This window comes from Niabella digestorum, assembly GCF_036409055.1.
In the GTDB taxonomy this organism is placed as follows: Bacteria; Bacteroidota; Bacteroidia; order Chitinophagales; family Chitinophagaceae; genus Niabella; species Niabella composti.
The window spans coordinates 346,029-403,699 of record NZ_JAZGLY010000001.1 but is presented as its reverse complement, the minus strand read 5'-3'; the positions used below and the strand labels follow the sequence as shown (position 1 = coordinate 403,699).

The 57,671-nt window shown below is 40.9% G+C and carries 53 protein-coding genes and 1 tRNA gene (2 of these 54 cut by a window edge); 21 read left to right on the top strand and 33 right to left on the bottom strand.

The genetic code is table 11. The features are described from left to right. On the bottom strand, positions 1-2,235 hold the start of the coding sequence (gene porU2, locus V2H41_RS01750) for a putative type IX secretion system sortase PorU2 (RefSeq protein ID WP_330973392.1). 2,841 nt of this gene lie to the left of the window's left edge; only the first 2,235 of its 5,076 coding nucleotides appear in the window; it begins with the start codon at positions 2,233-2,235; the stop codon falls past the left edge of the window. A gap of 15 nt (positions 2,236-2,250) precedes the next feature. After that, positions 2,251-3,357 (bottom strand): putative type IX sorting system protein PorV2, encoded by a 1,107-nt coding sequence (locus V2H41_RS01745; RefSeq protein WP_458860402.1) that lies wholly within the window; start codon positions 3,355-3,357, stop codon positions 2,251-2,253. A 285-nt stretch (positions 3,358-3,642) separates the two neighbouring features. Between V2H41_RS01745 and tyrS the strand changes: the two genes are divergently transcribed. Next, a complete protein-coding gene (gene tyrS / locus V2H41_RS01740) occupies positions 3,643-4,920 on the top strand; it encodes a tyrosine--tRNA ligase (RefSeq protein WP_330973390.1) in 1,278 nt (425 codons plus the stop codon). Between the two features lie 52 nt (positions 4,921-4,972). Here tyrS and V2H41_RS01735 read toward each other — a convergent pair whose 3' ends face one another. The 3 genes from V2H41_RS01735 to V2H41_RS01725 all read right to left on the bottom strand — a co-directional run bounded on the left by V2H41_RS01735 (position 4,973) and on the right by V2H41_RS01725 (position 7,834). Then, a complete protein-coding gene (locus tag V2H41_RS01735; protein ID WP_330973389.1) occupies positions 4,973-5,725 on the bottom strand; it encodes a sulfite exporter TauE/SafE family protein in 753 nt (250 codons plus the stop codon). A gap of 4 nt (positions 5,726-5,729) precedes the next feature. Then, positions 5,730-6,404 carry an SGNH/GDSL hydrolase family protein gene (locus V2H41_RS01730; RefSeq protein WP_330973388.1) on the bottom strand — a complete coding sequence of 225 codons (675 nt, stop codon included), beginning with the start codon at positions 6,402-6,404 and terminating at the stop codon, positions 5,730-5,732. 77 nt (positions 6,405-6,481) lie between these two features. After that, positions 6,482-7,834, bottom strand: coding sequence for an exonuclease domain-containing protein (locus V2H41_RS01725; protein ID WP_330973580.1), 1,353 nt, complete (start codon positions 7,832-7,834; stop codon positions 6,482-6,484). Between the two features lie 114 nt (positions 7,835-7,948). On the opposite strand from V2H41_RS01725, the gene V2H41_RS01720 reads away from it, so the two are divergent. Together V2H41_RS01720 and V2H41_RS01715 are read left to right on the top strand one after the other, a co-directional pair. Further along, on the top strand, positions 7,949-8,899 hold the full coding sequence (locus tag V2H41_RS01720) for a class I SAM-dependent methyltransferase (RefSeq protein WP_330973387.1): 951 nt from the start codon (positions 7,949-7,951) through the stop codon (positions 8,897-8,899). A gap of 18 nt (positions 8,900-8,917) precedes the next feature. After that, positions 8,918-9,262, top strand: a complete 345-nt coding sequence (locus V2H41_RS01715; RefSeq protein WP_330973386.1) for a hypothetical protein — start codon at positions 8,918-8,920, stop codon at positions 9,260-9,262. Between the two features lie 111 nt (positions 9,263-9,373). Here V2H41_RS01715 and V2H41_RS01710 read toward each other — a convergent pair whose 3' ends face one another. The 3 genes from V2H41_RS01710 to V2H41_RS01700 form a co-directional block, all read right to left on the bottom strand. Then, on the bottom strand, positions 9,374-9,577 hold the full coding sequence (locus tag V2H41_RS01710; protein ID WP_330973385.1) for a hypothetical protein: 204 nt from the start codon (positions 9,575-9,577) through the stop codon (positions 9,374-9,376). 86 nt (positions 9,578-9,663) lie between these two features. Further along, positions 9,664-10,155, bottom strand: coding sequence for a hypothetical protein (locus V2H41_RS01705; RefSeq protein WP_330973384.1), 492 nt, complete (start codon positions 10,153-10,155; stop codon positions 9,664-9,666). A gap of 94 nt (positions 10,156-10,249) precedes the next feature. Further along, positions 10,250-12,688 (bottom strand): TonB-dependent receptor, encoded by a 2,439-nt coding sequence (locus tag V2H41_RS01700; protein WP_330973383.1) that lies wholly within the window; start codon positions 12,686-12,688, stop codon positions 10,250-10,252. 359 nt (positions 12,689-13,047) lie between these two features. On the opposite strand from V2H41_RS01700, the gene gcvH reads away from it, so the two are divergent. Both gcvH and V2H41_RS01690 read left to right on the top strand, forming a co-directional pair. Further along, complete coding sequence (gene gcvH / locus V2H41_RS01695; RefSeq protein ID WP_330973382.1) at positions 13,048-13,425, top strand: glycine cleavage system protein GcvH; 378 nt, start codon at positions 13,048-13,050, stop codon at positions 13,423-13,425. 20 nt (positions 13,426-13,445) lie between these two features. Then, positions 13,446-13,826, top strand: coding sequence for a VanZ family protein (locus tag V2H41_RS01690; protein ID WP_330973381.1), 381 nt, complete (start codon positions 13,446-13,448; stop codon positions 13,824-13,826). Between the two features lie 265 nt (positions 13,827-14,091). Here the strand turns inward: V2H41_RS01690 and V2H41_RS01685 are convergent, their stop codons facing one another. Then, positions 14,092-14,319: a hypothetical protein gene (locus V2H41_RS01685; RefSeq protein ID WP_330973380.1), complete on the bottom strand. Its 228-nt coding sequence runs from the start codon at positions 14,317-14,319 to the stop codon at positions 14,092-14,094. A gap of 163 nt (positions 14,320-14,482) precedes the next feature. After that, the gene (gene typA, locus V2H41_RS01680; protein WP_330973379.1) at positions 14,483-16,291 is read right to left on the bottom strand and encodes a translational GTPase TypA; all 1,809 of its coding nucleotides are present in this window, start codon (positions 16,289-16,291) and stop codon (positions 14,483-14,485) included. 256 nt (positions 16,292-16,547) lie between these two features. Here typA and V2H41_RS01675 point away from each other — a divergent pair, with 256 nt between their 5' ends. Then, positions 16,548-17,600, top strand: a complete 1,053-nt coding sequence (locus tag V2H41_RS01675; RefSeq protein WP_330973378.1) for a 3-oxoacyl-ACP synthase III family protein — start codon at positions 16,548-16,550, stop codon at positions 17,598-17,600. A 13-nt stretch (positions 17,601-17,613) separates the two neighbouring features. Here the strand turns inward: V2H41_RS01675 and flxB are convergent, their stop codons facing one another. The 12 genes from flxB to V2H41_RS01615 all read right to left on the bottom strand — a co-directional run bounded on the left by flxB (position 17,614) and on the right by V2H41_RS01615 (position 30,795). Further along, entirely contained in the window at positions 17,614-18,342 is a 729-nt protein-coding gene (gene flxB, locus V2H41_RS01670; RefSeq protein WP_330973377.1) for a flexirubin biosynthesis SDR family reductase FlxB, read from the bottom strand. A 48-nt stretch (positions 18,343-18,390) separates the two neighbouring features. Then, complete coding sequence (gene flxA / locus V2H41_RS01665) at positions 18,391-19,932, bottom strand: flexirubin biosynthesis tyrosine ammonia-lyase FlxA (protein ID WP_330973376.1); 1,542 nt, start codon at positions 19,930-19,932, stop codon at positions 18,391-18,393. A 128-nt stretch (positions 19,933-20,060) separates the two neighbouring features. Continuing rightward, positions 20,061-21,179, bottom strand: coding sequence for a formylglycine-generating enzyme family protein (locus V2H41_RS01660; protein WP_330973375.1), 1,119 nt, complete (start codon positions 21,177-21,179; stop codon positions 20,061-20,063). A gap of 139 nt (positions 21,180-21,318) precedes the next feature. Then, positions 21,319-22,182 (bottom strand): outer membrane beta-barrel protein, encoded by an 864-nt coding sequence (locus V2H41_RS01655; RefSeq protein WP_330973374.1) that lies wholly within the window; start codon positions 22,180-22,182, stop codon positions 21,319-21,321. Positions 22,183-22,227: 45 nt separating this feature from the next. After that, positions 22,228-23,061, bottom strand: a complete 834-nt coding sequence (locus V2H41_RS01650) for a hypothetical protein (protein WP_330973373.1) — start codon at positions 23,059-23,061, stop codon at positions 22,228-22,230. An 11-nt stretch (positions 23,062-23,072) separates the two neighbouring features. Further along, entirely contained in the window at positions 23,073-24,134 is a 1,062-nt protein-coding gene (locus tag V2H41_RS01645; protein WP_330973372.1) for a hypothetical protein, read from the bottom strand. Then, entirely contained in the window at positions 24,134-24,619 is a 486-nt protein-coding gene (locus V2H41_RS01640) for an RNA polymerase sigma factor (protein ID WP_330973371.1), read from the bottom strand. The genes V2H41_RS01645 and V2H41_RS01640 overlap by 1 nt, the downstream gene beginning before the upstream one ends. A gap of 76 nt (positions 24,620-24,695) precedes the next feature. Then, positions 24,696-26,036, bottom strand: a complete 1,341-nt coding sequence (gene rodA, locus V2H41_RS01635; protein ID WP_330973370.1) for a rod shape-determining protein RodA — start codon at positions 26,034-26,036, stop codon at positions 24,696-24,698. A 1-nt stretch (position 26,037) separates the two neighbouring features. Beyond that, the gene (gene mrdA / locus V2H41_RS01630; protein WP_330973369.1) at positions 26,038-28,197 is read right to left on the bottom strand and encodes a penicillin-binding protein 2; all 2,160 of its coding nucleotides are present in this window, start codon (positions 28,195-28,197) and stop codon (positions 26,038-26,040) included. A 107-nt stretch (positions 28,198-28,304) separates the two neighbouring features. After that, entirely contained in the window at positions 28,305-28,838 is a 534-nt protein-coding gene (locus V2H41_RS01625; protein ID WP_330973368.1) for a rod shape-determining protein MreD, read from the bottom strand. Further along, a complete protein-coding gene (mreC, locus tag V2H41_RS01620) occupies positions 28,838-29,491 on the bottom strand; it encodes a rod shape-determining protein MreC (protein ID WP_330973367.1) in 654 nt (217 codons plus the stop codon). Before mreC ends, V2H41_RS01625 begins: the two co-directional genes overlap by 1 nt. Before the next feature lie 278 nt (positions 29,492-29,769). Beyond that, a complete protein-coding gene (locus V2H41_RS01615; protein ID WP_330973366.1) occupies positions 29,770-30,795 on the bottom strand; it encodes a rod shape-determining protein in 1,026 nt (341 codons plus the stop codon). A gap of 308 nt (positions 30,796-31,103) precedes the next feature. On the opposite strand from V2H41_RS01615, the gene V2H41_RS01610 reads away from it, so the two are divergent. The 4 genes from V2H41_RS01610 to V2H41_RS01595 all read left to right on the top strand — a co-directional run bounded on the left by V2H41_RS01610 (position 31,104) and on the right by V2H41_RS01595 (position 33,717). Further along, the gene (locus tag V2H41_RS01610; protein WP_330973365.1) at positions 31,104-32,063 is read left to right on the top strand and encodes a transketolase family protein; all 960 of its coding nucleotides are present in this window, start codon (positions 31,104-31,106) and stop codon (positions 32,061-32,063) included. A 122-nt stretch (positions 32,064-32,185) separates the two neighbouring features. After that, positions 32,186-32,737 carry an RNA polymerase sigma factor gene (locus tag V2H41_RS01605; RefSeq protein ID WP_330973364.1) on the top strand — a complete coding sequence of 184 codons (552 nt, stop codon included), beginning with the start codon at positions 32,186-32,188 and terminating at the stop codon, positions 32,735-32,737. Positions 32,738-32,803: 66 nt separating this feature from the next. Next, entirely contained in the window at positions 32,804-33,325 is a 522-nt protein-coding gene (locus V2H41_RS01600) for a hypothetical protein (RefSeq protein ID WP_330973363.1), read from the top strand. A 5-nt stretch (positions 33,326-33,330) separates the two neighbouring features. Next, a complete protein-coding gene (locus V2H41_RS01595) occupies positions 33,331-33,717 on the top strand; it encodes a hypothetical protein (RefSeq protein ID WP_330973362.1) in 387 nt (128 codons plus the stop codon). 158 nt (positions 33,718-33,875) lie between these two features. Here the strand turns inward: V2H41_RS01595 and V2H41_RS01590 are convergent, their stop codons facing one another. Both V2H41_RS01590 and V2H41_RS01585 read right to left on the bottom strand, forming a co-directional pair. Continuing rightward, entirely contained in the window at positions 33,876-34,616 is a 741-nt protein-coding gene (locus V2H41_RS01590; RefSeq protein WP_330973361.1) for an MBL fold metallo-hydrolase, read from the bottom strand. 88 nt (positions 34,617-34,704) lie between these two features. Continuing rightward, positions 34,705-38,043: a methylmalonyl-CoA mutase family protein gene (locus tag V2H41_RS01585; protein WP_330973360.1), complete on the bottom strand. Its 3,339-nt coding sequence runs from the start codon at positions 38,041-38,043 to the stop codon at positions 34,705-34,707. Between the two features lie 122 nt (positions 38,044-38,165). Between V2H41_RS01585 and V2H41_RS01580 the strand changes: the two genes are divergently transcribed. Both V2H41_RS01580 and rpiA read left to right on the top strand, forming a co-directional pair. Further along, the gene (locus V2H41_RS01580; RefSeq protein WP_330973359.1) at positions 38,166-39,350 is read left to right on the top strand and encodes an aspartate aminotransferase family protein; all 1,185 of its coding nucleotides are present in this window, start codon (positions 38,166-38,168) and stop codon (positions 39,348-39,350) included. A 38-nt stretch (positions 39,351-39,388) separates the two neighbouring features. Next, the gene (rpiA, locus tag V2H41_RS01575; protein ID WP_330973358.1) at positions 39,389-40,063 is read left to right on the top strand and encodes a ribose-5-phosphate isomerase RpiA; all 675 of its coding nucleotides are present in this window, start codon (positions 39,389-39,391) and stop codon (positions 40,061-40,063) included. An 82-nt stretch (positions 40,064-40,145) separates the two neighbouring features. Here rpiA and V2H41_RS01570 read toward each other — a convergent pair whose 3' ends face one another. From V2H41_RS01570 to V2H41_RS01560, 3 genes are all read right to left on the bottom strand, one after another. Continuing rightward, positions 40,146-41,360 (bottom strand): alanine dehydrogenase, encoded by a 1,215-nt coding sequence (locus tag V2H41_RS01570; protein WP_330973357.1) that lies wholly within the window; start codon positions 41,358-41,360, stop codon positions 40,146-40,148. Positions 41,361-41,450: 90 nt separating this feature from the next. After that, entirely contained in the window at positions 41,451-41,882 is a 432-nt protein-coding gene (tsaE, locus tag V2H41_RS01565) for a tRNA (adenosine(37)-N6)-threonylcarbamoyltransferase complex ATPase subunit type 1 TsaE (protein ID WP_330973356.1), read from the bottom strand. A gap of 113 nt (positions 41,883-41,995) precedes the next feature. Next, entirely contained in the window at positions 41,996-44,338 is a 2,343-nt protein-coding gene (locus V2H41_RS01560) for an ATP-dependent helicase (RefSeq protein ID WP_330973355.1), read from the bottom strand. A 177-nt stretch (positions 44,339-44,515) separates the two neighbouring features. Here V2H41_RS01560 and V2H41_RS01555 point away from each other — a divergent pair, with 177 nt between their 5' ends. The 5 genes from V2H41_RS01555 (at position 44,516) to V2H41_RS01535 (ending at position 47,831) form a co-directional block, all read left to right on the top strand. Further along, complete coding sequence (locus tag V2H41_RS01555; RefSeq protein ID WP_330973354.1) at positions 44,516-45,232, top strand: hypothetical protein; 717 nt, start codon at positions 44,516-44,518, stop codon at positions 45,230-45,232. A 57-nt stretch (positions 45,233-45,289) separates the two neighbouring features. Next, complete coding sequence (locus V2H41_RS01550; protein WP_330973353.1) at positions 45,290-45,697, top strand: Spy/CpxP family protein refolding chaperone; 408 nt, start codon at positions 45,290-45,292, stop codon at positions 45,695-45,697. A 113-nt stretch (positions 45,698-45,810) separates the two neighbouring features. After that, on the top strand, positions 45,811-46,743 hold the full coding sequence (locus tag V2H41_RS01545) for a pseudouridine synthase (RefSeq protein ID WP_330973352.1): 933 nt from the start codon (positions 45,811-45,813) through the stop codon (positions 46,741-46,743). 57 nt (positions 46,744-46,800) lie between these two features. Further along, positions 46,801-47,253 carry a GatB/YqeY domain-containing protein gene (locus V2H41_RS01540; protein ID WP_330973351.1) on the top strand — a complete coding sequence of 151 codons (453 nt, stop codon included), beginning with the start codon at positions 46,801-46,803 and terminating at the stop codon, positions 47,251-47,253. 35 nt (positions 47,254-47,288) lie between these two features. After that, positions 47,289-47,831 (top strand): CvpA family protein, encoded by a 543-nt coding sequence (locus tag V2H41_RS01535; RefSeq protein WP_330973350.1) that lies wholly within the window; start codon positions 47,289-47,291, stop codon positions 47,829-47,831. 85 nt (positions 47,832-47,916) lie between these two features. On the opposite strand, the gene V2H41_RS01530 is transcribed toward V2H41_RS01535, so the two are convergent. Then, a complete protein-coding gene (locus tag V2H41_RS01530; RefSeq protein WP_330973349.1) occupies positions 47,917-49,062 on the bottom strand; it encodes a lipase family protein in 1,146 nt (381 codons plus the stop codon). 52 nt (positions 49,063-49,114) lie between these two features. After that, on the bottom strand, positions 49,115-50,044 hold the full coding sequence (gene mdh / locus V2H41_RS01525; RefSeq protein WP_330973348.1) for a malate dehydrogenase: 930 nt from the start codon (positions 50,042-50,044) through the stop codon (positions 49,115-49,117). A 171-nt stretch (positions 50,045-50,215) separates the two neighbouring features. Between mdh and V2H41_RS01520 the strand changes: the two genes are divergently transcribed. Next, positions 50,216-50,286, top strand: a tRNA-Gln gene (locus V2H41_RS01520). 88 nt (positions 50,287-50,374) lie between these two features. Continuing rightward, complete coding sequence (locus V2H41_RS01515; RefSeq protein ID WP_330973347.1) at positions 50,375-51,349, top strand: Gfo/Idh/MocA family protein; 975 nt, start codon at positions 50,375-50,377, stop codon at positions 51,347-51,349. On the opposite strand, the gene V2H41_RS01510 is transcribed toward V2H41_RS01515, so the two are convergent. Further along, positions 51,346-52,014: a 2-C-methyl-D-erythritol 4-phosphate cytidylyltransferase gene (locus V2H41_RS01510; RefSeq protein ID WP_330973346.1), complete on the bottom strand. Its 669-nt coding sequence runs from the start codon at positions 52,012-52,014 to the stop codon at positions 51,346-51,348. The two genes, V2H41_RS01515 and V2H41_RS01510, sit on opposite strands and share 4 nt — an antisense overlap. Positions 52,015-52,149: 135 nt before the next feature. On the opposite strand from V2H41_RS01510, the gene V2H41_RS01505 reads away from it, so the two are divergent. Further along, entirely contained in the window at positions 52,150-53,442 is a 1,293-nt protein-coding gene (locus V2H41_RS01505) for a bifunctional folylpolyglutamate synthase/dihydrofolate synthase (protein ID WP_330973345.1), read from the top strand. A 9-nt stretch (positions 53,443-53,451) separates the two neighbouring features. Here V2H41_RS01505 and V2H41_RS01500 read toward each other — a convergent pair whose 3' ends face one another. Genes V2H41_RS01500 through V2H41_RS01490 form a run of 3 tightly spaced genes read right to left on the bottom strand, consistent with a single transcriptional unit; the run spans position 53,452 to position 56,481 of the window. After that, positions 53,452-54,672, bottom strand: a complete 1,221-nt coding sequence (locus tag V2H41_RS01500; protein WP_330973344.1) for an FtsX-like permease family protein — start codon at positions 54,670-54,672, stop codon at positions 53,452-53,454. Between the two features lie 40 nt (positions 54,673-54,712). Next, positions 54,713-55,084, bottom strand: coding sequence for a 30S ribosome-binding factor RbfA (rbfA, locus tag V2H41_RS01495; RefSeq protein ID WP_330973343.1), 372 nt, complete (start codon positions 55,082-55,084; stop codon positions 54,713-54,715). A 50-nt stretch (positions 55,085-55,134) separates the two neighbouring features. Next, entirely contained in the window at positions 55,135-56,481 is a 1,347-nt protein-coding gene (locus tag V2H41_RS01490) for an alpha-L-fucosidase (RefSeq protein ID WP_330973342.1), read from the bottom strand. Positions 56,482-56,805: 324 nt separating this feature from the next. Between V2H41_RS01490 and mfd the strand changes: the two genes are divergently transcribed. Continuing rightward, positions 56,806-57,671, top strand: partial view of a transcription-repair coupling factor gene (mfd, locus tag V2H41_RS01485; RefSeq protein ID WP_330973341.1) — the beginning only. Its footprint extends 2,533 nt past the window's final position; 866 of the gene's 3,399 nt are visible here — the first part of the coding sequence; its start codon is at positions 56,806-56,808; its stop codon lies off the right edge, out of view.

Here is a 57,671-nt window from a genome sequence, read left to right as displayed (position 1 = left end):
AGAATTAGTTACCGTCTTTTGCATTAGCTCGCCCAACGTCTTTCCATAGCTATTACGCGTAAGCTCTCTATAAAATTCCCTATTGTATAACTGTAGGGGGCCTACTCTGCCCAGCGCACTACCTGCCATGATGGCAATACTTCCTCTTTCCCTTGCGAAAAGAAATTTTTCTGCAATGGTATTAATAACACTTAATCTACTTTCATCCCAAATGAAAACATCCCCTACATTACATCCCAACATATTGAATATTGGATATTTTCCTTGGTTGGAATATTGTTGGGGGTCTTCAATATTAAATACCAAAGTTGTTGCAGCAGAATGCCCAAAATAAGTAAGTAATCCTAGGCCCGTATTCATTAGCGCACGTAGCCTCTCTGTGGCTGTTTGTTCAGCACCAGGAACTTGACTCTTCACAAAATCCGAAACTATTGCTCCAAATAATGTATCCTCGATTACTCTTTTATCAAGGTTCAAATAAGCATATAACTGATCAATCAGTGCTTGCTCGTTAGCTCCTACCATGTGTATTACATTCTTCTTCCATATACTAGGAGTCACCTCAGGAACAGGTATAAGCTGCTGCTCATACTGTTTTACCTTTTCAAGATATATTGCTAATTCATCTCCGTTTATTACCGGTATACGTCCTATTGGAGTAAGTGGTATGGAGCTACTACCTTCTGCTGCTAACAGCACATCCGATCCCGGTTCTCCAAATGTGGGTACAAGATTTAACCTTGCCATGAGAGGAGATGATTCGTTGAGACGTGCCGATATATACTTTACCCCCTTCCCTGCTATAAAAACATTCTTGATAGGAGAAGAAAAGCTGTTTCTTGCGAACCGTATAAAATTTCGTACTGCAAGGGGGCTATTTTTGATACCATATGCAAACTGGTCTGTCAGCTCATCAATCATGTATACTTTGGCATTATAACTTCCTCCTGCGGGAGAGCTACGATAAGCTCTATACTCTTCCACAGGCTGAGAGCCATTTGAAGCATTTAAAATAGCCTTATGAGTGATGATTAAATAATCTCCTTGATTTTCCGAAGCAAGATAATTGGTAAATCGACGTACCTCTAAACTATTAATCGTTTTTACATTAGAAGCCTCTGTATCTACCAATACCAGCTCGGCTTCCATACTGCTGGGTTGCGTATATACTTTGACTACCGAAGGAGTTGCTACATTAGCTTCATAGCGTCTTCCATTGGTGAAATCGTATAATACCGGAGTTCCGGAATAACTAAAACCTGTAATCTCAAGGTACTTTCCGGAAGAACTGGACGAGAGTTTGAATTTAAAATTGCTAGCCCCTCCAAAATTAAAAATTCTAGGATATGTAAGCTCTATAAAAGCTACTTTAATTCTGTTGTTAGCGGTGTTAGTTTCGTTGGTTACCGAAAATGTTTCCGTAGTACCGGTAAGATTGGCTACAGGAATATTTGTACTAAGTTTGGCATAGTTAAAGGAAATTAAAGTAGCATTAAATACTTGTGCGCTATTGAGCCTCAACTGTACCAAACGGTTATTGGGACTGTTGCCCACAACATTCATTCTAATCTGTGCATCCGGAGCACCAGTTCCTTTATAAGGGAAAATATTGGATAGCGTAAAATTCCTTGTTTTATTCGTTTCGGTAATTTCGTTCGAAGTCCACCCCTCCCCTCCTTCATACGATGAAGAATATGCAGCCGAGGCAACATCTCCTCCATAAGGTCCCAGATGTATGGTTTCATTGGGATAAATTCCCACAGTATGCATGAAATACGGTTCAGCAGTTGCCCCCGATGGAATACTGTTTGGTGTAGGCAAAAATCTTTTATTATTGCCAGTCGGATTTACGGTGAGAAAATAAGCAGCAGTATCGGTAAATAAACTTTTACTATCATTGATATGATCTTCGGGTGTACGGTATAAAGATTTATCGGCCTTACCATCATTTACTTCTCCCCAAAACTCTATGTACCCACCTGTAGCCAATGGTCCCGATTGATTGGAGGTATAAATAGGCACTTCCTGCCCGTTTTTCCATAGTTGAAAATGAGATACATCCACATTTCCCAGATTGGCAGCAGCAAGCACAGACTGAGGAATACGATACAAGCCTGTTGCACCTACTTTAAACTTATAATAAGTTTTGGAATAATCAATCCATTCATTATTGAATGGTTGCGCTGCAGCATACCCCCAATAAAAAATAGATAGTATCAATAGCAGTTTCTTCATTAACGTATCCGTTTATTAAAAAACAACAGATTTATCTCTTCTTCTGATATCAACTCTTAAAGAAAAGACATGTGTGAATAATGGGTTAGACTGGTTGGCGAGATTAGCATACGCATAATCTACAACCACCGACTTAATGCGGAACCCAACTCCCACACTGGGCTGGTAAATCCACACCTTTTTTTGATTGAGTGTATCGCCATCTGCTAACCCCTTTTGAAAATTGTTGATACCGCCTCGTACAAAGAGGATATTCTTATAGCTATACTCTAACCCCAGTTTTGGATCAATACTTATCGGATCACCACTGATGACTGTATTTCTTTGCCCATCAAAAGTGATATCAAAATCAGTTTCTGCAAGCAGTGTGGAAGTTTTCCCTATGTTAAAGATACGGGAAGCACCCACCGTTAACCGTGGCGATGTTAACTCTGTTGAACGTACAGGAATATCATTCTGGGTAAGATATAGCACCTCCTTTTCCTTATCGGTAAAATTAAACGACCAAGTATTGAAAGTACTGGTTACATCCTTTGCTACTATCCCAAAACGCCACTTGTCCTTAAAAATCTGTAATCCTGCATCTAAACCAAAGCCCCAAGCTTTTGCAAATTTTCCTACACTGCGATGAATGATTTTGGCATTGGCACCAAAATTAATCATCTGCCCTTCCGTTCTTCTTAAGTTCTGCGCATAAGACAGCAAGAAGGCATAATCAGCCGAAGAAAACGTCTGAATATTGTTATAATCTAGAGAACCATCAGGATTTACCAAAAACAAAGTATTGGCGATATCGTCTACCGCAAACCGCAGCCCCGTAATTCCTAATACACGTTTTTCGTTATTGGTGGGTAATGCAACGCTCGCATAATCGTATTTACCAATGCCCGCAAAATACTCGGAGTGCATCAGGTTTACCTGGGTCATATTCTGCACATGCACGAGACCTGCAGGGTTCCAATATCCGGCAGCACCGTCCGTTATGGAGGCTGCCTGAGCACTACCCATAGATAAGCCACGCGCTCCCGCTCCAATATTCAAAAATTCATTGGAGTACTTACGGAACTGTGCATTTACAGACTGCATGGCTAATATCAGCCCCGATATCAAAAGAAGTTTAATAGTTCTGGTTAGTGATAATAATTTGGTTGTCACAGGTAGAAGATTCTTACAACAAATTTATATAAGCCAATTCTCTCTTAGCCATTACTCTCTAGTGCAAAATAACAATATCTCAGATTATGTAGTTAATTTATTCTGCGAACTAGCAATTATTGAGCCAAATTTTATTTATACTACTTGAAAGCAAAAATATCAAATTAAAAACTTCTACAATATAAAATCATCAACATTTTATAGTTTTTTTTCGTTTATCGTTCAACAAATTAAAAGTCTATTTTTGCGGTTATGGATCTGATAAAAGAATTAAAGTGGCGGGGAATGGTGCAGGATATGATCCCCGGTACAGAGGAACAGTTGAGAAAAGAACCTACCGTAGGGTACATCGGGTTTGACCCTACCGCTACCAGTCTGCACATCGGCAGTCTGGTTCCTATTTTATTACTCGTTCACTTTCAGCGAGCTGGTCATAAGCCCATTGTGCTTATTGGTGGGGCCACTGGTATGATAGGCGACCCTTCGGGGAAAAGTGAAGAGCGCGTACTGCTTACCGAGAACCAGCTAGCCGAAAACATTGCAGGTATTAAAAAGCAATTGGAAAAATACCTGGACTTTGACCCGGCAAACCCCAATGCTGCCGTCATGGTGAATAACTACGACTGGTTTAAAAATATTTCATTCATAGAGTTTTTGCGGGATGCGGGCAAGCACATCACCGTAAATTATATGATGGCAAAAGACAGCGTGAAAAAACGCTTTGAAGGAGATGCAGGTATCAGCTATACTGAATTTGCTTACCAGCTCATGCAGGGATACGATTTTTACCATCTTTATAAGGAACATAACTGCAAACTGCAGATGGGAGGAAGCGACCAATGGGGCAATATTACCACCGGTACAGAATTCATCCGCCGCAAGATTCATGGAGAAGCTTTTGCATTTACCTGCCCGCTGATTAAAAAAGCAGATGGTACCAAGTTTGGTAAAACCGAACAAGGCAATGTATGGTTGGATCCCGAAAGAACATCACCTTACCAGTTCTATCAGTTTTGGCTAAACGCCAGCGATACGGACGCAGAAAATTGGATTAAGATCTTCACCTTCCTGGACGAATCCACCATCAACGATCTCATTGGCCAGCATCATGCAGATCCTTCCAAAAGAGTACTGCAGAAAGCGCTGGCAAAAGAAATCACCACCTTTGTACACGGGAAAGAGGAATATGAAAAGGCATTGGCAACTACTGAGAAACTCTTTGCCAACCAAACCAAGCCCGCCGAGGAAATGACTATTGAAGATTTGGAAGGTATGGAAGGTATCGTAAAGTCAACGATCGAGAGAGAAAAAGTTAATGCTGGCATAGATATTGTTTCATTACTTGCAGAAACAAAAATCACTTCCAGTAAAAGTGAAGCTCGTAAGCTGATACAGGGAGGTGGCATACAACTCAACCGAAGAAAGATCGACGATGTGCAATTCGTTGTAGACAGCGTAAGACTTCTACACGATAAATATCTCCTTCTGCAAAAAGGTAAGAAGAATTACTTTTTAGTAGAAGCCGTTTAGTAAAGCCTTAGTAACAATATAGCAAAAGCATGTGATGCATTCACATGCTTTTTTATTTTAGAAATATAAACAACGCTCCGATAAATGTAAGCGCTATCACTAACTTTCGATAGCTATCATCTTTAATCTGCTTTACCAATTTTACACCTAAGACAAAACCCCCTATTAGAGCCGGCAATAAAAGCAGATCGATTTGCAAGGACGCTAAAGTGATATTTTTCCAGAAAATCACCTGAAATGGCAGCTTAAATAAATTGATTACTAGGAAGACCCATGCTGCAGTTCCAATAAACCGCTCCTTGGGCATACGCATAGCCAAAAAATAAATATTAGCAAATGCTCCGGCCAAATTACCAATCATAGTGGTAAATCCCGATATAAGCCCCATACTTATCACAAACCCTTTATTGGAAGGCATCACCGTCTTATTGCGCATTTCGAGATACAACATAAGAAAAATGGTTACTACAATAATAATAGCCATTACTTTTTTAAATAGCTGCTCGTTCATGTCTCCACCCACATACACCCCTATTAATATTCCTACAGCCATCCATGGAATCAATTTCCAGAAATGATGCCACTGTGCATGACGATGATAATATTTTACGGCCATGATATCGGCCAGACATAGCAAGGGCAATACCACACCTGTGGAGGCCTTTCCGCCTAAAACAATAGCCATAAGGGTAACATTTAGCATGTCTACCCCTTTCAGTCCAGCTTTGGACAATCCGATAAAAAAAGCAGCCAATAGCAGCAGTATCCAGTGTGCTAAAGGATAGCTATGTATCAGTAGTTGCAAATGTTTATTTCAATTTTTTGAGAACCGCCCACATTTCTTGAGCCACCAACAAATTACCCTGATTGTTCAGATGCACTCTGTCGGTAGTCAAAATACCTTTTTCTTCGTTTTTAGGATTGTGCTTGTCCAAATATTCCATAAAAGCTTTGCGCAAATCTACCAGCGGAATATTATTGGCTGCTGCATATTGACGAATCCATTTAGAATAGTAGTTGAGATCGCCATCCTGCAAATTGGTATCATCATTATACTCGCCTATCACGGATGGGGTACAGATTACCGGCTGAATACCTGCCTGCTTCATTTTGGTAATCATCTTATCATAAAATGCTCCAAATTTTTTAAACTCAGTACCTGTACCACTAGTGGTTTTATGCCATACATCGTTTATACCGATGTATACCACTACAATATCAGGCTTCTGATCCAATACATCTTCCTGAAAGCGGAAGAATAAATCATATACGCGATTGCCGCCTATTCCCTTACCTACCCACTCAAACTCATCCTGACGTCCTTCTAGTTTGCTCAAACTGTCGATTTTAGGAATATAACCGCCGGGTTGGGCTCCTTGCTGGGTTATAGAATCGCCAAAGAAGATAACTTTTTTTCTCTTAGCTGGCTGAAAGGCAAACAATGCTAGGACTACCATCAGCAGCAAGTATTGCATCTTTTTCATATTACATTTAATAAAAAAAATTAGAAGTAAAAAAGCGTCACAAGTTTAAATAAAAGATTACGAAATAGCTTCAAAAATTAGAAAAACTTCACTTTGGAGGGATATCGTTTAGCATATGAAAAAAGCATATGTGTAATTACCTTGTTTTCTCTGTAAGGCGTCACCAGCTCTTTGAACTGTTCGGGAGTTTCAATTGCAAGATCAGAAGCAATAAATCCCATGCCATAAAACTTGCCTTGCCATACTAAAATGCAGGACCGCTGCTCATCGGTAATACCTTTATCTATGATAGCAAAAGAAGGCTGCGCTTTTAACTTTTCCAATGCCTGTGTAACACGCTCATTATAAGATTCCACAGGCTCTAGTTTTTCACAGGCGCCTTTGCAATACGCTGCGTGTGCCTGTTCGTCATACAACTGTTCTTTTATAAAACAAAGACGTGGACAAAGATGAAAGTCTTGCACCAGCTGTCTTAACGCCGCACTGGCATTTTCGTAGTGATGGTAGGAACTAATGACTTCCGCTCGACCATTTACCTTGTCTACAGCTAAACGCAGATAGCCGTTCTGATCGGCATAACATACAATACCAAACACGTCTTCCCGTTTTTTCTGAGAAGCATTAAATCTGGGCCACAAACGTTTAATCTCGGACGATTCTTTGATGGCAGCCATCAACTCTGTACCGCATTCTTCAAAACTAATACGATGTACATAGCGCATAAAATTTTGCTTCTGTCTACCAGTAGAGTTGTTACTAAAGTGACTACTCACGCGATGGCGAATATTTTTAGCCTTACCTACATAGACTACCTTACCTTTTTCATCATGAAAATAATATACCCCCGGTGTAGTAGGCAGGCGCTCGAAATCGCTCTTGGGCACATGTGGCGGCAAAACTTGCTCCTTCGAGTTCCGCTTCAGACTTTTGAGAATATGTCCTTCCGTATCACGTTGTAATAAAAGATGAAATAGTGCTGTAGTGGCCTCGGCATCGCCTCCCGCACGGTGATGATTGACATGTCTAATACCAAGACTGTGACACAGGTTACCCAAACTATACGACCGCAAGCCGGGAATTATTTTGCGGCTCAATCTAACAGTACATAATTTTTGCGCATCATATTCATAACCACAATATCTGAGTTGACTCCTGATAAAGGAGTAATCAAAATTTACATTGTGCGCAACGAATATTCGGTCTTTTAAAATCTCATAAATATCCTCCGCCACCTCTTCAAACAAAGGAGCATCTGCTACCATTTCGTCGGTAATGCCGGTCATGGCCTGAATATACGAGGGAATACGATGCACAGGATTGATGAGTGTTTCATACCGGTCTATCACCTTTTCTCCATCAAACACAATAATACATATCTCGGTAATTCCGTTGGCAGCGGCATAACCGCCCGTAGTTTCAATATCGGTAATGGCGTATTGAATGGTTTGGAAATTTTAAAATTCAGCAATGAAGAATGTTCAAAAAAGAGCATTTGCTGCCAATAACTAGCCGGCAACTGCTAAATTCGCAAAAAAATACACTTGATGAGCGATGTGAATAAATTTGAAATGTTTAGAAACCGGTTAACAAAGGTTTTCAAGCATTTACAAAAGATCGCAAGAAAGCAAAATGTTTCCTGCTTCAGGATTTATGATCATGATTTACCTGAATTCCCCTTCATTATTGAAAAGTATGAAGATCGATTATACGCTTCTGAATATAAAAGAAGGCATAATCTTACGGAAGAACAACATCAGCTTTGGGTAAAGGAAAGCATGAAAGTCATGTCTGAAATAATAGGCATACCGCTCGAAAGCATATTTATAAAACTTCGGCAGCGTAAGCCCGGCCGCGAAGGACAATATCAAAAAACAGGCAATACCAAAAATGAATTTGTCGTTAGGGAAAATAACCTGCAATTTATTATCAACCTTAGTGATTACTTAGATACTGGGTTGTTTTTAGACCATCGCATTACACGGAAAATGGTAATGGAACAGGCTCACGGCAAACGTGTACTTAATATTTTTGCCTATACAGGCTCCTTTTCGGTGTATGCAGCAGCCGGAGGGGCTACGCAAGTAACTACAGTAGATCTTTCCAATACCTATACCCACTGGGCCCGAAGAAATATGCAACTCAACCATTTTAATGAAGGCGATAAATACGCTTTTGTAGTTGCCGATGCCGTGCAATACATTAAAAACTTAAAGCCGGCCTCCTACGATATTATTGTACTGGACCCTCCCACATTTAGTAACAGTAAAAAAACCGATACGATTCTAGATATACAGCGGGATCATGTACAACTGGTGAATGATTGTCTCAAAGCGCTCACCCCAAATGGACTTTTGTATTTCAGTAATAATTACACCAAATTTGTATTGGACACCGCTAACATTCAAGCGGCTACTATAAAAGATATTACCCGACAAACAACGCCTTTTGACTTTGAAGGAAAGCTAAAGCGCTGTTGTTTCCTCATCACAAAGTAAAACTGTTACCTTTGCACCATGTTTGAAAAGGATGATCTGCAGGTAAGATGGTGGCAACTGGAAGCGAAACTGACCGAACGTTTTGGTAAAAAACCGGACCTAGAAACTATTCTGTTTCTTATCGGTATACAAGAACTGGGCGTCATTAAACGCCGATTCACCAAAGAACAGAAACAGGATCTCATGCATATTGCTGTATGCCGTGTGTTAGCCCCCAGCGGTTACTATGAATTAGAAAAAGTAGATAAAGACGGCTGGCCCCATTACCGTCAACTCAAACCTATGGCCAATATGAACCCAGTTGACCAAGAAAACTTCATCAAAGATCACGTATTACTGTACTTTGATGAAAACGACTTCTAATAAGCGCTCCCTTCTTTAATTTAAATCAAATATAAGCAGTCTTACCAGTGAGTACACTCACTGATATAGGACAGAGAAGGTGCTATCTCCGTTGTAATGTCTCTAATTCAGTTAGAGATTATCTCTGTGCTTTTTATCGGCCTCTTCCTTACTGATATTACTTTCCATGATTTTGCCTCCTCTACGCCCCAAGGTAGAAACAGGACCTTTCATCGCATTCTGAGGATCGGTAGTATCCAGCGTTTCAGGATCGGGCTTGATAGGCGTAATATCCTTATCGTCTTTTTTCTTTTTATCGTTATTGTGGTTCTCCATAGGAACTATTTTTAGTGAAATAATAATTTAATTCCTTAAACAGATAATTCAAGGATAGAACTGTAAAGGCTAGTAAATGAAGCTGTTTATTGTATAGTGATATACACATCCCCCATCGGGCTTCCTGATGCCATATTACTTTTACCCACTACAATAACATAATTGCCCTTCTGGGTAGCATTAAATTCCACCTCCTGTCCAAAGGGGCCATCCGCACTCCCGTCCGGCATTACGATTTGATTTACCCGTATGTTTCCATACTCATTACGATGCCGCACATTAATTTTCAAGAGTCCAGGTTGCACATCAATTAAATGAATACGAACTGATTGTGAGTTACTTTTAATCGTCTTATGTATATGTGCGGGTAGATTATTCGCCGCAACCGTCTCACTAATTATTTCCTCAATGGGTAATATAGCAACACTAGTGTCTATAACTTCGGTGCTATCCGCGATATCCAACGTATCTACTGCACTTGCAGCCTGCTCTGGCTGCTCCCCTTTAGAGTTCCGACTAGTATGACAACCATACACCAGTACTACTGCTACAGTAAAAAATAAAACCAGCCATTTCATATTTATACTAAAGCAAAAAAGTTGCCAACATTAGTCGGCAACTTTTACAAAACCAACAAAACTAAGACCTTACTCCTCCCGATGGTTGCAGCCGTTATTCTCCAGCTCCTGATTTTATGCGGTTTTGCTCTTCTCCGGCACTACCTGTACGATTCCGTGCCTGAGAAATTCCATTTTTACCAAACTTATATACAAAGGATACGTTAAATACCGGGTTATCCATTTTACGGCTATTTCTGATATCGATGTTTACATCGGCATAGCGGGTAAATCCATTAAAATTGCTCGTTCTGAATATATCTCTTACGCCGGCCTTAATAGTACCTTTTTTATTCAATATCTGTTTCGCCACGGCCATGTTTAGGCTACCCATAGAAGTACCGATAAGCAATCCTTCCGATAAGCGATACGCATACCAACCGCTCAGCTCTGCCATCCAAGTTTTAGCAAACGTAAAGGTGTTGCTCATATTACCCATAAAACCGGTAACATTTACCTCCACAGGAATATTTACAGAACCATTGTTGTAAATACCATTATATTTATTGTTATAAAGATTGGCATAGACATTAGCCATCCACCATTTTTTCACTTGCTTATTGGCAGTAATAGTAATGCCCCACTGACGCATTTTACTGATGTTGTCTTTCACCTGAAATGCAGTCTTCTTTTCATTATCCTGTTGCAGAATTTCGGTAATGATATTATTGGTGAGTGTGTAATTAATAGTAGTGGTTAAAAAGCGGTTAAATGTATGGCTCAGCTCCACATTATTCGAAAACTGCGGCTGCAGATAAGGGTTACCTTGGCCGTAAGTAAGGGAATCTAGAAAGAAAACAAAAGGATTCAGGTCTTCATAATTAGGCCTTCTAATTCTTCTACTGTATGCAAGGCTCAGCTGATTTTTATCGTTTACCGCATAAGTTACCCCCACATTGGGAAACAGATTGGTATAATTTCTTTTAAAGCTGGAGTCATTTTTTATCTGCGTACCTCTAGCTATGGTATTTTCAAGACGTAAACCTGCAGTGAGCTCCCATTTCTTCACTGTAGCGGACAAAATACCGTAAGCAGCATTTATATTTTCCTTATAGATGAAATGATTAGAACGGGATACATCGGGCCACCAACCGGTGCTAGTATCGCGGCGATAAATAACCTCGTTGTTAGTATTCACATAACTACTTTTAATACCTGCTTCTAACTTTAGATCTTTTGTAAAAGGATGTAAATAATCAATTTTACCACTACGGATTTTTATAAAGGAGGGGAAATCGCCATCAAGCAAGATAGTATTACCGATTTTAGTATTATCAGGATTATAAATTTCGGTTGTTAGCAGGTTATCACCATTATTCTTATAATATCCATAATCCAAATCCACAGTGATTTCTCTACCCGAAGAATCAAAAGTGTGTTTATAGTTGACGTTGGTATTGATATTGGAGAAGGATACTGCATTGTAAGCATCAGAAATAAAGGTGGTGGTAGTAATATCGCTTGCATCCTTTAGATGAGATGTAGTATTTTGCCAGCTTCTCCATTTGCTGTCGCTACCGGTAACCACCACTCCTACTACATCCTTATCGCTGAAATAGTAATCAGCACCTACTTTTGCATTGTGCCAATAACTTTTGTTATGCCTGTATGTAAACTGTGCAGAAGCCCCGTTCTGAATGTTATCACTATAAAATCTTCTATATAAATCCAATGTACTAAGCCCTTCCCAGGTTCCTCCGTTATAGCTTCCGAAGAGATTCCATTTATTATTCCTATAATTGATATTAGCGCCTCCATTATATTTTGGATACAAGCCTTGAGCGTAATTGAGATCTACATTTCCATTCACTCCTTTAATGGAGCCTTTCTTGGTTTTAATATTGATAATGCCTGTATTTCCCTCCGCGTCGTATTTTGCAGGAGGCGTGGTCATAATTTCTATTTGATTCAGATTACTAGATTGAATACTTTTCAGCAGGGATGCTAGCTGTGTGCCGCTCAGATAAGTAGGTTTACCGTCAATCAATACCAATACTCCGCCTTTTCCCTTTAAACTGATATTCCCATCGGCATCCACAGAAACTCCAGGCGATTTCTCTAAGATCTCTAATACGTTTAAGCCGGCATTGGTAGGAGAAGCATCTACGTTTACCACCGTCTTTCCGGCTTTTACTTCTACAGGAGGTTTTTTGGCTGTAACAACTACGCCGGCAAGTTGTGTGTTGATTTTCTCCATGATGAGATCTTTCACTGTCGTATGCTGCAAACTAAATCTATCTGAATATGTAGGTATATAACCTATACTTGTTACCTGCAATAAATAATTGCCCGGACGAATATCTTCAAAGCGATAGCTTCCTTTATCGTCGGCTACGCTTAATTTGACTAGAGAAGAGTCTTCCGCTTTCAATAAAGATACTGAGGCTTTAGATAAAGGCTTAAGTTCAGTATCAGTAATGGTTCCTGAAATCACTTGAGCATTTACTGTTGTACAAAAAACATAAGTAGTAAGAAGCGCAATTAACTGTTTCATCGATGTCCTTTTTAGATTTTCTCAGAGGTACAACCCATTGCTCATTATCGGAAAACGGGAGTAAATCCCTGTGAAACAATTGTGTTGTACAGCTTTATTTTTAAACAAAACTATCTCTGAGCGCTATCGACAAAAAGCACTTAGCGGTGAACGGCATAAAACAACCGACGAACGCAAAAGAAGTCAGCATAAATGGTAATGGAGTTTTTATTTTTCACGAGAAAGCTCACATCAAGCATTACACTTTATTATTTTCTAAACACTTATACCGACAACTTCAGGTGTGAAAAAAATATTTTTATTTTCGGGAAATATTAAAGGGATTTAGCCATATTTGTACCTCAAAATCATATCAAGCTATGAGTTATCCTGATACACTGCGCTACACGAAAGACCACGAATGGATTAGATTGGAAGGCAATATCGCCACAGTGGGTATTACCGATTTTGCTCAAAGAGAGCTGGGAGATATTGTATTTGTAGAAGTTGAAACCGTAGGTAAGAAACTGAATGCAAATGATGTGTTCGGCACGGTGGAAGCTGTAAAAACAGTTTCGGACTTGTATCTGCCGGTAAGCGGAACAATTACCGAATTAAATCCGGCGCTTGCTAATGCACCTGAACTGGTAAATACCGACCCCTATGGCGAAGGCTGGATGATCAAAATGACAGTAGATAACCCCGCAGATGTGGATAGTTTACTTGATGCGGCAGCTTATGAAGCTATTACAGGATAATTCTACTACAATACCAAGTTTTGAAAAAAATATTGAATAGTCACTGGCCGCCCCTTTTGTGGTCGGCCATTATCGTAACGCTATTGTGCATACCGGGCTCCTCTGAGCCTGAGAGTTCATCTCTTTTTAGCATTCCATACATAGATAAATATATCCACTTTATACTCTTTGCTCTCTTTGTGATTTTCTGGGGGCGAGCTATCAGCAATAAACCTAAGGCCCTTTTTCGTAAAAAGCTTGTATGGATTACTCTTGCGGGAATATTCCTGGGATATATCCTAGAACTCGTGCAAAAACATTTTATACCTTACAGAAGTTACGATGGATGGGATGTGGTAGCAGATGCAGCAGGAGCTATTTTGGGATTACTTATTAGTCTGAAAATATCAGCCCAAAAATAAACCCCTGTAGAAACAGGGGTCGCAACCAAAACTAACTGCTTATGAGAAAATTGACTATCTTATGTTTGTCTCTATTATAATAACGCTATAGTAAAGACTTTATTTTTGTGCATTTGTTAAAGTAATCAAAAAAACGTTTTTGCTTTATCCCTTCAACTCTTAGGTTCTAAGCAAAAATACATTTCTAATAATTAATAAACACAAATCATGCCAAAAAATTGATTTGTGTTAAAATAATAAGCTATTATAGATTACTGCAATGTGGTTATTTAAACGATTCACTCTTAGCCTTTTCATTTTTCCACCAACGGATTCCAATAATAGTCATTACTATTAAAGGCAAAAATGCAAGATAAATAATGCCCGTATTCATTCCCCGGGCCGGTCCCTCACCCAGTTGCTGTGCGGTTTTTGTACAGATAGAGCATTGTGCTAATAGCACTGTGTATTGTGTAATAAGGAAGGCTAGGAAAAGGACCAATCGCTTAATCATGATGCAAAGTTAGAATTAGATCTTTAATAATCGAAATTCATTAGAATGGAACATACACGTAGTACGTTTCCAATACAACTATTATTGTAACAACTATAGGCTTAAAAGGTTACAATAAAAAATCCCGGTTGCCCGGGAGGTTTATATGATTTAGGTGACTTACCTAAGCTTCTGCAGCCATTTTCTTAGCCTGTCTGTTACGCTCGGTTTCATCTAATATCACTTTACGCATGCGAATAAAATTGGGTGTTACTTCAATGCACTCGTCATGCTGAATATATTCCATACACTCCTCGAGCGTCATTAAGGTTTTTGGTGCAATACGTGTAGCATCGTCACTACCGCTGGCTCTATGGTTGGTAAGCTTCTTTTCTTCTGTGGCATTTACAACTAAATCACCAGGTTTAACATTTTCTGCCAGTATTTGACCAGCATACACTTCCTCACCCGGATCTACAAAGAAAGTCCCTCTATCCTGCAGTTTATCAATGGAGTAAGTTGTGGTTTTACCCTGATTTTTCGAAATCAACACGCCATTATTTCTTCCTGGAATAGGACCTTTCCAGGGTTTATAATCACTAAAGCGGTGAGCCATCACAGCCTCGCCGGTAGTGGCAGTTAAAATCTGAGTACGTAATCCGATTAACCCCCGAGCAGGGATATCAAACTCCAGATGCTGCATTTCGCCTTTGGTTTCCATTACCAGCAGCTCTCCTTTTCTGCGAGTTACCAAATCAATTACCTTGCTTGCAAACTCCTCCGGCACATCCACCACTAAGGTTTCGTATGGCTCACATTTTTTGCCATCAATTTCTTTGGTAATCACCTGCGGTTGTCCTACAGTAAGTTCGTATCCTTCTCTACGCATGGTTTCAATTAATACACCCAGATGCAGAATGCCACGTCCGTATACCAGAAAACTTTCTCCACCTTCTGTTTCTTCCACACGCAAAGCTAAATTTCGTTCTGTTTCTTTTAGTAATCTTTCGCGCAAATGACGACTGGTTACAAACTTACCGTCGCGGCCAAAAAACGGAGAGTTATTGATGCCGAAAGTCATGTTCATGGTAGGTTCATCCACACTTATCACAGGCAGTGCTTCCGGATTTTCCGCATCGGCAATGGTATCACCAATATTAAAATCTTCAATACCTACTACAGCACAAAGATCCCCTGCAGGTACTTCGGCTACTTTTTTCTTTTCCATTCCTTCAAACACATACAACTCTTTTACACGGGTCTTTCTGATACTACCATCGGCTTGAACCAGTGCTACTTGTTGATTTTCCTTGATAACACCACGACTTACCTTTCCAATAGCGATACGTCCCAAGAAAGATGAATAATCTAAAGAGGTGATTTGTAATTGAAGGGTGCCCTCTTGCACGCTGGGCGGTGGTACATGCTTAATTATGCCATCCATCAAAGGCTCAATATTGTCGATCTCAGTTAAGGAATCATTAAACCATCCATGCTTACCTGACCCATAATAGGTGGGAAAATCAAGTTGCTCTTCTGTTGCATCTAGGTGGAAGAACAAATCGAAAACGGCATCGTGCACCTCTTCGGGGCGACAGTTGGGTTTATCTACCTTATTAATGACAACAATAGGCTTCAACCCCAAAGACAAAGCTTTTTGTAATACAAAACGAGTCTGAGGCATAGGCCCTTCAAAAGCATCTACCAATAGTAACACCCCATCGGCCATCTTCAATACTCGTTCCACTTCACCACCGAAATCGGCGTGTCCCGGTGTATCAATCACATTGATCTTTACGCCCTTGTAAGTAACGGCGGCATTCTTACTAAAAATAGTGATGCCTCGCTCGCGTTCCAGATCGTTGTTATCCATAATTAATTCCCCGGTAGCCTGATTTTCTCGGAAAACTTTGGTGGCGTGAAGGATTTTATCTACTAATGTGGTTTTACCGTGGTCTACGTGAGCTATAATAGCGATATTACGTATGTTCATGTGTTCTTTATATAAATGAAAAAGATATAGGGCGGATTTTAATAAATCATCCCTCCTTCTAAAAAGAGCGCAAAGGTACGACTTTTACACAGGTTGACCTAATTGAAACTATTTTGCTCCATTATGAGATAATGGGCTGATTAGCTGGCTATTCACCAGCGAAAACGACATATAGCTTAGACAAACATAAAAAGCTTAGATTCAGATGAGAATAAATTGAAGTATTTATTAACTTGCTGCATTAACAACTGTTAGTATGAATCGCACCATTATTGCCGGAATAGGAAAATATATTCCTGAAAAAGTAGTTACCAACCACGAGCTTACCAAAATAATGGATACCTCGGATGAATGGATTCATGAACGCACAGGCATTCAAACCCGACACTATGCAAAACGATTTGAAGAAACCACTTCCATATTGGGCGTAAAAGCGGCTGAAATAGCCATTGAGCGTGCCGGTATTCAAAAAAGCGATATCGACTTTATCATATTTGCAACTCTTAGTCCCGATTATTTTTTCCCAGGCTGTGGTGTACTAGTGCAACGTATGCTAGGCCTGAAAGAAATTGGAGCACTGGACATCCGTAACCAATGTAGCGGGTTTGTATATGGGTTGAGTGTGGCCGATCAATTTATCAAAACAGGCATGTATAAAAACATACTGCTGATTGGCGCTGAAGTACATTCTTTTGCCTTAGACTTCAGCACCAGAGGTAGAAGCGTATCGGTAATTTTCGGCGATGGAGCGGGAGCCGTCATCCTACAACCATCACCATCAGAGAATCGTGGCATACTAAGCACTCATCTGCACAGTGATGGCGAAGGAGCCGAACTTCTCAGCATGCCTAATCCAGGTTTCCATGCAGGCGTACACAATAAAGAATGGAAACCCCGTGTTGATGAAAATAATCCCTATGCCAATCTTTTTATAAATAAAGACTTGGTAGAGCGAGAAGATATTTATCCCTATATGGACGGACAGACTGTATTTAAAAAAGCTGTAGTCAAAATGCCTGAAGCCATTCAAGAGGCATTAGCGACAAATGGTTATCAACAAAATGATATTAACCTGTTGATTACCCATCAAGCTAATCTACGTATCTCCCAATACATTCAGCAAAAGCTGAACCTCAAAGAGGACCAGATGTTCAATAATATTCAGCATTACGGCAATACTACAGCGGCTTCCATCCCTATTGCGCTTTGTGAAGCTTGGGAACAAGGAAAAATTAAAGAAGGCGATCTCGTTTGCCTAGCGGCTTTTGGAAGCGGTTTTACATGGGGAAGTGCAATAATGAAATGGTAACACTTGTTAATGGCTAGGTGTATAATCCACCATTTACAGACAGTACATGCCCCGTAATGTATCCCGATTCCTTACTTGCCAAAAATCCTACTGCATGCGCTACTTCTTCGGGAGTGCCGAAGCGGTTTACAGGAATCAGTTGTTTCATCTGTGCTTCATCTATATCAGCCGTCATATCCGTTTTAATAAAACCCGGAGCTACGGCGTTAACCGTGATATTGCGCTTACCCACTTCTTGAGCAAGTGCTTTTGTAGCTGCTATGATACCCCCTTTTGCTGCTGAGTAATTGGTTTGCCCGGCAAGTCCTTTTAATCCGCTCAGTGACACTACATTGATAATTCTTCCATAACGTTGACGTAACATGCTATTTACAACAATACGGGTAACGTTAAAAAATCCTCCGAGACTCGTGTCTAGAACATTATCCCACTGCTCGTCTTTCATCCACATCAACAATACATCATCCTTAATACCGGCATTATTGACCAGCACTTCAATTATCTTATCCGAATTGGCTTCTATCCATCCAGTGAGCACCCGTTGCACTTCTTCTCGATTGGCAACATCGAATTGCAACAGTTCTCCACTACTACCGGCCTCATTTACTGCTTTGAGTGTTGCTTCTGCTTTTTCTCGATTACCTTTATAGTTGATGAGCACATGGTACCCCATGGTTGCCAGCTTCACACAGATGGCACTACCAATACCGCGCGACCCTCCGGTTACTAAAGCACAATTCATATTATAGTTTTGAAGTTGAGATTTTACAATGCAAGCTAATCGCCTTCGCTAAATTTGAGATACGGCATTTGCCTCCAACCAACTGCGCATTTTAGCAAGGCTTTTATACATCGGACTATCTTCAATAAATTTAGGAAAGATATTCCTGAGGCTATTATAGAGCGCCCGGGTTTTTGAAGACATTAAGTCCTGACAGTTTAAATAGTCCACCCCCTGCAACAAGGTCATAGCTTGAATGGCCAGCACTTCATATGCATTATCAATTACTTTTTTGGTAAGCTGTGCTGCATTGAATCCCATGCTTACGATATCTTGATTATCGTTATTATTAGGAATACTGTGTACATACATGGGATAAGAAAGCGTCTGACTTTCTGCAGTTGTCGATGTAGCCGTAAACTGTATTCCCTGCATACCAAAGTTGAAGCCCAACACACCAAGGTTCACAAAAGGAGGAAACTTTTGGTTCAACTTGGAATTGAGCAAATAATTCAATTGACGCTCACTAAGCATAGTAAGCTTTGTAATAGCTATTTTCAACTTATCCATTTCGAATGAAACATAATCGCCGTGGAAATTGCCTCCATGAAAAATGTTATGATTGGCTACATCTACCACAGGATTATCGTTCACCGAATTCAGCTCATTCACCACTGTCTCCTCAGCGTGTAATAGTGTATCATATACCGGTCCTAACACCTGAGTCACACAGCGCAATGAATAATACTCTTGCACTTTGTCTTCAAACACATCGTGCTGAATATTCTCCGGATTATATAAGTGTTCAGAGCGGCTACGAATCATCTTACTGTCTTTCAGAATGTTCCGAAAAACCTCCGCTACATAATTCTGTCCTTTGTGATGCTTAACGATATTGAGCTCGTAGGAGAAATGATCATCGTATACTTCCATCAGCTCATTAGTAAGAGCCGACAATGCAATGGCCCACTCCACCAAGCGGTGAGCACGAATAATATTCAGCAGGCCTACTCCCGTCATTCCCGAAGTTCCGTTTATAAGCGCAAGGCCTTCTCGTATATGTATTTGCAAAGGTTTTAACCCTGCCAATTCAAACCCCTGTGCAGCCGGCATTAATTGTCCTTGGTACCATACTTCCCCCTCGCCTATCACGCCTAAAGCAAGGTGCGCCAGTTGTACCAAATCGCCACTTGCGCCTACTCCTCCGTGCTCGTAAATACAGGGTATGAGATCGGCATTGATCATATCTGCCAGCAATATAGGTAGGTCTGGGACTACACCGGAATACCCTTGCAAAAAATTATTGAGGCGGGTAATCATGACAGCACGCCCTAATAACGGATTTAATACGGCACCGCCTCCACTTGAATGACTTCTAATGAGATTGTACTGAAGCTGCAGGGTATTTTCGCTACTAATTTTGTATTGAGCCATCGGCCCAAACCCTGTATTAATGCCGTATATAAGTTTATGATCAGAAAACTGTTTGAGAAACTCAAAAGAAGATTGAACCTTCTCCAACGCTTGCGGATCAATGGAAATCTGCTTTTTGTGTAGCAGTATTTCCTCAAAATCCCTCAAAGACAGCTGTTTACCGCCTATCTGTATCATTAAACAATTGTATATTATTAAAACTGAGGAAGCAAAAGAACAAAATATCTGTCTGGCTGCCAAAAATATCCTCCCCTACATACCTAGTCTGTGTAGTAGCGAATTTTTACCCGATACTAACCTAACTTTTATTTTACGTCTTTCACACAACGAAAACCTGTGTGTTCCAATCCGGTATCCGGACTGCTCTTCATCCGACGTGCAACTCGATATCCGCTGCAATAAGAGTCGTTACATAAGAAGCTCCCCCCTCTCAAACTTCTTTTGAGTGTATAGGGCTCTTGCGGATCATAAGAAGAATCGGGGCCTTTGGGATCTACAGTAAGTTTTCCCTCTAACTGTTTGTAGTAGTCGTAATGATATAAATCGCTACACCACTCCCATACATTACCAGCCATATCATAGAGGCCGTATCCATTGGGAGGATAAGATTTTACGGGTGCTAGTTTAACATAACCGTCTTTCTGTTCATTTAAATATGGGAACTTCCCCTCCCAAGTATTAGCTTTAGGTTTACCCTGGTTCACATGCTCATTACCCCAGGGATAGATATTATTAATAAGTCCCCCACGTGCTGCGAACTCCCACTCTGCCTCGGTAGGCAGCCGCTTGCCTGCCCACTTACAGTAAGCTTGCGCATCTTCCCAGCTTATGTGTACTACCGGATAATCATCTTTACCCTCGATAGAGCTTCCCGGTCCTTCGGGCTGACGCCAATTGGCACCTTTCTTCCATGTCCACCATTGGCTATAATCGTTTAAATCAACAGGACCGTCAGAGGGCTTAAATACGAGCGATGCCGGTACCAGCACACTATCTGGCGGCTTGGGTGTGCCGGGGGGCAATGACTTTTTGATTTCTTCCCAATCGGGTGCCCGTTCTGCGGTTGTCACATACCCGGTGGCTTCCACAAATTTTCTAAACTGAGCATTGGTCACCTCAGTAATATCCATATAAAAAGGAGACACCTGTACCTTATGCTTGGGATATTCATCGGGACTGGCCTGATCGTTATCGGCACCCATTTCAAAAACACCCCCGGGTATTAATACCATTCCTTCTAACGATGAATCCCCACTGAAAGGTATATTGGAAGTGTCAGCAGTAATATACCGGGATGGTACCTGCATGCAGGAGTGTGATGAATCTGCACGCTTTTTATCGGCGTCACTTCCCGATTGATTTTTACAAGCAATTAGTAAAACAATAATCGAAAGTAGCGCAAATCTTTTTGTATTCAGAAGCATTAATTAATAATTATTCAATCCGAAGAATTAGAGTAAAATCAATGTTAAACCGGATAAAGTTAATTGAAATAACAATTATACAGTTACTGTAAGAACTGTTTTATAAGATTTCTACCGAAAATATTTGCAATCACTATTTTTAGGGAGTCTCCAACTTACCGAATAATTCGGTGGGTTTTATTCGCACCCCAAAAGTGTAAGGGGTAATATCCAATCCTCTTTTGTACATGCTTTTAAATGCATAGGAGCCGTACAGACGCAATACTCCTAGATTCAACTCGCCCATATACGCCAGTTTCCAAGGACGCAAGTCAAAATCCCCCCTAACCTTGGACTTACCCTCATCGGAATTAATAAACTTATTTCTGGCTGAATAGAGATATCCAACACTTACACCCGCACTGATTTCGAAGGGGTAGAGACGTGTAGGCGTCAGATTTAAATTCAACATGATGGGAACGGTAATATAATCTGCAGCTAGTTTATTTTTTCTATAGGAGCGGTTGTTTGTCTGATCCAAGTACATTACCGGGGAGTTATGCACAGCCTCGGTAATAGCCTGATAGCGTACCGGTTGCTTGTAATGATAATTATTCAACTCCAGCCCCAACCCATACTGAAAGTTCACATAATGATTAATAAGATTAAACTGCTGGGTCACAAACCATATGTTGACGTTGCGCGATATAAAAGGTTTTAGATCCAGCCATGTTTCATTTGCTCCAGGAGCATAATCTTGTGCTTCCACACCGGTATAATCGGTGTTGTCTGCATAATTAGAAACACCCAAGTCGATAATAGCCCATTGTGTTTTTACATTTCTAGGACTAATACTGCTACTTAATTTTTTTAAAAACCTTCTCCTCCCCGACTCTATAGGAGCATTATCGCGGATAATAGTTACGCCACCTATTACTAGGGTATCTGGTTTGGGTTCGTCCTGAGCTTTACCACATATGGCCAGCATCAGAAAAAGTACGATGCATAAAAATCTGGCTAACATAATACTGTAAAGATACAGCATCGCTTTCATCTACCCTCACGGGCATTATAATCTGATGCCGATGGTATAGGGAGTCATGTCGAGGCCATTCTTGAACATGCTTTTGAAGGCGTAAGAACCGTAAATACTGAAATACCCCAAATTCAGCTCCCCTACATAAGCCAATTTCCAAGGATTCAGGTTAAAGTTATTTTTCAGTTTTTCTTTTCCCTCATCCGATGTAATGGTTTTGTTTCGTGCGCTATATAGATAAGCAATACTGATACCGGCACTGAACCCCCATTCTTTTCCTTTATCCACCTTCACGCCGCACCCTGAATGTTTTTCATTAGATGCGAAACGATTGCTCGGATTTCCAAAATTAACATTTAGCATAATGGGTAGATTTACATAATCCGCGGCCAGTTTGTTTTTCCGATAGGTACGATCGGCGGTATTATCCCAAGAAACATAGGGTTGATTTTTATTAAAACGAATAGGATTGGTATAACGATAATTATTCAGTTCAAGCCCCAATGCATATTTAAGGTTAAGATGCGTATGAATCAGATTGATCTTTTGCTGAAAAACCCAGATGTTTACATTTATAGACTTCCCGTTCTTCAAATCAAACCACTCTGTATTGCTTCCTGGCGCAAAAGCCTGTGCTTCGGCACTATTGTAATCTGTATGGTCTGAAAAATTGGCAAAGCCTAAATCAAAACCCGAAAACCAGCTGGTTTTTACTCTTACTGGACGTTTGTATACTTCCTTCTCAGTAGTTCTATCTGATGAACTTTCTATTTTCACTTCAACACTTACTTTGGTAGAATCAACTTGCCCATAAGCAACAGTTGCAAAAAGCAACATTATTGTCATCACACTAAAATAAATACGCATATACACTGTTTTTATTTTTCTGTATTCCTAAGGTTAGTAATATTTACTGCGAATCCGGCGATAATTACCTCATCCTCGCCATTGGTTAAAATATCCAAGGCCCGATTTTTAATATTTTTACCAAGATTTTTAATCAAAGATTTTTTCTTCTTAGAGGTAGTAACCTCCTGCGGCGATGAGGGAATGATATCTGAATGCACTATCGCAATGCTTTCTCGATCTATATCTACGGCAGGTGTAACATCTAGAGCAAGGCTCTCCGGTTCTTTTACTCGGTGAATATCGGGAGCATCTTTCACAACTGCTGTTAGACCATATAGTGGGTCCTGTACTTCGATGTTTTCTTGCTCCCTAACAATTGCAGTGCCTACCTTACTGCTCTTTTCCTGAAGTATTGTAGATTGCGGCACATCCGTAGAACCACCTTTTATATTTCGCTGCTCTTGACTGTGAACTAGCTGGGTGTGGGGTGAAACGGCTATTGCTAACTTATTGAAACCAGTAGGTACGGTATCTTTTGTAAAAAGATGTTCCTCTGATCTGCTCTGCTGTGATTTAGCAGCGAGAGGGACCGCTTCCTCTTGTTTTCCATAAAAGGTAAAATAGATTGCTAACAATACTCCTGCAAAAACAGCGGCTACTGCAATTTTCAGCCATGTAGAAGATAAATGACTAACAGGAGCTTTTTTATAAAGTTTCTCTTTATGGGGACAAGTTATCGATAGATCCGGTTGTAGATATACTTTTTGTAACTCCTGTAGCGGTTGCGCATCGCCCTGCTCCAGCACTGCTTCAACCCACAGTTTATCTTCCTGAGATAGCTCACCGTCCAGATATAGCATTAGCGTTTCGTCGCTTACTTTCAGCAACTTATTCTTGGCCGGGTACACTATCTCCTCATCCGGTTGCTGCACGGTAGCTTTGAGGATATCCAGCTCCCGCTCCAAATACGGATGGAGGCTTAAAAATTCATACAAAGCTTTCCGCTGCCCGACATCCCTGAGCTCACCGTCCACTAGTAGTAAAAACCAGTGTTCGTAATTATCAATATTGATATCTGTAAGCTCCTTCACTATAACACGTTTTCCATTTTAACAATATACGCTTTCAACTGCAAGCGTGCACGGTGCAGATATACTTTCACCTGACTTTCACTCAAACCTGTAATGCCACCTATTTCTTCATAACTATACCCCTCGTAATCTTTCAATAACACTAACGCTTTCTTCGTTGCATCCAATTTTTCCAAAGCATGATGAAGGGCATCCTTTAGGTTGGCAGGCGGATGTACGGTACGAGTTTCATGTGTTTCCACTTCTTCTACAAAACTCATTTTTTTGTTCTTCCGAATCCAGTCAATCATTTTCCGATAGGCAATAGTATACAGAAGCGATTTTGCTGTTTCCGGAATAACCGTACTGCGCAACTTCCACAATTCTTCAAAAGCAGACTGCACCACATCTTCGGCATCAGCCTCATTCTTCAGGCTTTTTAGAACAAAACGGTAGAGCCCATCCGCATAATCCCGTACGCAATTATTATACTCCCGTTCTGTCATGATAGCCTGATTTCCTAATTGCCTTTAATACTAATACGGCTAAGGGATGTAAAAAGTTACAGGGAGGGGATTTTTTTTATCGAAGGATCATCTGTCGGTCAGCATCTAGGCGTATGAGTATAAAAAGCAGTATCGAAAAAGTTAGCAAGGATGTACCGCCATAGCTGATCAGAGGCAACGGAATTCCAATTACCGGCGCTAGTCCTATCGCCATTCCGATATTAATAGCAATATGAAAGAAAAATACGGAGGCGACTCCATAAGCATAACAGCGACTAAATACACTGCGCTGCCTTTCTGCAATGGTTACAATACGAAATAATAAAAACAAGTAAAGCCCCAACAATACCACACTTCCTACAAATCCAAAACCCTCACCAATGGTATCGAATATAAAGTCAGTTCGCTGTTCGGGCACAAATCCATACCGGGTTTGAGTACCGTTTAGCAGTCCTTTTCCCCATAATCCGCCGCTACCTACAGCAATTTTGGATTGTTTTACATTATAATCCGCAGTATTTAGTTGTTTACCGTTTTTTTCATCAATCTTCACCTCGGACTTCAGATATTCTTCCGGAATATCTTTTCCGATGGTACTGAAAATACGTTCTACTTGGTGCTTTTCAAATACATGCGTGAACAAGAAGGGCACCCCGAACCGTTGAATACCCACACATACTACCCATATCAGTATAATTCGCACCAATATAGCCTTGTTACGCTTGATCTGCCTTTTACTAAACAAAATTACCAGCCCAGCTATCACTGTAAGAATTAGAGCCAACACATTTTTATCCAGCAGTAGGGTTGCCACTATTAGCACGCCAATTCCAATGCCCGTAACAATATAAACAGCGGGTAGGCCTTCTCGGTACATAACTAGAAAAAAAGCAAAGAACACCAGTGCAAGCCCCGTTTCCTTTTGAAATATTGTAATAACGGCTGGTGTGAGCGTAAGTGCCGCGGCAATTAATTGGGATTTGGGTTTGGAAAAGTCCATCTCGGGCAAAGAAAGATATTTAGCCAGTGCCAGCGCCACCGTAATTTTACAAAACTCCGCAGGCTGAAACTGAAAACCTCCGAAACGGATAATGGACTCCGTTCCCTTCACCGAAGAGTGAAAGGGGAACACCAACAACAGCAATATAATTCCTCCTGCATAGCATAAATTAGCGGTTGCGGGAAAAAATTTACTGTCAGTCAGCAAAATAAAAAGTCCCAGTACTAGAGCTACACAGGCAAAATAAAACTGCTTGCTGTAATCTGTCTTATATCCGAGAAAACTCTGTAATATCGGGTCGCCTTCCTTATAAGTAACAGCAAAAATAGCCATGAGTCCGATGGACACCAGCAACAGATATAAAATGATTAACACTATATCTATCCCCTTTGATATTTTGACGTTTTGCTGACTCATGCTAATTATGAATAGTATTCGTTACTTTGAAAACATATGGTCTGGGATTACTCACAATCGCTACCCAATTTTCCTTGCGCACTGGCAACGGCAGCTTTTCTTGCTGTTCCTGTTGCTTTTCTTTATTGTTAGCGGCCTTTAACTGCTTAGGTTGTGATGAAGTCGATGCAGAGGTATCTTTCTTTTGACTTCCTTTTATAAATTGTTTTATACGTGAACTGTCACCATAAGCTTTTAACCATTCGACAGCCCTTACCGAGTCCGTATAATACTGCAAACGAGGAATGTAAGGAGGTAAGATATTAGCCTTTGAAATCCGCTCCAAATCGGCCTTGCTTTTGGGCGTCAATGAATCCAGCAAATACTGCTCCATCAAAATACGGGCAATAGGTCCAGCCCAGGTAGCTCCGTATCCGGCATTTTCCACTACTACAGCCACACAAATTTTAGGGTCATCCTTGGGAGCGAAACATACGAACATGGAGTTATCCTTCAAGGTCCATCTTTTCCCGGCTACATACCTTGAGTTTTGTGCGGTACCGGTTTTGGCACATACCTCAATACCCGGAATATTCGCCACCCTTGCAGTACCGTGTAATACCACATCGTGCATACCATTAATTACCGCGTTGTAAGCAGAGTCGGAAATATGCGTAAGCACATCATGCCTTTGTCTGTATTTATTCATGAAGACGCTATCTTCCGGAGTTTCATTCTCAATACTGTCTACAAAATGTGGCGTGTAGTAATAACCTTTATTGGCAATAATGCACATGCTATTGGCCAGTTGCAGCGGTGTAGCCGTCATTTTATCCTGTCCGATACCTAAGGTAAGATTGGTACAGGAGCTCCAAGAGCCCTTATATTCCTTATCATAGTCAGCTACTGTGGGAATATTGGCCTTATCCTCGCTAGGTAAATCAATACCCAATCTAACGCCGAGCCCGAAATTGTGCATATAATCTTCCCACACTTCAAAACCTTTTTTAGTATTTCCGATACGAGGATTATCTATCGTTTTTCTATAAATATCTACAAAATAGGAATTGCAGGAATTGGCAATAGCCCGACGAAGATTAGCAGCGTGGCCACCCCCGGCATGGGTACAAGCGGGCTTCCCGGTACCACAATTGTAATAACGGCCTCCACAAGGGAAACCGAATGAGGGGGTAATAATACCCTGATCCAAAGCAACAAGTGCCCCTAAAGGCTTAAAAGTTGAGCCCGGGGGGTATTGTCCTTTTATGGCCCTGTTAAGCAATGGCCCCTTCACATCGAGGAGTAAACGACTGTAATTTTTATTTTTTTCAGTGCCGGTAAGATCGTTAGGGTCAAACAAAGGGCCTGAGGCCATAGCCAATATCCCGCCGGTTTTGGGGTCGATGGCAACGACCGCACCCATTTTATTATCTATAAGTTTTTCCGCCAATATCTGCAGATCCACATCAATAAAAGTCTTCAGCCCACGACCTGCTATTGCAATTGTATCAAATGCACCGTTCTCATAGCTACCTACAAGCCGGTTACGATTGTCTTTAATCATATACTGCACCCCACGCTGGCCCATCAGCACCTTTTCATAAGTATATTCCAACCCGCTTTTACCCCGATAATCGCCCATACGGTAAAACCCGCCCGAGAGCTCAATATCTTTGGGCGAAACTTCTCCTACATAACCTAGAAAATGTGCTCCTACATTATAAGGGTATGTACGCACAGGACGTTCCTGCAATGCAAAGCCCGGAAATTTCCAGCTATTTTCCTCAAAACGTGCCTGAAGTTCGGGTGTTAAAAGAGACATGAAAATAGAAGGCCTTACTCTTGTATTCTTGATAATAGCCTCCACGATTTTCTGTCGGAAAGTGGCTGTATCGATCTCCATCAACCGGCAAAAGGCCATGGTATCGATATGTTTTACCTCAGCAGGTGTTACCATCAGGTCATACATGATGGTATTGTTCAGTATAGGGCGACCTTTGCGATCGTAGATAATGCCTCTCTCGGGGTAAACAATTTTCTCAAAAATGGCATTATCTCTGGCTAGTTTATGGTATTTACTACTCAGTATTTGCAAATTCACTAACTGTCCCAGTATCAGCAAGAATACTGAAAGAAAAATTGCCCGAATAATATAACTCCTGGAACGATTAAACACGGACATAGAATAAGGTATGGGAGATTTTTAAGGTTATTTGCAAATATGTTGCAAAGGTATTGTGCCCGCCCATACTTTTACAATTTTATCCCAAAATATTTACTAAAAGAAAATTAAACTGTGTTGGTTCTGTATCTGAGCTTGCGGGGGAAGATGAGCTCGGCGATAATAATCATCAAAAGACTGATAGCTGTGGTCACAAAAATTTTCATTAAGAACACTATAAAAGAACCAAACGACAGCCAGGCCAGAAAAAGCAGATAGAAATTATGACAAAATGAGAGAATTAATGCATACAGTAGATAGGAAGTCCAGCCCATAGCTTTCGGGGAAGGCTCTTTACTACTATACTCTGCAGCTTCTTTGGGTGAAAGCAAATGAATGATAAATGGTCGCAAATAAGCTATCAACACACATGCCGCTGCATGCAAACCCGGGGTAATTGAATAGTAATCGATGGATAAGCCTAGAAAAAAGCCTAAAATAAGCAACCAACCTCGCTTGATATAAAAGGGCAGCCACAAAATGTATAAGAAATACAGATAAGGTGTTATCAGTTCGTGTAATAGCGGCATTTTGTTTAAAATGTATACCTGCAAAAACACAAACAGTATAAAACGTATTGTATTTCTTACCAAATCACTCATTAATTCGCCGGTTTTTTATCTATGAGATTCCGGGTTTGCTGGTCCAGCCCCTCTTGCGTTCTCATACTCACATTTTCCACCACAAATACCTGCTGTACATTGGTCAGATTTGCTGTAGGCTTCACTTTCAGTATAAGAAAATTGCTGGATTTATCGATTAAAACTTTTGAAACCGTACCTACCAGTTGCTCCGGCGGATAACTGAGAGAATAGTTTCCGGTAACAATGGTATCACCTACCCGTACAGAATCGGTTTTGGGAATATTAGTCAAGGTAAGCTCCTGAGGCGACTTACCGTCCCAACTAAGCATGCCGGCACTGCCGGTTCTTTTCAATTGTACATTAAATTTATTGACCACATTCAGTAGGCTCATCACCTGACTGAAGTTTTCGCCGGTATTCACCACCTTTCCTACCAGTCCACCGTTTGAACTAAACACGCCCATATCATCGGCAATTCCGGAGCTGCTTCCACGGTTGATCTGGAGATAATTTTTATCACTGTTTACCGTACTGTACAATACCTGTGCACTACGCCATACATACTGCTTTTGTATAGCGGGGTTGCCCAGTAAAGAATCGGAAAGCGCTATCGTACCGGTATCTACTCTTACAAAATTCTGACGAAGCAAATTCACAAGGGAATCGTTCATCTGGTGTACACGACGGTTTTCCTCCCGCAGGGAGAAAAAATCTTCGAAATAATTATACTTCTGGTTAAAATACGAGGTAATGCTTCCTGCAATTCCCAACCCTTTGGCTCTGTGCGACCTATTATAGGTAAAAAGCAGGGAGAGGCAAAGAACTTGCAGAATTATAAACAGTATAAATACTGAAGACCGTCGGATGAACAAAAATATATTACGCATTGCCCCAACCCCCTGGGGGGATTTTTTTGAATACTTACAATGGTGGATAAAGCGTCGCTCTATTAACGCATTACAAACGGATATTTATCGTAGTTCTGTAATGCAATACCGGTGCCCCTTACTACACTTTTCAGTGGATCATCGGCAATATGTACGGGAAGCTTTATTTTTTGACTTAATCTTTTATCCAAACCACGCAGCAAGGCTCCTCCACCTGTGAGATAAAGACCTCTCCGGTAAATATCGCTAGCAAGTTCAGGGGGTGTTTGTTCCAGAGCCTTTAAAATAGCCTCTTCTATCTTAAAAATGCTTTTATCCAATGCTTCAGCTATCTCCTGATAGCTAACCATTATTTGCTTGGGAATACCGGTTACTAAATCACGACCGTTTACAGGTATATCATCCGGTGGGTTATCGAGATCTTTGGTTGCTGCACCTATCTGAATTTTAATTTGCTCGGCAGTGCGCTCCCCAATCAGCAAGCTATGATACCTTCTCAACGCTTCCATGATATCAGCAGTGAACTCATCTCCTGCGATACGGATACTTTGGTCGCATACAATTCCAGCCAAGGCAATTACCGTAATACCAGTAGTGCCTCCGCCTATATCGATAATCATGTTCCCTACCGGCTCTTCCACATCAATCCCAATACCCAACGCTGCCGCCATAGGCTCATGAATCAAATACACTTCTTTGGCACCGGCTTGCTCAGCACTATCTCTTACTGCCCGCTTCTCTACTTCGGTGATAGAAGAAGGAATACAGATCATCATTCTCCAGCTAGGTGGAAAAAGCGGCTTTTTGGGGTATACTAATTTGATGAGCTCGCGAATCATCAGCTCAGCCGCATTAAAGTCGGCAATTACTCCATCTTTCAATGGCCTTACGGTGCGGATGCTTTCATGGGTTTTTTCGTGCATCATCAATGCCCGCTTACCAACCGCGAGCACTTCTTTAGGATTGTTGCGATTAAGCGCTACAATACTTGGCTCATTTACAGCCACTTGATCATTATGTATAATAAGGGTATTTGCAGTACCCAAATCCATTGCAATTTCCTGTGTAAACCAGTTAAAAAGTCCCATTCTTATATATATTCAAAATATGTTGGCAAAGGTGGAGTAATTTCACGAAAGTAACAAAGCAAAACTATAAATACACCAGATTTTACTCACCAAAATTTTATTAACACTCTCTTGATAAATACTCGCCCTGGCACCATTTTCATACCAGATTTTATAAGTAGAAATAGTATTGTGCAATTTTTAGGAAATATTAGCTATTTTTAAACGCTCTAAAATTAGGAAAATAAAAAATGTATTTCTAACATTTAATGCAAATGCATTAAATGGATTGACTTTTTTTCATTACGTTTGCTACTAAACTTTTTACGATGGCTTTAAAAGATATTCAATCAACAGGAAGTAAAGACACAAGAAGCGGATTCGGTGATGGTATAGTAGAAGCTGCCCGCAACAATGAAAATATCGTGGCACTTACTGCTGATCTGCTGGGATCAATGAAATTAAATCAATTCGTTAAAGAATTTCCAGATAGATTTATTCAGTGCGGTATTGCCGAAGCGAACATGATGGGTATCGCAGCAGGCCTAGCCATAGGAGGAAAAATTCCTTTCACAACCACATTCGCTAACTTCAGTACCGGCCGTGTATACGACCAGATACGTCAATCTATTGCCTACAGTGGTAAAAACGTAAAAATTTGTGCTTCTCACGCCGGTGTTACGTTGGGAGAAGATGGTGCCACTCACCAGATTTTGGAAGACATAGGTCTGATGAAAATGCTGCCGGGTATGACCGTAATCGTACCTTGCGATTATACACAAACCAAAGCAGCCACCAAGGCCATAGCCGCATACGAAGGACCTGTTTACTTGCGTTTCGGACGTCCTAGCTGGCCTATTTTTACCAAAGAAGAAGATTTTGTTATCGGAAAAGCTCAGTTTTTCTCTGAGGGTACCGATGTAACCATATTTGCCTGCGGTCACATGGTTTGGAACGCCATTCAAGCCGGCGCCATTCTGGAGGAAAAAGGCATCAGCGTGGAAGTAATTAATATCCACACCATTAAGCCATTAGATGAAGAGGCTGTCATCAATTCGATCAAGAAAACCAAATGTGCTGTAACCGCCGAAGAGCACAATATTATCGGGGGTATGGGTGATGTGATTGCCCAATGTGCAGCTAAACATTTTCCAATTCCTATCGAATTTGTGGGCACTAAAGACACCTTTGGTGAGAGTGGTACTCCTAAGGAACTTCTGAAGAAATACGGATTAGACGTTCCCGATATTGTAGCTGCCGCCGAAAGAGCTATTGCAAGAAAAGGTTAATATAATTTTCTTCCGATAAAACCCTATGGCATTTGCCCATAGGGTTTTTTATATGCCACTAAAAAATGCTAGCGTCTTTGCTTTAAACCTTAGTGTCGAAAAATAGTCAATTTATAAGTTAGATGCATCAGCAAGGCCTTACAGATGAAGCCCTACTGGCTCTTTTTCGTGACGAACGCACGAAAGAGAAGGCTTTTTCCCTGATTGTATCTAAATACAAGGAAAAACTCTACTGGCATATAAGGCGACTGGTGGTGGTACACGAAGATGCAGATGATGTACTGCAAAATGTTTTTATAAAAATGTGGAAAGGCCTGGAGCATTTTCGCGAGGAAAGTAAATTATATACATGGCTATATCGCATAGCCACTAATGAAAGTATCACTTTTCTCCACAAGCAGCAAAAGGCACGCATCGTAGACCTGGGAGACACTTCAGACTTACAAAACAGTGTAAAAGCAGACCCCTATTTCGATGCTAGCAAACTGGAATGGAAATTGCAGTTAGCCATTCAAACATTACCCGAGCAGCAAAGGCTCGTATTTTGTTTGCGATATTTCGACGAAATGCCGTACAATGAAATCAGCGAAATTCTGAGAGTTTCTACCGGATCGCTAAAAGCCAGCTACCATCATGCGGCTAAAAAAATTGAGGATTATTTGTTGCACCATTAAACTTTTTTATCATCAGTTTGTCTGATTTTGCAAATGGAAGAACGGGACAACATACCGAGTATTTTGATGAAGGTCAAAAACCCTCAACTTTCAGAGCCCCCTTACAGGGTTCCCACCCATTATTTTGAGAATTTGGAAAAAACACTTCTTGATAAAATAAAAGAAGAAGAAGAAATAGAAAATGAATTAAAGACTTACCCATTACTAAAGAGTGTTTCGAGAGCAATGCCCTACGCTGTTCCAGATGGCTATTTTGGAAAAATAAAAGGCCAGCCGGACCGCCGCACCACTGTTATCCGATTACGTAGGTGGTGGGTAGCTGCTGCTGTTATTACAGCATTCATGATTATTACAGCCGTTTTCAAATTCTCCCGTAAGCATAATGAATTAGTGGCTGCATCCAGTTCTGACACCGCCATTCAGTACGTAAGCGTGGATGAGCTTACAAGTTTTATTGATGCGGATATTGATAATATGCTAAATAGCGAAGATATTTCTGAAGGCAATACCTTATTTAAAAATATCAGCAACCAGGAGCTGCTGAACTTTTTAAATGAAACCAGTACCTATGATGGAATTTTAAACTGACAAAGATGAGATTCATTTTGTCCATACTAACCATTATATATTTATCCCTATCCGTAGCTGCTCAGTCTTCCCCAACAGACTCAGTAAGGATAAATGATTTATTTTTTACTTACGTTAGCAAAAACTTAACATTAAATAAATCCCAGGCATCCAGCCTTAAACCTCATGTGAATAAATATCTGCAGGAGCGCAGGAATGTAATAAAAGCTCATAAAGACCCACTGGAGCGAGAGCGTAAAATTGCAGACTTGAAAATTAAATACCGTAAACAATTTACGCCTATTATAGGAGTAGAAAAGGCCAATGCTTTCTTTGCCCAAGAGCAAAACTTTAGAAGACAGGTTCGAGAAGAATTACGCAAAAGAAAAAATAAAAGTTTAAACATTAATTAAGTAAAATTTTAGCTCAAAAATTTTTTTTGAATAATTGTATTTCTTACTTTTGCTCTTGGTGTTTTTCATAGGTTAGCAACGGCCAGCTCTTTTTAGGGCAGGCCCTTTTTATTTGTAGCAATTAACATACAGAGAAAGACCTCCTTAAAATTCAGTGTTTACTCATTGAATTGGTGTATAGGGGTTTTGATATCATGATAAAATAAAAACTTCCACCCCCCCTCAGCTCCTTCCTTCAGCCATTTTTCGCGCAATTGCATGGCTTTTTTGCCATCGAAATCATATTTAGCTGCAAAGCGAGTGCGCATTTGAGATAGTTGCGGAGCATCATCTCCTCCGAAAAAAGCAATCTCATCCCCGTCTTCTATCCATATTACCCGATGAAACTTAGAATGCGCTCCTGTTATTTCATAACGAATGCCTTCCCCTAATGTGCCTTGCTCTGCTTCAGACAGGACCACATTATCGGCAGACTTTAATAGCTCCAGCATTTCGGTATGATACGAGACTGAACCACCCTGCAGCGCATATTCTAATTCCTGCTTCTGGATATAATGCGTAGCGTTTTCAAAAGACAACTGCCCCGTATAAGGATTGATCAGCCCGCTTGCATGGTCCTTATGCAGATGACTCATGATAACTTTGGTAATATCATCTGCATTTAGCCCATGTTCACTCAAGTTTTTAAATAATTGAAACTGCCCCTGCTCATTTTTTTGCCCCAGGCCGGTATCCAGTAGTATAATGTCATTGTCCGTAATGACCACGAAAGGTTGTATCTCCACCAACAAACTTCCGCGAGAACGGTCAGTCATCGCATCCTGTCCTACATGAAATGGCACAAATTTTTTTGTAGCGTCTACCGTAAAAGCACCTTCAGAAAGTGGAATAATTTTCATAAGCCCAAAAATAGCTGTTATTATTGAGCCTGGATTTATTAACAATGAAAAGATGCTGGGATGTCCCATCAAGTCTAGATGTTCTGTACTACATATTTCTTCTGTACTGCCCCCCCACTTCATATAGAGCGCGTGTAATTTGTCCGAGCGAGCAGTATTTCACACATTCCATCAACTCGGCAAAAACATTTCCATTATTTAAAGCAACTTTTTTTAGCCTCTGTAAAGCCGATGCGCTCCGCTCATGGTGTCGTTGCTGAAAAGCCCGCAAGTTTTCCACCTGCTGTTTTTTCTCCTCTTCAGTACTACGGGTAACCTGATGTGGCAATAGGGTTGGGCTTCCTTCTTTATTTAAAAAAGTGTTCACACCAATTATCGGAAGTTCACCTGAATTCTTCTGCGTTTCGTAATAGATGCTTTCTTCTTGAATTTTATTTCGCTGATACATTCGCTCCATGGCTCCAATAACGCCTCCTCGTTCGGTAATGCGATCAAACTCTTTCAATACAGCATCTTCTACCAAATTCGTTAATTCTTCCACAGCAAAGCTGCCTTGTAAAAAATTTTCCGATTTCACACTGCCCAACTCTTTATTGATAATCAGCTGAATGGCCATGGCACGACGTACGCTTTCTTCGGTAGGCGTGGTAATTGCCTCATCATACGCATTGGTGTGAAGCGAGTTGCAATTGTCGTAAATGGCATATAATGCTTGCAGCGTCGTTCTGATATCATTGAAATCTATCTCCTGAGCGTGCAAACTCCTGCCTGATGTTTGAATGTGATATTTCAATTTCTGAGAACGCTCATTCGCACCATACTTTTCCTTCATGGCTTTGGCCCATATGCGCCGTGCCACACGGCCGATGACGCTATACTCAGGATCCATTCCATTACTAAAAAAGAAAGACAGATTGGGAGCAAAATCATCAATATGCATGCCGCGGCTCAAATAGTACTCCACATATGTAAAGCCGTTTGCCAGAGTAAACGCCAGCTGTGTTATAGGATTTGCTCCAGCCTCCGCGATATGATAACCGCTGATGCTCACACTGTAAAAATTGCGTACCTTATTGGCGATAAAATATTCCTGTACATCGCCCATCAATTTCAGGGAAAATTCGGTAGAGAAAATGCAGGTATTCTGAGCTTGGTCCTCCTTTAAAATATCAGCCTGAACCGTTCCTCTTACTTTTAACAAGGTATCCGCTTTAATTTTCTCATACACTTCAGGGGGCAATAATGTATCTCCACTAAGCCCCAGCAGCTTTAAACCTAACCCATTGTGACCTTCTGGCAGCGTACCTCTGTATATGGGAACATTATTTTCGGTATTACCATCGATATTCCATTTGTGGCCATTATTAGTAAGCCATTTTTCACACTGCTGATCAATCGCCGTGTTAAGAAAAAATGCCAGTATGATAGGCGCTGGGCCATTAATTGTCATCGAAACTGAAGTGGCTGGATCACATAAATCAAAACCGCTGTAAAGCTTTTTCGCATCGTCAATGGTAGCCACACTCACCCCGCTATTACCAATTTTTCCATAGATATCAGCTCTGTAATCCGGATCTTCTCCGTATAGGGTTACACTGTCAAATGCCGCGCTCAATCGCTTGGCCGGTTGTTGCAAGCTCAAATAATGAAATCGCTTATTAGTTCGCTCTGGAGTTCCTTCTCCCGCAAACATACGCGTAGGCTCCTCTTCGTTCCTTTTCAGCTCAAATACGCCGGCGGTAAAAGGAAATTTTCCCGGCAAGTTTTCTTGCAATCGCCATTTTAGAATATCTCCCCAATCCTTATATGTAGGAAGCGATACTTTTTTTATGGTAAGCCCACTTAGCGAAGTGGAGATCAGAGACTGATGCACAATTTTATCTCTGACTTTATATTCTAGATAATTTTTCGCATAAACTTCTTTCACCTTCGGCCACTCTTCTATCAACTCTTTACATTGCGGATGCAACTCATGCTGTAGTTCCCGAATTTTTTCATCGATTAGTGAATCGTTTTTTATCAGTTCTTTCGCTCCATATAACTGGTACAATGCAGAGGCAATGCCGCATTGCTTCTCCACCCAGCTATCGTAATTGTGAATACACTCTACAATCTCTGATAAATAACGACTCCGCTGGGGAGGAATAATCTGCGATCTATTAAAAGTTTCTCCTTGCTGCTGCTGTGTTGCTGAGGAATAAAACGTCACACCCGTTTTTTTAGCAATAACATCCATCAACTTTTCAAAAAGTTTGTTAACACCTGCGTCATTAAACTGTGCTGCGATGGTACCTATCACAGGCAATGTCTCATCTGGAGCATCCCACAACTGATGATTTCGCTTGTACTGCTTGCGTATATCATGAAGTGCATCCATTGCTCCCAACTTATCAAACTTGTTTATGCAAACTAAATCTGCATAATCGAGCATATTGATTTTTTCCAGCTGGGTAGCTGCCCCGTATTCGGGAGTCATAACATACATACTCACATCGCAACAGTCAACTATAGAGGTATCGCTTTGCCCTACACCGGCACTTTCCAAAATAATCATATCAAAGCCCACTTCCTTGCATATCGCAATAGCATCCCGAGCCGTAGCACTTAATGCCATATGCTCGTTGCGGGTGGCGATAGAACGCATATAGGCTCGGGGATGAGAGATGCTGTTCATTCTGATACGATCGCCCAGCAATGCCCCACCAGTCTTTTTCCGAGAAGGATCGATTGAAATGACCGCAATGGTTTTATCCGTATAATTCAAAAACCTTCTTACGATTTCATCGGTAACGGAAGATTTTCCAGCTCCTCCCGTACCGGTAATCCCTAATACTACACCCTGCTGCTTTGCCCCATCATTCACAAGCTGATGCATCAAAGCCGTATAATCCACCCCACTCTCTGCAAGGGTGATAGCTCGAGCTATGCGCCGTACGTCTTTTACTCTTTCTAGCGGCGCGACACTATGCCAGTTTTCTGCAGCATTGATATAGGGAGCATTATCCAGTGCACACTTTGCCAGCACATCCTCGATCATACCCTCCAGTCCCATTTGCCGACCATCATCGGGAGAATAAATTCTGGAAATTCCATAGTTATGCAATGCATCTATTTCTTCGGGCAGAATGGTACCCCCACCTCCGCCGAAAACTTTTATATGCCCACACCCAGCATCCTCCAGCATATCTCTTATGTATTTAAAAAATTCCAAGTGTCCCCCCTGATAACTGGTAATGGCAATTGCATGAGCATCCTCCTCAATAGCACATTCCACAATTTCATAAGCACTGCGGTTATGTCCCAAATGAATTACCTCGGCGCCCTTAGCTTGCAGAATGCGACGCATGATGTTAATAGCAGCATCATGACCGTCAAATAATGAAGCAGCAGTAACAATACGAATGATGGTATGCGGATTGTTTTTCATATGGTCAAACAGATATAAACAAACTTACATGAATTTTTTCATCTATTTCCGGATACTCAAATTATGTATTATGCATCTTACTTCTCTCTAAACCGCTATCCTTTTCTTACTTTTGACCCGCTATGAATCAACGAGAACTTTTTCTAAGACATGTAGCACAAACTTCTACTGCGCCACTTGCATTGGAGATAGTGAGAGCCGAAGGCTGCTTATTGTTTGATACTACAGGAAAAACATATATCGATTTGATAGGCGGCATTAGTGTAGCGAATACCGGGCACAGGCATCCGAAGGTGATTAAAGCCATTCAGAAACAACTGGATGCCTACATGCACATTATGGTATACGGCGAATTTGTAGAAACCCCTCAGGTACAGTACGCCACACAGCTAGTACAACACCTCCCCCCCACTTTAAATTCGGTATACTTTACTAACTCCGGAGCGGAGGCTGTGGAAGGAGCTATGAAATTAGCCAAACGCGCCACTAACCGAACCAAAATTATCGCCTGCAAAAATGCTTATCATGGGTCTACACAAGGCGCACTGAGTATCATAGGCAGCGAATATTGGCGAAATGCTTTCAGGCCGCTGCTGCCTGGCGTTCTTCATCTTCCTTACAATAGCGAAGCATTGCTAGAAGCAATTGACGAAGATACTGCTTGCGTAATACTGGAAACTGTTCAGGCCGAAGCCGGGGTTATAGCCCCCGAAAAAGGCTGGATACAGGCTGTGAGAGACAAATGCACTACAACAGGCACACTGCTAATTCTCGATGAGATACAAACAGGTTTTGGCAGAACCGGCAAACTGTGGGGCTTTGAAAACTTTGATGTCATACCGGATATACTACTACTAGGCAAAGCTATCGGTGGTGGCATGCCTTTGGGCGCTTTTGTTGCAGACAAAGCCTTGATGATGCAATTAGCTGAAAATCCTGTATTGGGACATATCACCACATTTGGTGGACATCCGGTTTGCTGCGCTGCGGGGCTGGCAAGTTTTGAAATGCTGATTCAAGAGAAATTATATGAAGATGTCGCCCGTAAAGCCGGACTTTTTTTATCGGCATTACAACACGCAAAAATACAAGCGGTAAGAAATGTAGGACTGTTAATGGCTGTGGAATTTGAAAACTTTGAGACAAACAAAAAAATCATTGACGCCATTATTGCAAGGGGAGCTTTGACAGACTGGTTCTTATTTGCATCATCCTGCTTACGCATTTGTCCCCCCCTGACAATAACTGATGAAGAAATAGAAAGAGCATGCCATATCATACTAGAGGTCTTAAATGACGAAATCTGAAACGAATAAGCACTAACGACGAACTATAAAGAAAGAATATGAACCCCAACAACGAAAAACAAAGAGCGGCATTAGAAGCCGTAAAAGAAATTCAAAATGGTATGATTGTAGGACTGGGAACGGGTTCCACTGCCTACTATGCGATACAAGCCACTGGCGAGCTGGTAAAACAAGGCCTACAGATACAAGCTGTACCTACATCAGAGCACACACGCGAGATGGCCGCTTCACTGCAAATCCCTTTAGTAGATATCAATACCATTGATCACATTGATCTCACTATAGACGGAGCCGATGAGTTCACGCCCAAGCTAGAACTTATAAAAGGGGGCGGAGGAGCATTGCTACGAGAAAAAATCGTAGCCTCTATGACCAGAAGATTCATTGTCATCACCGACAGTTCCAAAAAAGTAGACAAACTGGGGAAATTCAAAGTTCCTATAGAAGTGATTCCTTTTTCGTACAATTATGTTCTCCGCGAGTTACAAAAATTAGGAGGCCAAGGAATTGTACGCAAAAAAGAAGATCAACCATATCAAACAGATCAAGGCAATTACATTATTGATGCGGATTTCGGGCTTATTGAAGATCCTACTGCATTAGAAAAACAAATCAATAATATCGTAGGAGTAGTTGAACATGGCTTATTCCTTAACCTCGCATCCAGGGTAATCATGGCGCAGGGAGATGATATAGTAATATTTGAAAAGTAATTATAATTGAGTTTGCAAATAAAAGCACGAAGCAAAATGCCTCGTGCTTTTATTAATAATCTTTATTATTCTAACAGGATGTTCACCTTTGGCTTGCAATAAGCAAGTTCAAGTCTGTGTACTTAAGATCAAAACGTTGGCTAAGATAGAAATTGGTCAGGTATCCTTTAAATAGATAAATACCATGACGTAAATGTACTTTATGCCAAGCCAATTCTTCGACACCTCCAGCCTCACCGGCCTCAATCAGTAGAGGCATTAATACATTACTAATAGCCTGAGATGCTGTGCGTGAAAAGCCCGAAGGGATATTGGGTACACAATAATGAATCACACCGTATTTTATAAAAATAGGTGCCTCATGTGAAGTCACTTCTGATGTCTCAAAACATCCGCCACGATCAATGCTTGCATCAATGATTACCGAGCCGGGACGCATACCGCTGACCATTTCTTCTGTAACGACCATAGGCGTACGGCCGTTCTGATTGGCCAGAGCACCTACAGCCACTTCGCAAGTGCGTAATTGCTTAGCCAGCAGTTTAGGTTCAATAACCGAGGTCCACAGACGTTGTCCAATAGTATTCTGCAAGCGTTTTAATCGACTAACATTATTATCAAATACTTTTACCGAGGCACCGAGTGCCAGTGCGGCTCGGGCTGCATACTCTCCTACAATTCCTGCCCCAATAATAATCACCTTGGTAGGTGCAATTCCGGAAATTCCTCCGAGCAATACCCCTTTTCCATGATTGGCAGAGCTTAAATACTGTGCTGCAATCAACATCACCGCACTACCGGCAATCTCACTCATACTACGCACTATGGGATAGGAGTCAGAATCATCTTTAAGATTTTCGAAGGAGATAGCCGTTATTTTCTTCTGCATCATCGTACACAATACCTCCTGCCTGAGCACGGATAAATGCAAAGGAGATATAATGCATTGATTCATCTGCAGCAATGGCAAATCCTCCTCCACAACCGGCGCACTCTTTACCAATATAGGGGCTTTAAAAACTTCTTCGCGGCTATAAACAATCTTAGCACCTGCATCGCTATATTCTTGGTCTCTGAAATGGGAAGCGTCTCCCGCATTATGTTCCAGAACCACGGTGTGTCCATTATTCACTAATACACTTACTGCATCCGGTGTCAACGCCACTCTGTTTTCTTGAAATGCAATTTCCTTAGGTATGCCAATCGTCATTCCTGAACCTTTCACTTTTATATCCAGTGTTTCCTCTAGTGTTTCATAGCTAAATGACGGGCTAACGATAGGCTTCTTTTTACTCATATGTACAATGGTGTGCTATAAAATTCGGGTTTATAATGGATGCCATTTTGAAAGGTTACCTTCTTCAAACTTACTGAATCTTTTCGGTTCTTATTGCGTAATTTCAATAGTACGGGTATTACCTTCATCCTGATGTAGATATACATGTATCGCATCCGGAGGTAATAAGTCTGGTATACGCTCCGGCCATTCCACAAAGCAATAATTGCCACTATATAGGCAGTCTTCCACTCCAGCCTGAATGGCTTCTTCCTCGTCTTTTAATCTATATAAATCAATATGAAATATTACATCTTGCGCTTCATTATGCGAATACATATACTCATTAATAATAGAGAAAGTAGGGCTACTTACTGCATCCTGAACACCCAGCAACTTGCATACCGCACTCACCAGTGTTGTTTTGCCTGCACCCATATTACCGTGCAGTGCAATTACTTTATGATCTTTCACCTGGTTCCAAAACCACTTTGCCACACTATCTATATCCTGTATGCTATACTCTTTCGTAATAAACGACATAGTGTAATTAAAAACGCAAATATCCGTCTTTAAGAAATATAATAATTCAATTAATCGTCTTCATTCCCTATGAAAGCAAAGCTCGATAACCAAAGGGAGTTATTTTCAAAACCCTATTCCACCACTCTAAGTTTTGCATAGTTAAGTAAGATCTTTTTCTCGCCATTATGCTCAAATCTGATCAACGCCATAGGATTATGGCTGGCCCCCTCCATTTTAATCACCTCCCCAAAACCAAATTTCTGATGCTCTACCCGTTTGCCCACCTGTATTTCCGAAACATCACTTGCAACAAAACCCGGTGTAGGGGTATGTTCTTTTACCTTAGGCTCCGGTTTGGGAGAGAGATAAGATGGTGTGGTCTTTTTAGAGGGGGGTGGTCCGTATTTTCTTTCTGCATCCAGTACGGTATCCTGCCCCCAACCTCCATTCAAGCGGTCAAAAGCGCTGCCTCCTGGAGAGAAGGATGATAACAAGCGTGTTCCTCCGCCGGCATAAGTTCTGTCCAAAAACTCTTCCGGCAGCTCTTCGATAAAGCGGCTAGGTTCGTTTTGCACCAAAGAGCCGAATTTATATCGGGTATGTGCATAAGTTATCCAGAGTTTTTTCTTAGCCCGGGTAATGACTACATAAAATAAACGACGTTCTTCTTCGAGTTCTTCTCTTGTATTAATACTCATAACATTGGGGAACAACATTTCCTCCAATCCGGCCGCAAATACACATTCGAACTCCAATCCTTTCGCCGCGTGAATGGTCATTAGTTTTACCGTATCAGCATCAGGATCTTTTTCGTCCGCATCGGTAAGCAGGGTAATCTGTTGCAGATAGGCACCCAAGGTTTTATCTACAACTTCACCTTCCTCGTTATCCGGGCTTTCGACCCATTCTTTGATGGAGTTCAGCAATTCCTGAATGTTTTCATACTTCTGAAGTCCTTCGGTACTCTTATCATTGAATAGCTCTTTTACCAGGTTCGTTTGTTTACCAACGTGGAAAGCCACTTCATAGGCATTATGCTTACCCAGCATGCTAATGAAGCTCTTAATCATGGTCACAAACTCATTGATGGCTTCCAGTGTTCCTGACCTGAACCCAAACTGAGGTGCATTTTCTAGCACCTCCCACATGGTAATATTATGCGTATTAGCTAAAAGAATAATCTTATCTACCGTAGTCTTACCAATGCCGCGGGTAGGATAATTGATAATGCGTTTTAGCGCTTCCTCATCCTTAGTATTGATGATTAATCGCAGATAGGCTAACAGGTCTTTTATTTCCTTTCGCTGATAGAAGCTAATCCCTCCATAAATAGTATAAGGAATGTTCAAACGCCTCAATGCCTCCTCAAAAGCACGGCTTTGGGCATTGGTACGATACAGAATAGCAAAATCTTTGTTGGCAAAATGATTCCGCAATTTCTGCTCCTGAATAGTGTCAGCTATAAACTTTCCCTCATCATTGTCAGACATCGTCTTGACAACTTTGATTTTTTCTCCACTAGCATTCTCGGTAAATAATACCTTGGGAATTTGCCCCTTATTTTTGCTGATGACGGAGTTGGCTGCATTGATGATGTTCTGAGTACTACGATAATTTTGTTCCAGCTTTACCACCTTCACATCATCATAATCTTTCTGAAACTGTAATATATTTTGAATAGTAGCCCCACGGAAACTGTAAATACTCTGCGCATCATCCCCTACTACGCATACATTCTCATGCATGGCTCCCAGCATTTTAATAATTGCATACTGAGCCGGGTTAGTATCCTGATACTCATCAATTAAAATAAATTTAAACTTATGCTGGTACTTACTCAGCAAGTCCGGAAAGGTTTTTAACAACTCATAAAACTTCAGCAAAAGGTCATCAAAATCCATCGCGCCGTTCTTAAAGCACCGCTTGCAATAAGCATCATAAATTTTTGCAAGTGCCGGTCGATTAGCCCGCATATCTTCTTGTTGTATGTAATAGTCGTTGGCGTAATCTAGAGGGGTAACCAATGCATTCTTGGCAGCCGAAATGCGGTTGTAAACCGTAGCCGGCTTATACAGTTTGTCATCAAGATGCATTTCATTGATTACGGTTTTCACCACGCTTTTGGCATCATCGGTGTCATAAATAGTAAAATTGTTAGGATAGCCCAGCCGGTGAGCATCGGCTCTTAAAATCCGCGCAAATACACTGTGAAAAGTACCTATATATAAATTGCGAGCTTCATTATTACCTAAGATATGTTCCACCCGCTCCTTCATTTCCTTAGCGGCCTTATTAGTGAAAGTCAATGCCAGAATATTGAAAGCATCCACCCCACTAGCCATTAAGTGTGCGATTCGCGTGGTAAGCACTTTGGTTTTTCCGCTTCCCGCTCCTGCAATAATCATGATCGGGCCATGTATATGCAATACCGCCTCCCGCTGTCTTTCATTCAATCCTTGTAAGTAATCCTGCATGGGCGCAAGTTACGAATAGGTACCTAAAGCTTTCACATAAAATTATCATTTGGGAGAATTTAGCCTATTAAACCATGCTCATTACGAAAAGTCACATTTAAGGTTTCTATAAATCTTAACAATATGATGTAAAACCTTTCAGGTACAACCTTCATCTTACTTAAAAATAGAGTACATATGGAGACACTACATTTATTAAAATCTGGTCTTTTAGCTATAGTATTGGCAAGTGCTACTTTCATTAATGCTCAGGAGGTTTCTTCTGTAAAAGAACGTCCTCGCACCTATCGCCATATCAAAAAAGACCATTTTTCGAAAGAGCTGAATCTGTCTGAGCAACAGCAAAAAGAGCTACAAACGCTCAACACAAATATGAGAGACAAGTTAAAGGCTATTGCAAAAGACAGCAGTCTTTCCAAAGAGGAAAAAAGAAAACAACTGGCCGCAGTAAGGGCTGAATTTAGTGATAAGAGAAAAAATGTACTGACGCCCCAGCAAAAAGAGCTAATTGACAAAAAACTACAGTCCTACAAAGAGTATCGTAAAAAAAGAGGATTTGCGAAATGGGCTCGCCGAGGAGCTCACGGCTGGTCAAAGGATGGCTACACCAAGAGCAGGAAGTTTTCAAAAAAAGCATCTAATGCCTATGCGGACTCCTTACGATTGACTGACAGTCAGAAACAAAAATTAAAAGCCATTATGCTGGATACTAAAAAGAAAGCATTAGATATCAGGCATAATACCGCTCTTAACGCAGATGAAAGACGTCATCAGTTTGAAGCATTGAGGAAACAGCATAGTGCTGAAGTAGATAAAATATTAACAGAGGAACAAAAAGCGATTTGGCAGCAATATAGAAAACATCGCCGCCCACACAAGCCTAGCAATGCATAACTATAAATAAAATTGCTTTATAAAAGTTTTTAACAATACATTTTAAAAAACAGAAATATGAAAAAAACAATTCTCCTAGTAGCAATCATAGGCGCTTTTAGCCTTACATCTACCTATGCACAAAATGCTCCAGCAAAAGAAGATAAAAAAGAAGCCCGTGGGGAACGTCGGGGGCCTGGAGGCGGGAATATGATGGTCATTTATAAGGACCTGAACCTGACCCAGGAACAAGAAGGTAAAATTAAAGCCATCAATGATGAGCAAAGAGAAAAAATGATGGCATTGAGAAACGATAACTCACTGACCGATGATGCCAGAAGAGAAAAAATGAGAGCATTAATGCAAGAAAGACAAGAAAAAATCAATGCCGTATTAACAAAAGAACAGCAGGAAAAACTGGCAGCAAAAATGAAAGAAAGAGGAGACTGGAACGGCCCTCAAAGAAATAAGAAGAAAGAAAATTAATCTCATTTTCATCTAATCATTACAGCCACCTCTAAAAGGTGGCTTTTTTACGCCCAATAGAAGTATCTTTGCAGCCATTCATCTACTGTTGAAAAACAGCAAAAAAATTTATAATGGCAAAAATTGACCCCCGCTTTGCAAAATTCGTTCTCAAAAAAAGCAACGCTGCAATAAAAGAAGCTATCAAGCAAGAAAAAAGAAAACAAAAACAGGAGCGCGCTGCTTTCTTTGAACAAAAGAAAAAAGAAGCGGCCCAACAAAAGGCCAAAGCTGCAGTAATAGAACGGCCCGCGATTAAGGAAAAAATGCCGCTCAATAAGTATATCGCCCATGGCGGTATCTGTAGTAGAAGAGACGCGGCCCAGCTGATAAAAGACGGATTAGTTAAAGTAAACGGGAAAGTTATCACCGAGCCGGGATACAAAGTACAGGATGGCGATGTGGTCATCGCTAACGGGAAAAAGGTGGTACCCAGCAAAACGCTAGTATATATTCTGCTTAACAAACCCAAAGATTATATTACCACTACTGAGGACCCCAAAAAACGCAAAACTGTTCTAGACCTCATAAAAGGAGTAACTACCGAAAGAGTTTACCCGGTTGGTCGCTTGGATAGAAATACTTCGGGGGTTTTGCTGATTACAAACGATGGGGAGCTGGCCCAACAACTTACACATCCCAGCAGTGAAGTGAAAAAAGTGTATGCTGTAACGCTGGACAAACCGTTGGCAAAAGCCGACTTTGATAAAATACTCAAAGGCGTGATATTGGAAGACGGACCGGCTTATGTGGATGTGTTGGCATATAGTGACCTGAAGGACAAAACACAGATAGGTATAGAAATTCATAGTGGCCGTAACCGCATTGTACGCCGCATTTTTGAAAGCTTGGGCTATAAGGTAAAAAACCTAGATAGAGTAATGTTTGCCGGGCTTACCAAGAAAAATGTTCCCCGCGGCAAGTTCCGCTTCTTAACAGAAAGAGAAGTAAGAAATCTGAAATACCTAGGTAAAAAGAATAAAAACAAACCTGCAACCGATAAATAAAAATCGGAAAGTAATAACTTTATTACCCTTTAATTGGCTTACCCTAAAACATTTGATATGTCATTAGAACAAACCATTAATGCCGATATTAAGGCCGCCATGCTGGCCAAGGATGCTGATGCTTTAAACGGATTAAGAGCTATTAAAGCAGCCATTTTACTGGCCAAAACTGCAGAAGGAGCCTCCGGAGAATTAAGTGAGGATGACGAAATTAAACTCTTACAAAGACTAGTAAAACAAAGAAAAGACTCGCTGGAGATTTATGAAAAGCAAAACCGGCCAGATCTGGCAGCGAAAGAAAAAGCTGAAATAGCTATTATCGAAAAATACCTGCCGGCACAACTTTCGCCCGAGGAACTGCGCATCGAATTACAGAAAATCATTGCCGAAGTAGGTGCTAACTCTCCTGCTGATATGGGGAAAGTAATGGGTGTTGCTACTAAGGCTTTGGCTGGAAAAGCTGATGGCAAGACTATCTCCGGCATTGTAAAAGAATTGTTGGCGTCTTAAACCAAGGTTATAGTAATCACTTAAAAGCTTTTCACTTGGTTATCGACATTATAGTCATCATCATTGGAGTTCTTGCTGCCATCAGGGGATTACGTCAGGGGTTGATTGTGGGCGTCTGCTCTTTTCTGGCGATCATCGTAGGCCTGGCGGCAGCAATGAAACTGTCTTCCGTTTTTGCGGAAAAAATTGGCTCAGCGGCTAACCTTACTGGTCGCTGGGTTCCGTTTGTTGCCTTCCTACTCGTATTTGCAGTAGTAGCACTACTGGTACGCTCATTATCGTCCATTGTGCATAATGTATCTGAAAAATTATTTTTGGGCATTTTTAACCGACTTGGCGGCATGGTGTTTTTTGTACTCATCTACCTTACTCCTGTCGCCATTCTATTATTTTACATTACACAACTCAAGTTGCTTTCTGCAAGTTATATAGAAGCGTCTTTTACCTATCCCTTTCTAAAATCTTTGGGATCCTTTACTATCGAAAGTTTGGGCAGCATTATACCGGCTTTTAAAAACATGTTTAGTGCATTAGAACAGTTTTTTGAATCAGCCGCCCATCGCATTCAGGAACACTGAGGCATAAATTATTTTTCAGCGAAGTAAGATGATGGGATGGGAGTTACTGCAATTATTATAAGCGTATTAAGGATATCTTTCACTATTACTGGTTCAGGTATTGCTTCTTTATCAATAAATAGTATGCGTCAAACTGATGATGCACAAAATAATCCTTAAACTCAGAGTCCTTTTCTTTAAAAATCTGGTGGTACTCCTCATCGGGCATTAGTACAATAGGAGTGCCTGCTCGCATATAGTTTACCGATGCCACGTACTCCGGTTCCTTAAAGTCCTTTAATTCCTTATTGATAGACTTTTTATACAAAACCTTACCTAAATAGTGGGTATACACTTCCTGCGCCTTGCGCGGCTTTCGATACAATTTGTTATACAAAGCACCTCCTACAATTCTTACCAGTAACGACTGCTTCTTCAGCAAACTCTTAGTGTGTATTAAAGGATTTAGATCGTTCATATCTTGAAGCCGTTGTATGGTATAGGGAGACTCCGGAACCCAATCGGACCGATTTACTACAGTAAAGGCCCAGCCACCCCGGTTGATAAACTCATAATCATAAGCATAAAACATGTTACCGGGTTTGGGAGCCGCACTGCAATAGGTTTTAAAAACAATATCGTTAGGTAGTGTTCCATCTTGTTGTAGATAATACAGATAAGATCGTAACAAGTAAGTAATGGCTCCACCCTGACTATGACCAGATAGATAAAAATGGCGCACTCCTTTGCCGTATAAATCTTTTATCTTGGCAACTATATCTGGAGCCATGGAAGCTAGGGCTACCGTCCACCCTACATGCACATAAGCCTGCTTATCTGCAGCCAGCTTATATGAAAAAAGAGTAGTATCGTTCAGCTGTAAGGTTCCTTGAGCTGCTATCATAGCTGCGTAAAAATTAGCCGACCAGCTTACCGGACTTGCTACCGTACCGCGCACTGTTATCGCCGCCACATTGTCCTCACGCAGATAAAGGCTCCATTGATTTTTAAGTCCTACTTCAGGCGAGGTATACAATTTAGTGTAAACATCTTTTTGCGTTTTTCTTACATTAGAGTCGGCAATACTGTTGCCATAAAAATTTAGCGACAGTAACGCCAAATATTCTTCCGCATCAAAACCCGGTTTTAGTTGGGGTTGAGCATAAACGCACAGGGTAAAAGTTATAGTAAGGATAGATACAAAAAAATAGAGGCGGTGTATTGTTGTTGCATCTGTTCTTCTTATTAGCATAAATATACAAAAAAGCTCCGGCTGTTACCGGAGCATTAGCCTAAAAAATCCTTTATAATGTTTTCAGCACATCATTCATTGTTCTTACGGCATCAGCACTCTTTTGGAATGCAGCCTTTTCTTCTTCACTAAGATCGAGCTCAACAATCTGCTCCCAACCGTTTCTTCCCAGTACTACGGGTACAACTAAGGATATATCTTGCTGCCCATACTCCCCTTCGAGATACACTCCACAGGAGATCAATTTTTTCTCATCACGTAAAATACTTTCTACCATTGCTGCAGTTCCTGCACCCGGTGCGTACCATGCCGATGTTCCGATAAGCTTTGTGAGCGTAGCACCACCTACCATAGTATCGGCTACAATTTTTTTCTGTTGTTCTTCAGATAGAAAATCCACAACAGGCTTGCTTCCCCATGTAGCATGCTTAATCAAAGGAATCATGGTTGTATCGCCATGCCCACCAATAACTACCGCATTTAAATCAGCCGGAGAGCACTTTAGCTCTTGGCTTAGATAATAACGAAAACGTGCTGAATCCAGCGCTCCTCCCATACCAATTACCTTGTTCTTGGGAAGTCCCGAGGTTTTATAAGTAAGATAATTCATGGTATCCATAGGATTGGATACAACTATAATGATGGGCTCTGCGGAATATTTGAGAATATTTTCAGTAACACTTTTAACAATACCGGCATTGACGCCAATGAGTTCCTCGCGCGTCATGCCCGGTTTGCGTGGCATACCGGAAGTGATTACTACCACGTCTGAATTGGCAGTAGCCGCATAATCGTTGGTAACCCCTTTGATCTTGGTATCAAAGCCTAACAGTGCGGCAGTCTGCATCATATCAATTGCCTTCCCTTCGGCCACACCTTCCTTAATGTCTAATAAAACAACTTCGGAGGCGAGCTCTTTGCGGGCTATATTATCGGCACAGGTGGCCCCCACTGCCCCGGCTCCTATTACGGTTACTTTCATGTGCTTTTCGGATTTAATGCGTTAATAATTATTACAAATCTAACTCATAAGGCCATAAAGAACCCAATCTTATTCCTGAAATTAAGCTTTGAAATTTTTTTTAAAAAACCTTTTGCTTGAAATATTCGAAATACTTATTTTTGCAACCCGATTGAAGATCGGAGATGGTAATGACCCATGGTGTAACGGTAGCACTACAGATTTTGGTTCTGTCTGTTAAGGTTCGAATCCTTATGGGTCAACAAAAAAGCAGGTTTCTTTCGTAGAAATCTGCTTTTTTGCTTTTAGGGCGCCTAACCTATTTTTGATTAAAAATGAATACTTTTGGCTATGCTTAAAGTTGGAGTAGTAGGAGTTGGCCATTTGGGAAAATTTCACCTGAATAACTGGCTCGAAATAAACAATGTAGAAGTTGTGGGCTTTGTAGACCCCAACGACGAAGTAGCTACCGAAGTAGCTGAAAAATACAAGTTGAAACGATTCTTCGACGTGGATGAATTCCTCCAGCTTTGTGATGCCATCGACATTGTTACTCCTACCAACTTCCACTACGAATGGTGCGAACGAGCTATCAAACTGGGCAAGCATGTTTTTGTTGAAAAACCTTTTGCCCACACGATGGACGAAGCCCGTCAACTGGTAAAACTGGCCAAAGAATCCAACATTAAGCTACAGGTAGGTCATGTGGAAAGATTTAATCCAGCTTTTTTGGCGCTGAAAGAGGTGTCACTCAACCCGATGTTTATAGAAGTACACAGATTAGCACAGTTCAATCCTCGTGGTACAGAAGTAAGCGTAATACTGGATCTGATGATTCATGACATTGACATCATTCTCAGCATCGTGAAAAGCGATGTAAAAAAGATATCAGCTAGCGGCGTGGCAGTAATGACCGAAACACCCGATATTGCTAATGTGCGGATTGAATTTGATAATGGATGTGTAGCCAACCTTACCTCTAGCCGCATCTCCATGAAGAAAATGAGAAAGATGCGCATCTTCCAAAAAGATGCTTACATTGGCATTGATTTTCTAGACAAGAAAACAGAAATCATCAAACTTAAGGAACCGCAGGATAAAGATGTATTCTCTTTCGACATTGCTACTCCTTCCGGTAATAAAACCATCGCCATCGCCAACCCTCCAGTTCCCCAAGTGAATGCTATCAAAAAAGAACTGGAAGAATTTAGAGATGCTATCCTCAACAATACCCAGCCTATCGTAAACGAGATAGACGGCCTGAAAGCGATGGATGTAGCACACCAGATTCTGGAGAAAATTGGCAACAACCGTATTTCCCGTTAAGGTTGTATAATTCGAGCTGCAATTTCTAAATCCAGTGGGTGGGTGATTTTGATATTATTTTTTTCACCTTCTACTAAAGATACTTTCATTCCGAAAGCTTCTACTACCGTAGCCTCATCGGTAAACCAATCTTTATAATCGATATTAAAAGCGGGTAATAATATTTTGCTATGAAACACCTGAGGTGTCTGAATTAGCACTACCTTCTCTCTGTTTAATGCTTCACTGTTTCCGTCTTCACCTAACAAACGCAGACTATCGCTACATTTAATAGCCGGCACTGCACTTCCTGTTTCTAATGCTGTTTCGTAACAACGTTGGATAAGCTCCTTGGAGACGGTGCAGCGTACCGCATCATGCACAAATATGATAGACTCTTCTTCTACTAAAGCTAGTCCGTTTTTCACGGAGTCGAAGCGGGTGGGCCCGCCTATAGTTATTTTGATGCGTTCATTATCAAACCAAGCATCAATGATCTCTCGCCCCATATCCACATATTCCTCACCAAGCACTAGTACTACCTGCATATCATCATATGCCGATAAAAAAGTCTGCAGGGTGTAATACAAGACAGGTTTATTATGTACCAATAAAAACTGCTTGGGTAAATCCGTTCCCATTCTTCTGCCCGATCCACCGGCAACAATAATCGCAACTTTCTTCATGCGCCAAAAGTATTTTATTTTTCATTATCTGATGATATATATAGTATTAAATATCGCGTACAGCAGCCCATCGGCAAGCTCGCAATCGATACGAAGTTTTTCATCACTCACAACATAACTCCGTTATTTTTGCTTATGAATTATCAAGAAACCATCGATTACTTATATCAGCAATTGCCCATGTTCAGCCGCATTGGCAAAGAAGCTATCAAACCCGGATTCGCCAATATTATAGCCCTTTGCGAACAATTGAACATTCCCTATCAGAAAAATAAATACATCCATATAGCCGGCACAAATGGTAAAGGTTCGGTAAGTCATATGCTGGCGTCTATATTACAAACCGGCGGATACAAAACAGGGTTATACACATCTCCACACTTAAAAGATTTTAAGGAGCGCATACGGGTAAACGGCGTCATGATGGAGGAAGACGAAGTGGTAGCTTTCGTAGCAAAAGCACAGTCATTAATAGAATCGCTGCATCCCAGTTTTTTTGAAATTACTGTAGCGATGGCCTTATATTACTTTGATAAATGCAAGACAGATATTGCTGTTATTGAGACTGGACTGGGCGGCAGACTGGATAGCACTAATATCATCACTCCTGAACTTTCCATTATTACCAACATCGGGTACGACCATATGCAGATGCTGGGTGATACTTTGGAAAAGATCGCCACAGAAAAAGCCGGAATCATCAAACCCCATATCCCCGTAGTAATGGGCGAAAAACAAGAGGAAACATCAGGCGTATTTGTCCAAAAAGCGGCAGAACAGCAAGCTCCTATAACTTTTGCTACAGAGCACTTTCAAATTGCGAACTGGCAATCCGACAACCATTTTTTAAAAGTGGAGGTGGCCATAAAAGATAAAACCGATCATCAGGCTTATTTGTTGGACTTAACCGGACAATACCAGCTTAAAAATCTTCTCACCGTATTAGAATCGTGCAGACAAATGCAACAACGCGGCTGGAATATTAGCGAGCGGCACATTGCGGAAGGTCTTAAACATGTAAAAAAACATACAGGTCTTCAAGGGCGCTGGGAAGTAGTGCACCAACACCCGCAAATCGTGTTGGATGTAGCCCATAATGTAAATGGCATACAGGAATTACTCAATCAGCTAGAAATAACCTCTTATCATCATTTACACATGGTTATAGGAATGGTAAAGGATAAAGATGTGGACCAGGTATTAAAAATGCTCCCTCCATATGCTACTTATTATTTTACTAACGCACATATACCTCGTGCATTATCTGCAGAAGCACTGAAAGCTAAAGCTGCCCATTATAATTTACAAGGGAAATGTTATTCATCGGTCGACGAAGCCATTGCCGAAGCTAAAGCACATGCACATACAAATGATTTGATTGTAGTATGCGGCAGTGTATTTCTAGTAGGAGAAGTGAGTAGAATATAACAACTTGCTTTATTCGCTTCTTAAAGATATGACCTGTCGCGATGCTTTCACAGCCGGGAACCATGAAGCCAAGAACGAAACTACTATTACAGTAAGTGCTACCAGAAAGAAATCGCCAATTCGGGGTTCTACGGGAAAATAATCAATTAAAAAAGAACCGCCTTCCAAAGGTACTAGGTGATAATTAATTTGAAGGATAATGAGTACAAGGGCAATCAGCATACCGATGATACCACCGATGAATGCCAGTAAAAAACCTTCACCTAGGAATATCTTTAAAATAAAATTTTTATCTGCACCTAATGCATTGAGTATGCTGATGTCTTTTTGTTTTTCTAATACCAGCATAGTTAAAGCACCCACCATATTGAAAGCTGCCACAATAAGAATAATACTGAGGACTGCATAAAACAACCATCGTTCCAAATTCATAATCGCATATAAGCTCTCATTCTGTTGATAACGGGTTTGCACTTTATACCCTTCGAAAACTGTGGCAATTTCTCTTGCAATGGCATCCACTTTTGCAGGATCATTCACGGCAATCTCCACTGCACTATACTCATTTTCATCCAACTGCATAGCTTTTTTCAAATAGGCCCCGTTCACCATTGCATACTTATTATCAAAATCCTGCTGAATCATAAAAGAACCCGAAGTATGAATAGTATCGCTGGAAATACTTTCGAACTCGTCAAAATGCTCCGTACGTGATTTTCTCGGAACATAGATCATGAGAGGGTTAGCATTATTACCAGCTCTGATGCCCAACGCACTTTCTATTCCCACCCCCAAAAATAATTTGGGACGCGAGGCCGTACCTATATCGTATTTTCCGGAATAAACAAACTCACTTACCGAGGTAGTGGTTTTATAGCGATCATCCACTCCTTTGAGATGTACGATAGCCTGATTCGCTTTATTTTGAATAATGGCTTTTTCTTCAATTACCAAAGAAAAATCTGCAACGCCTTTTACATTGCGCAATTGATTTAATTGTTCCTCGGATATAGTAATGATTTTGCCTGATGGTGCACCCACTCTGATATCAGGATAAAAAGAAGCGTATAGCGACTTTACCAATCCTTCAAACCCATTGAAGACACTCAATACCAAGATGAGAGAGGCTGTGCCCACCACAATAGCCACAATGCATATCCAAGAAATGATATTAATGACATTGGTGGACTTTTTCGCTTTGAAATAACGCCAGGCAAAAAGTGTGTACAATGATCAATAATTATTAATAATTACCAATGAATACCGATGCTTATTCTTTTTTATTCTTTCTCTCCTCATCAAGTTTTTTAAACAACTCTTCCATTCGAAAAACATGGTCGAGAGTTTCATCCTCAAAAAACTTCAGTACAGGAACATTGCGCAGCTGATGTCTTATAGCTGCGGCTAGTTCTTTTTTTATCTCATGGTGCCGTTCCTCGATTTGTTGCAATGCAGCGGTTTTATCCTTTACCTGAAAAAAGCTCAGATAAAAACGAGCCTCCAGCAGATCGGGAGTAACTTTTACGCCGGCTATCGAAACCATTCCCCCTTCGATCATATTTAGACCTAACCGTTGAAAGATCCTATTCATCTCTTCATTCAACAAACCCGCAACCTGCTTTTGACGTTTACTTTCCTGCATAACCTTACGTTTAAAATGTAAAAATACTCACTAATATTTACAACTGTCCATTAAAAGACATTAGAGAGCTTATATGCCCAAGCATATGGGCTTGGGTTATTGTTCGGGTCTAGTTGTGGAGCGGTAATTATCAGACTATTACCTTTTCTTGAAAAACGCACATTGCCCTCATACCCTAAAAGCTCGACCTTGTCGGCTTTTACCTGAGATAAGATAATTTGTTTTTTCCATTTCGTTACTAAAACATACAAATCCCGACCTTTTTTGGTAAAGTAGATATCTTCCAGTGTGGGAGCCGATGGCCAGGCTGTTGTGCCATAAATCGCCTCTCCATTAATACTAAGCCAGTCGCCCATATCTTTCAGTCTTTGCTGCATAATTACGGGAATAGTACCGTCTGCAGCTGGACCGATATTCAACAACAGGTTTCCTCCACGCGCCACAATGCCTATCAGCATATGAATAAGGCTTTTACTGCTTTGATACTGCTCCAGATTTTCATTACGATTATAACCAAACGACTCTCCTATGCCACGACACTCTTCCCAAGCACGGGTGAGACTGGCATTACCCTTTCCATACTCTGTGGTATTAAAACCTCCATGCTTGCGTTCGGAGCTCCATCGATCGTTTGTTACTACAGTATTTTTTACGGGAGATTCGTTATACAGCCAGCTCAAAAATTCACGGCTTTGCCATACTGTATCACTATGCTCCCATTCTCCATCAGCCCATACCACATCTGGCTCGTAACGTGTTACCAGATCCTTCAGTTGCGGTAACATATGCTCACGTACATATTTATGTACGTCTTGCCTGTACAAAGGATTATACCACTCGTACAACGAATAATAAAACCCCATATGCAATCCCGCTTTCTTTACAGCAGTAGTCAGCTCACCGGCTAAGTCGCGTCGAGGCCCCACATCATAGGCATTCCAGTTCCAAGCTTCGCGACTGGGCCATAAAGCAAACCCGTCATGATGCTTGCTGGTAAGTACAACATATTTAGCGCCAGCATTTTTGATAAGTTGTGCCCAAAACTCGGGATCAAACAACTCTGCCTTAAACTGTGTTACAAAATCCTGATATTTAAAGTTTGGACCATAGTTTTTGTTATGAAATTCCACAAACTCCTTATGAATTTTTAGCTTCTTATTATTCAGTCGTTCCCAATACCATTCGGCATAGTTACTGCCAAAACCATCAGCATTGGAGTTGGTGGCCCAGGCCGGCACACTATATAATCCCCAGTGAATGAATATGCCAAATTTAGCATCGGTATACCACTGAGGTATGGGACGGGACTCGAGCGATTCCCAAGTAGGCTGATAGGGCTGACTTAAAAGCTGACTCGACAATAGGGCAGCAAACAGGGTAGTAAAGATTTTATGCATCTTGTATATTAATATCAGTGACCAAACATACATGATTTTTTCTATCTACTACACATAATCTTTGTTATCAAAAACTGTAAAAAAAAATCAAAAAAATAGTGTGTATGCTGCTTTTTAAGGATTCTTATCGTCCCTAAGAATAAAAAGAGCACTAAAATGAAAAAGCTGTTTTTTATTCTGTCCGTATTACCCTTGGTGTATAATCCAAGACGGATAAAAATTGACCATATTTTATAATGTAACCCTATTTTAACATTGTCGACATTTGGCAGTCCTGTACTGTCACTTGTAATATTTTCAACTTCTGCCTACCTTTGTCGCTCGATGAGCCAGGAGGTGTTGCAGAATTTTTATAAAGATGACCCCCGCTGTTTACAGATAGCGACCGGGATTTCATTGCAACAACCTTCGCGCATAGCGCTTACAGGGCTTTTTGGCAGTTCGGCAGCTTTTGTACTGGCGGCCTGCGCAAGACAGCTGGAAGACTATAATCATGTTATCATCCTGAATGAGGCAGAAGAAGCCGCTTATTTCCATAATACTTTCGAAAATATTACGGGCCAGCTGGATATCTTCTACTTCCCCTCTTCCTTTAAAACGAGGAAGAATTATCGACTATTGAACGCTTCGCATGTGATGTTACGAACAGAAGCGCTCACTCAACTAGCTTCTGGAGAAAGACGCGAGGTAAGAAAAAAAGTGCTGGTGACCTATCCCGAAGCATTATTCGAAAAAGTAGTTATATCGAAAACGCTCTCGGAAAACATCATCCATCTTAAGACCGCCGACTCGATTGATTTGGGCCAGCTACTATTAAAACTCGATAGTTTTGGCTTTGAAAAAACCGACTTTGTTTACGAACCCGGTCAGTATGCCATCCGTGGCGGTATTTTTGATATTTATTCTTTTGGGAATGATAAACCTTACCGTTTTGAACTATTTGGTGATCAAATAGATTCTATTCGCATTATAGACCCGGAAACACAGTTAAGCGAAAGAAAATTGCTTTCTGTAACTATTATCCCTAATGTAGATACCCAGTTTACCAATGAAGAGCGTGTATCATTATTCGATTTTCTTCCGGAAAATACGGTGTTTTGGATCCAAGATAAAGATCTCGTCACAGAACGTTTGAAGGAGTGTGAGGAAGAGCTACAATATTTTTTGGCACACAACGCAACATCTACAGC

Coding starts and splice junctions, on each gene's coding strand:
- V2H41_RS01585 (WP_330973360.1), bottom strand. CDS start 38,043: ATGAAAAACAATCCGCATACCATCATTCGTATTGTTACTGCTGCTTCA.
- V2H41_RS01505 (WP_330973345.1), top strand. CDS start 52,150: ATGAATTATCAAGAAACCATCGATTACTTATATCAGCAATTGCCCATG.
- typA (WP_330973379.1), bottom strand. CDS start 16,291: ATGAACATACGTAATATCGCTATTATAGCTCACGTAGACCACGGTAAA.
- V2H41_RS01720 (WP_330973387.1), top strand. CDS start 7,949: ATGAGCGATGTGAATAAATTTGAAATGTTTAGAAACCGGTTAACAAAG.
- V2H41_RS01675 (WP_330973378.1), top strand. CDS start 16,548: ATGAATCGCACCATTATTGCCGGAATAGGAAAATATATTCCTGAAAAA.
- rbfA (WP_330973343.1), bottom strand. CDS start 55,084: ATGCAGGAAAGTAAACGTCAAAAGCAGGTTGCGGGTTTGTTGAATGAA.
- tsaE (WP_330973356.1), bottom strand. CDS start 41,882: ATGTCGTTTATTACGAAAGAGTATAGCATACAGGATATAGATAGTGTG.
- flxA (WP_330973376.1), bottom strand. CDS start 19,932: ATGATACAGATAGGCGGTAAACAGCTGTCTTTGAGGGATTTTGAGGAA.
- V2H41_RS01540 (WP_330973351.1), top strand. CDS start 46,801: ATGTCATTAGAACAAACCATTAATGCCGATATTAAGGCCGCCATGCTG.
- V2H41_RS01580 (WP_330973359.1), top strand. CDS start 38,166: ATGAATCAACGAGAACTTTTTCTAAGACATGTAGCACAAACTTCTACT.
- V2H41_RS01685 (WP_330973380.1), bottom strand. CDS start 14,319: ATGATTAAGCGATTGGTCCTTTTCCTAGCCTTCCTTATTACACAATAC.
- V2H41_RS01555 (WP_330973354.1), top strand. CDS start 44,516: ATGGAGACACTACATTTATTAAAATCTGGTCTTTTAGCTATAGTATTG.
- V2H41_RS01625 (WP_330973368.1), bottom strand. CDS start 28,838: ATGAGTGATTTGGTAAGAAATACAATACGTTTTATACTGTTTGTGTTT.
- rodA (WP_330973370.1), bottom strand. CDS start 26,036: ATGAGTCAGCAAAACGTCAAAATATCAAAGGGGATAGATATAGTGTTA.
- gcvH (WP_330973382.1), top strand. CDS start 13,048: ATGAGTTATCCTGATACACTGCGCTACACGAAAGACCACGAATGGATT.
- V2H41_RS01730 (WP_330973388.1), bottom strand. CDS start 6,404: ATGAAAAAGATGCAATACTTGCTGCTGATGGTAGTCCTAGCATTGTTT.
- tyrS (WP_330973390.1), top strand. CDS start 3,643: ATGGATCTGATAAAAGAATTAAAGTGGCGGGGAATGGTGCAGGATATG.
- V2H41_RS01710 (WP_330973385.1), bottom strand. CDS start 9,577: ATGGAGAACCACAATAACGATAAAAAGAAAAAAGACGATAAGGATATT.
- V2H41_RS01595 (WP_330973362.1), top strand. CDS start 33,331: ATGAGATTCATTTTGTCCATACTAACCATTATATATTTATCCCTATCC.
- V2H41_RS01705 (WP_330973384.1), bottom strand. CDS start 10,155: ATGAAATGGCTGGTTTTATTTTTTACTGTAGCAGTAGTACTGGTGTAT.
- V2H41_RS01715 (WP_330973386.1), top strand. CDS start 8,918: ATGTTTGAAAAGGATGATCTGCAGGTAAGATGGTGGCAACTGGAAGCG.
- V2H41_RS01530 (WP_330973349.1), bottom strand. CDS start 49,062: ATGCTAATAAGAAGAACAGATGCAACAACAATACACCGCCTCTATTTT.
- V2H41_RS01615 (WP_330973366.1), bottom strand. CDS start 30,795: ATGGGACTTTTTAACTGGTTTACACAGGAAATTGCAATGGATTTGGGT.
- V2H41_RS01515 (WP_330973347.1), top strand. CDS start 50,375: ATGCTTAAAGTTGGAGTAGTAGGAGTTGGCCATTTGGGAAAATTTCAC.
- V2H41_RS01490 (WP_330973342.1), bottom strand. CDS start 56,481: ATGCATAAAATCTTTACTACCCTGTTTGCTGCCCTATTGTCGAGTCAG.
- V2H41_RS01605 (WP_330973364.1), top strand. CDS start 32,186: ATGCATCAGCAAGGCCTTACAGATGAAGCCCTACTGGCTCTTTTTCGT.
- V2H41_RS01610 (WP_330973365.1), top strand. CDS start 31,104: ATGGCTTTAAAAGATATTCAATCAACAGGAAGTAAAGACACAAGAAGC.
- V2H41_RS01600 (WP_330973363.1), top strand. CDS start 32,804: ATGAAGGTCAAAAACCCTCAACTTTCAGAGCCCCCTTACAGGGTTCCC.
- V2H41_RS01550 (WP_330973353.1), top strand. CDS start 45,290: ATGAAAAAAACAATTCTCCTAGTAGCAATCATAGGCGCTTTTAGCCTT.
- V2H41_RS01655 (WP_330973374.1), bottom strand. CDS start 22,182: ATGTTAGCCAGATTTTTATGCATCGTACTTTTTCTGATGCTGGCCATA.
- V2H41_RS01570 (WP_330973357.1), bottom strand. CDS start 41,360: ATGAGTAAAAAGAAGCCTATCGTTAGCCCGTCATTTAGCTATGAAACA.
- rpiA (WP_330973358.1), top strand. CDS start 39,389: ATGAACCCCAACAACGAAAAACAAAGAGCGGCATTAGAAGCCGTAAAA.
- V2H41_RS01590 (WP_330973361.1), bottom strand. CDS start 34,616: ATGAAAATTATTCCACTTTCTGAAGGTGCTTTTACGGTAGACGCTACA.
- mreC (WP_330973367.1), bottom strand. CDS start 29,491: ATGAACGATTCCCTTGTGAATTTGCTTCGTCAGAATTTTGTAAGAGTA.
- V2H41_RS01640 (WP_330973371.1), bottom strand. CDS start 24,619: ATGACAGAACGGGAGTATAATAATTGCGTACGGGATTATGCGGATGGG.
- mdh (WP_330973348.1), bottom strand. CDS start 50,044: ATGAAAGTAACCGTAATAGGAGCCGGGGCAGTGGGGGCCACCTGTGCC.
- V2H41_RS01650 (WP_330973373.1), bottom strand. CDS start 23,061: ATGCGTATTTATTTTAGTGTGATGACAATAATGTTGCTTTTTGCAACT.
- mrdA (WP_330973369.1), bottom strand. CDS start 28,197: ATGTCCGTGTTTAATCGTTCCAGGAGTTATATTATTCGGGCAATTTTT.
- V2H41_RS01510 (WP_330973346.1), bottom strand. CDS start 52,014: ATGAAGAAAGTTGCGATTATTGTTGCCGGTGGATCGGGCAGAAGAATG.
- V2H41_RS01660 (WP_330973375.1), bottom strand. CDS start 21,179: ATGCTTCTGAATACAAAAAGATTTGCGCTACTTTCGATTATTGTTTTA.
- flxB (WP_330973377.1), bottom strand. CDS start 18,342: ATGAATTGTGCTTTAGTAACCGGAGGGTCGCGCGGTATTGGTAGTGCC.
- V2H41_RS01700 (WP_330973383.1), bottom strand. CDS start 12,688: ATGAAACAGTTAATTGCGCTTCTTACTACTTATGTTTTTTGTACAACA.
- V2H41_RS01560 (WP_330973355.1), bottom strand. CDS start 44,338: ATGCAGGATTACTTACAAGGATTGAATGAAAGACAGCGGGAGGCGGTA.
- V2H41_RS01545 (WP_330973352.1), top strand. CDS start 45,811: ATGGCAAAAATTGACCCCCGCTTTGCAAAATTCGTTCTCAAAAAAAGC.